Here is a 57,011-nt window from a genome sequence, read left to right on the forward strand (position 1 = left end):
CGGCGGTTCGATGTCGTTGTGCGCCTCGATGCTGCCACCCGCGACGACTTCGACCAGCTTGGTGCGCTTCCGATCGTGCTTGAAAACGGTGTGTCCATACCCCTGCGCACGCTCGCCGATTTCCGGGTGGTCGATGGTCTGGCAGAAGTGCGCCGTGAACAAGGGCGTCGGCTCGTGATTGTATCGGCCAATGTCCGCGAACGCGATCTGGGCTCCTTCGTCGAGGAAGCGCAGGAGGGTGTGGCGGCGCAGGTCGACATGCCTCCTGCTTCTTTCATCGAATGGGGCGGCCAGTATCAGAACCTGCAAGCGGCGCAGGCGCGGCTCGCTATCGTCGTGCCGGTCTGCTTCGCTTTGGTGCTGCTGCTCCTGTTCATGGCGCTCGGCGGATGGGTTCCGGCTCTGGCGGTGTTCAGCGCCATTCCCATGGCTCTGGCAGGCGGGGTCTTTGCTCTGGCCTTGCGGGGGCTGCCCTTCTCGGTTTCGGCGGCGGTGGGCTTCATCGCCCTTTCCGGCGTGGCGGTGCTCAACGGACTGGTGATGATGACGGCCATCCGACAGCGCCTCGACAAGGGCATGGCACTTGAGGAAGCGATCATTGACGGTGCGCTGGCGCGCATCCGTCCGGTGCTGATGACTGCGCTGGTGGCATCGCTTGGCTTCGTGCCGATGGCGATCGCGACCGGGACCGGGGCCGAAGTGCAGCGGCCGCTGGCGACCGTGGTCATCGGCGGCCTCATCACCGCAACGATTCTCACGCTTTTCGTTCTGCCGGCGATCGCCAAGCTTGTGCTGGGCGATTCCGACGACAAGCGCAGCTGGAGGCAAAAGTGGCGCGAACGCTTGCGCCGCAATGCCACGGAAGAGGAACAGGGCGAACTCGGTGAGGTTACCTAGGGGAGGTCCGGCGCCAGCGCGATGTGGAATGGTAAACCACAATTCCTTCGCGCTGGCGGCCATCCCGTCTGGTCAGATCAGGAAAGTTGGGGGACAAAGGAGAGATTGAGATGAGCGGCGAAGGTGAACTGAAGCTCGACACAGCCGAAAAGCGGCGCACCCTGTGGATTGTGCTGTGGCTTAACGTCGCCATCGCTGTCGGCTTCTTCATTACCGGCATCGCGGGCGATTCCAACGCGCTGCTCGCTAACGGGCTGGATAATTCATCGGACGCGGTGGTCTATGCGCTGAGCCTGCTGGCCCTGTTCCGTTCGCGAACCTGGAAGCGCGGCGCGGCACGCTTTTCCGGTATTATGCTGCTCGTTTTTGCAGGCGGCGTCATCGCCGACGCCATCCGGCGCTTTGTTGAAGGATCAGAGCCAGCTGGCATCATGATGATGGCGATGGCAGCGGTGGCGGCTGTCGTGAACCTGATTTGCCTCAGAATGCTTCAGAAAATGAGCGACAAGGACGTCAACCTGCGCGCGGCGACGACCTTCAGCTTTAACGATTTCATTTCGAATGGCGGCATCATCATCGCCGCTATTATTGTGATGATCACCGGGGCGAATTGGCCCGATCTTGTGGTCGGCATCGCTGTCGCTGGGATTGCGCTCTACGGTGGCATCGACATCCTGCGGGACACCCACATGGACGTTCATGATGAGGATGGCACAGAGCATGAGAAGGGGGATCAGTTCAAGCTATGAGCGAGGATCACGAACATTGCGGTTCTGTGGACGAAGGCCGGCGGCATGCGGGCCATCATCACGGCGGTCATCATGGTCACAGCCATGGCGAAAAAAACCTGAGCGATCGCCACCTATTGGTGGCGGTGGCGATCAACGTCCTGCTTACTCTGGCACAGATCATCGGCGGGATTGTCTCAGGCTCCCTGGCACTCATTGCCGATGCTCTGCATAATTTCAGTGATGCTGCCTCGCTTTTTCTTGCTTGGTTCGCCCGCGGGATCGGCAGGCGCCCGGCTGATAAGCTCATGACCTTTGGTTATGCTCAGGGTGAGGTCGTTGCAGCGCTTATCAACCTTACTACGTTGCTTATCATCGGGTTCTACCTGATCGTCGAGGCTATCAACCGCTTCGCCGACCCGCAGCCTGTGGAAGGCTGGACGGTCATTGCCGTCGCCGGCATCGCGCTGGTGATTGATCTGATAACGGCGCTGATTGTTTATCGCGGTACACGTGACAGTATCAATATGAAGGCCGCATTCCTGCACAATGTGTCCGATGCGCTCGCATCGGTCGGCGTGATCGTGGCCGGGGTCCTGATCATCCTTTATGACCTCTATGTCGCGGATCTTATCATCACTTTGATCATCGCGGCATATGTCATATGGCAGGGCGTCACGCTGCTTCCACGAACGGTGCGCCTGCTGATGGGCGCGGTGCCCGATGAGGTGGAGTTCGATGAGATCGGTGAGGCTCTGCGGTCACACAAGGGCATCGATGCCCTGCATCATCTTCATATCTGGAACATCGGCGAACATCGCCGCGCGCTTGAGGCGCACGTCGTCCCTAGCGATGCCTCTTTGCATAGTTTCGAACCGGTCAAACGCACCGCTCGCACAATGCTGGCGGCCCGGTTCGGGATAGAGCATGCAACTTTTGAAGCTTGCCTTGGCGTAGATTGTGACGACCATCTCGTGGCTCACCACCCACGGGAGGCTTAAAAAAGTGGGGATACCCGCGTTGGAATGACCGCGGGTGCCGCTTTCCTCTCTTTTGTGCCCATGCGTCTTAATCAAGACACTCCAACGCCATTTAAACTGAAAGTGTTGAATCTGCTGAAAATATTCTCCATGGCTTTAGCCAAGAGCTTTGGGGATTAGGTTAACCGACGGCGCGACAATACGAAGCATTGGCGATCGGCATTTCGAAGCCGGCGCTGTCGACAAGCCGAATCCACGTGCGGAGCAGCCTTAGTCGGACAGTTATTGCCGTTTGCCATCAATTCGCCGTTTCCGTGCTTTGCACTGGCACAGCCGGTAAAATGGGGGCACCCGACTCAACTGGCTCCGCCTCAAGATCAGCGATCAGCCGCTTCATTTCCGAAATTTCTCTGACCTGCGCCTTGATGATGTCATCCGCCAAAGCACGAACGCGGGGATCGCGGATATGCGCGCGCTCGCTGGTCATGATCGCGATCGAGTGATGTGGGATCATCGCGCGCATATAGCTCACGTCATCGACCGTCTCCTGACTGCGGACGAGATAGAGCGAGCCTGCAAAAACAAGCAGTGATGCCCCGACAATTGTCAGCTTCTTGGATGTCCCATCATACATTTTCCACATGAAGCCGAGCATGATGATCGCCATGATCGCGCCCATATATACGGCCATCCAGGTGCGCGTCTGACTGTAGAAGATATGATCGAGTGCGTATGTGTTCAGATACATCAGGCCGAACATCACAACAGTCGAGGTCGCTATCATCGCGAGAAAGCGAGTGTAGGTCATTGCGTTTCTCCCATCGGCGCTGGCGACATCCGCAGTGTCGCCACCATGCGGTAAGCGGTTGTGGTTTTGGCTTCGGTTTGGGCTGGGGTCATCGTTTGACCTTTTCGAACAAGTCGATCAGTTCGTTGAACTTCACGCGTTGTTCGGCGGCATCGCCCGATGCAATCGCCTCGGAAACGCAGGACGCTGCGTGATCTTTCAGAATTTCATTCTCTGCCTTTGAGAGGGCAGCTTTAACGGCCTGCACCTGATGCAAGACATCGATGCAATAGCGGTCGTTTGCGATCATTTGCGAAACGCCGCGGACCTGCCCCTCAATCCGTTTTAGGCGGTTCAGAATGTCAATTTTGCTTTTGCTCACGACTCAATGTCTCACTCAGATAGGTAAGGGGGGTATGGTTTCTAAATTCGCGGTGAAAGGCAACGCGCCAGTGTAGTCCCCCTACCGAGTGAATTTTATCTCGGGGTTTTGCCATTTCTGATGCTGGCTATCTAACATCCCTCTTAAATGACCGCAGGGGTTGCAGGTTGTGGGTGGTTGAGAAATGAATGGATCGGACGAGCTTGTGCTCGGGTCCGCGTATTTTCACGAAGGAGTTTCAGCTATGCGGCATGAATGCTATCGACGACATCCATAGGGCCATTGCGATCATCATAAGGTTTTCCGTAAGGGAGACAAAACCGAGCGGCACATTACTGTCACCGCCGACGCAGGCGCATTTGAGTTCGCGCCGCTCGATATAGACCGCCTTGAACACCGAGATTGCACCGATCGTGCCGATGAACAGCGCCACCGGTATTGAAAGCCAATGCAATTGGCCCGAAACCATCAGCACACCAGCCAGGCCCTCGGCGAAGGGATAGATGGTCGCATAAGGCACCCAGCGCTTCGCCAGCAGATCGTAATTGAGGAACATCGTTGCGAACTTGTCGACATTCTGGAGCTTGAGCAGCGCCAGCACGCACATGCTGAACGCGATAAACCACTCCGCCACGCGAACGCTCAGAGCCGTGCCATCGACCGCGATGCCAGCTGCCATCGCCATCGCTGCGGTTATGGCGAAGAGCGCGATTATCGGGCGGTAGCTGGTCGCATTGGGATCGGGGACCTTGATTCCGAAGAAGCGCCGCAGGTCGTCATGCCCACCAATCCGCTCACCATCGATGAAGGTCTGGGGTGTGGTTGCAACGCCGTGTTCAGCCTTGAACGCATCGGTTTGTTCGCGCGTGGTGAGGTGCTGATCATCCACTTTATAGCCGCGCGTTTCGAGCAGGTGCTTGGATTTAAGGCCATAGGGGCAGGTGTGATTGGGCATGACCATGCGGTGGAGCACGGCGGTTTTTATGGGCTTGGGCATTGGTGATTTCCTTTGAATCGCTACAATGCAGCCCATATAGGTTCCGTACCATGGTACGGGATCAAGGGTAAAAATGAAAATTGGTGAACTTGCCCGCGCAGGCGGGGTCAACGTCGAGACGATCCGCTATTATCAGCGGCGCGGATTGCTGGCGCAGCCTGCGCGGCATGAGGGGCCACGCCGCTACACGCGCAGCGATCTTGGCCGTTTGCAATCGATCCGCTCGGCGCAGACCGCCGGGTTCACGCTTGACGAGATTGCTACGCTGCTCGCTCTGGATGCTGGCGACCGGACAGCTGCGCAGGATCTGGCGCGCGTTCGGATCGCGGCGCTTGATGCCAAAATCGCCACGTTGCAAACCATGCGGGGAGCCCTCGTGAGGCTCGCCAATGACTGCGCGTCCGACCAATCCGGACCCTGTCCCATCATCGATGCTTTCAGCTTTGAGCAGGAAAACGCAGGATAGTAGGAGGCAACATGAGGGGTTTTTGCAGCGCCTGCGTATGTAACCTCGAAGGAGCTGCATGATGGACCTTGACGAGAACCTCGCACGACTGGCCAGACTTCCGGTGCCGGATCTTTCCGGTATTGATGGCGGGAGGCTGGCGCTACGCGCGCAAGGCGAGGTCAGGCAGACGCGGGCTGTGCTCGGACTAGGGCTCGTGGTGTCGCTCGGGATGGGTGTCGTGAGCGGGCTTCAGGTTCCGGCGCGCGCGGAAGTGCCCCTTGCAGCCTTCGGACCGTCGGCCTCGCTTACTCCTCTGATTGCATTGGGCCAGGAATGAATCTTCGTCGAATCGCCCTGGCAGCGGCGCTGATCATTGCGCTTGCGCTGGTCGGGGTATGGCTCGGACGCATGCTTCAACCTGCGCCGCAGCATGGTGGGGCTGAACTGCACGCCCTGATCCATGGCGAGCTCGAACTCGACCCAGCTCAGGAACAGGAATTGACTGCGTTGGAGCGCCAGTTTGCTGCGCGGCGCGAGGCCCTCGAAGACCGGCTCCGGCGCAGCAATGCACTGCTCGGCGACGCCATCGCCGCCGAACATGAATTTGGTCCCCGCGTTTCCGCAGCCGTGGACGACACGCATGATGCGATGGGGGATCTCCAGAAGGCAACGCTCGAACATGTTTTTGCGATGCGGGCCATTCTCCGCCCCGATCAACAGGCGCGGTTCGATGCGGTGGTCAGTAAGAGCCTCGCTGCTCAGCCGCAGTGACCCCTGACAATCTGGATGCGGCGCTCATACGCGGAGCACGGGCTGGCGATAGCGGCGCGCAACGTGCGCTGGTCGAACGCTACCGTGAGACCGTATACCGTCTTGCGCGAACAGCAACGGGCGATTCCGAGGAAGCCTTCGACATTGCGCAGGAAGCGTTCGTCGCCGCGTTTGGCGCGCTGAGCCGCTACGACCCCGAGCGATCGTTCAAGGCCTGGATCAGCGCCATCACGCTCAATAAATGCCGCGACTGGGCTCGTCGTCGCGCCGTCAGGCGGTTCATCGGCCTGCCGATGCCAGAACAGGCCGCAGACTGGATTGCCGATGATGCGCCTTCAGCGGAAACACTTGCCGCTGACCGTGCTGAGCTCGCCGCGGCCGCCCGCGCGATCGCCAAGCTACCGGCCAGCCTGAAAGACGTTTTGATCCTGTGCACGATCGAGGATCTGAGTCAGCAGGAGACCGCAATGACGCTGGGCATTAGCCTCAAGGCGGTCGAGACGCGGCTTTACCGTGCGCGTCAAAAATTGATGGTTATTTTGAGGGGTGACACCGACCCGCGCGTATAGAGGTGTATGAACAGTCCTCACCTTACTCGACGTCACCTCATAGCCGCGCTCGGCGCGGGATCCGCCTTCGCTGCCATGCCGGCCTGGGCGCAGGGTCACAGCGTCCACCGCAGTGGCAGCCATGGGCGCGGCGGCCCGCGTATCCCAGCGGGCTTTGGCGAGCTATCAGGCGATGTCATCGACCTGACCGTCGGCAGCGGCCATCGTATTGTCGAAGGCCGCCGCGGCCCAGGTATCGCGGTGAACGGCAGTGTGCCCGGACCGCTGATCCGGCTGCGCGAAGGGCAGAATGTCCGCCTCAATGTCACCAATAACCTGGAGACCGACACATCGGTCCACTGGCACGGCTTCCTGTTGCCGTTTCACATGGATGGGGTGCCCGGCATCAGCTTTCCCGGTATCAAACCGGGCCAGACCTTCACCTATGAATTCCCCATCCGCCAGTCGGGGACCTATTGGTATCACAGCCATTCGGGTCTGCAGGAGCAATCGGGCCATTACGGCCCGATGATCATTGATCCCGCCGGTGCAGAACCGGTGCAGTTTGATCGCGATTACATCCTGCTGTTGAGCGATTTCACCGTGCTTGACCCGCATTTCATCATGAGCCGGCTGCGCACGGGCGAGGCCTATTTCAACCGGCAGGTCAGCACCTGGACCGATCAATATCCGATGTCGGGTGAAGAGCGGCGGATGTGGGCCGAAATGCGGATGATGCCGACCGACATCATGGATATCGGCGCGCCGACCTACACCTTCCTTGCCAACGGACGCGGTCCCACCGAGGGGATGGAATATCTGTTCCGCGCCGGAGAACGCGTGCGGCTGCGCATCATCAATGGATCGGCGCAGAGCTTCTTCAATGTTCGCATCCCTGGCCTGCCAATGACGGTCATCGCTGCCGATGGCCAGAACGTGCGGCCGGTCGAGGTTGATGAGTTCCAGATCGGCACTGCCGAGATCTACGACGTGATCGTTACGCCGGGCAGAGACGAAGCCTATGCCATCGTGGCTGAGTCCATGGATCGTTCCGGCATGGCGTTGGCGATGCTGGCGAGTCGGCCTGGTGCGCGCGCTACGGTTCCGGCCTTGCGCGATCCGCCGCTGCTGACGATGGGCGACATGGGCATGAACCACGGCTCTGATGGCATGGATCACACTATGATGGATCATGGCGGCGGCGCCGCAGATGCTACGGCGGGCGAGATGGATCACGCAGCCATGGGCCATGGCGATCCGGCCGCGACTGCTGACGCCGCCGATGGTGCGATAGCGGGCATGGCGATGGACGGCATGAGCATGGACGGCATGATGATGCGCGACACCACGCTGCTACCGCCTGACGTTGCGATCGGTCCGGGGATCGACATGGTGTCGATGGCACCGACCGACAAAATGGGCGATCCCGGCCTCGGCCTGCGCGATATGCCGCACCGGGTGCTCAACTATCGGATGCTCACCGCGCTTGAGCCCAATCGGGACACGCGCGAGCCATCGCGATTGCTCGAACTGCACCTCACCGGCAACATGGAACGCTACATGTGGTCGTTCGACGGGCGGATGTATTCGGCCGTCAGCGATGTGCCGATCCGCTTTGCCTGGAACGAGCGGGTGCGGGTGAAGCTCATCAACAACACGATGATGGCGCACCCCATCCATCTTCACGGCATGTTCTTCGAACTGGTCAACGGGGAAAGCGCTGCGCATCAGCCGCGCAAGAACGTCGTGATCGTGCAGCCCGGCGCCAGCGCGCAATTTGATCTCACCGCCAACGAGCCCGGCGACTGGGCATTCCACTGCCACCTGATGTATCACATGCATGGCGGAATGATGCAGACGGTGACCGTGGTCGGTCCGGGCGGCGGGGCATGAGCGTGCGCCCGATCCTGTCAGCGGCCCTGCTCGGGAGCGCATTGATCTCCGTTCCAGCCTTCGCGCAGCATCAAGGGCATGCAGTGCCTGCGCCAGCGCCAGAGCCGACACCTGCTCAAGCGCCCGTCGATCCCCATGCCGGGCACGGCATGCCGGCGGCGCCGACCACGCCCGCGCCTGATCCTGCCGATCCGCACGCGGGGCACGTCATGCCTGAACAGCCTGCGACCGCTGAGCCAATCGACCCTCACGCAGGCCATGACATGACGGGTGAGGCGGCTGCACCTGCCGATCCGATGACTGGCATGGACCACAGCACCATGGATCATGGCGCGATGGACGACGCAGCGTCGGCATCGCCTGGACCTGGCATGGAAACCCCGCCGCCACCTGAGGCCGGAAGCGGTCCACCGCGCGCTGCGGATGCGATTTGGGGCGCCGACGCGATGCGGGCCTCGCGCGAGGATTTGCAACGCACCCATGGCGATTTCCCGGTCTTCTGGTTTCAGGGCGATCGTTTCGAAACGCAGGTGCGTGACGGTCGCGAGGGCTATCTGTGGGATCTTCAGGGCTACTATGGTGGCCCGACGAGCCGGCTCTGGTTCAAGAGCGAAGGTGAAGGCACATTTGGCGAACCGATTGAACAAGCCGAGGTTCAGGCACTCTACGCGCGTGCTATTGCGCCCTTTTGGGATCTGCAAGCGGGCGTGCGGCAAGACCTCGGTGGACCTGACACCACGCATGCAGTGATCGGCGTGCAAGGGCTTTCGCCCTATCAGTTCGAAGTCGACGGCGCCTTATTCCTGTCGCAGCGCGGCGATCTGACCGCGCGGATTGAGGGCGAGGTCGACCAGCGGATCACGCAGCGTCTGATCTTGCAACCGCGCGCCGAGGTGAACTTGTCGGCGCAGGACATTCCGCGCCTCGGCATCGGTTCAGGGATCGACTCGGTCGAGGTCGGCGTGCGGCTGCGCTACGAATTCATCCGCGAGTTTGCCCCCTATATCGGCATCGAACAAAGCTGGCGCCTCGGCGGCAGCGCCGATTATGCCCGCGCGCGCGGCGAGGATTCCAGCGTTACCAACTATCTTGTCGGCATCCGTTTCTGGTTTTGAAGCAAAGGAATACCCCATGAAATTCGCATCTCTCCTCGCCGCAATTGCCATGATCGCTGCGCCGCTTGCGGCCCCGTCGATCGCGCTCGCCCATACGCGCGTCGTCGCCTCGACTCCTGCTGAGGGCGCAACCGTTGCGCGCCCGCGGGCGGTGACCCTCACATTCAGCGAAGCCTTGTTGCCGCCGACCGCCGCCGCCAGCATCGTCATGACCGCGATGCCCGGGATGGCGAACCACGGCGAGATGGTGATCCGCAATTTCACGACGGCCTGGAGCAATGGCAACAAGACCATGACGCTCACCCTACGACAGCCGCTGCGCGCCGGAACCTATGAGGTGCGCTGGCAGGCCGCGGGAGCCGATGGGCATCGCATGAACGGCACCGTCAACTTCATCGTCAGCTGACAACAGCGTGGGGGGGCTGGCCGAACCGGGGTTGCGATTTGCGCATTATGGCGCGCTGCTTTGCCTGTTCGGTTGGACGGCGTTCCGGTCGCTGAAGCTGCGCCACCTCGAGTGGGTGTCGCAGGATGAGGGCAGGGCTGCTTTGACCCTCGTCGCCGTTTCTGCGCCGCTGTCGTCAATCGCGCTGATGCTGGTGTCGATTGCAGCAATGATGGGCGCGCCGATTGCTTCGCTCGACTGGCCGATGATCGAGGCGATGATCATCGGCACCGAAATGGGCATGGCTTTTCTGATACGCCTTGCGCTGCTGATCGCCGGCCTTTGCGCGATACTTGCAAGCCGAGCAGGAAGGGAAGCCACGCTGATTGCGGCCATGTGCTTCGCTGGCGCATTGCTGACGCTTGGCTGGAGCGGCCATGCGGCTGCGACTGAAGCCGGATTGGGCCTGTTCCACCGCTTGAACAATGGCGTCCATCTGTTGGCGACCAGCCTGTGGCTGAGCGCAATATGTTGGTTCCTCATGCTTACGGTCAAAGCCCACCGGCAGCCCGATCTCATCCCTGCCTTGCCGCTGCTTCGCGTGATGCACGGGTTCGCGCCGCTAGGCGTCGGCCTGGTCGCTGCAGCTGCACTGACGGGCGTGATCAACGCGCAGTTGATCTTTGGACTGGAGAACAGCGTGGCGGTTTTGGCCACGCCTTATGGCATCTTGCTGATCGCCAAGGTCCTGTTGGTTGGCACCATGCTGGCGTTCGGCGCGCACAACGCCGCGATCGGACGCAGCGAGGTTTTCGACCAACGCCGCGAGAATGCGGTGCCCTTTAACGCATTGTCGCGCCTTCGCAAAAGCCTGGCAGGCGAGCTGCTGCTGGCCGGCGGTGTGATAGGTCTGGTTGCGGTGCTGGGCACGATGTCGCCAATGATGATGTAAATGCAAACGGGACACAGGAAGGAACAGGGTCATGTTCAAGGGTGAAGTGGGAGAATTGGCTGGGCGCCGCGCGGCGCGTCTCGCTGCTATGGTAGCGATCGGGCTAAGTCTGACGGCTGCGCATCCCGGGGCGCACGATGCGCCGCGAATCCCGGTCTCGGGAGCGCCGAGCGCCACTATCGACGCGGCAACACCGGTCGGAACTGTGATGGCCTTCCACGCTGCACTTGCCAGCGGCGATACGGACGCGGCGCTGATGCATCTCGCTGAAGACGTCGTCATTTTCGAATCTGGCGGCGTTGAAAACAGCCGCGCCGAATATGCCAGCCATCATCTGGAAGCCGATGCTGCCTTCAGCGCCGCAGTGCCGCGAACAATGGTCAGCCGCACGCATGGTATGCAAGGCGATATGGCCTGGGTCATGAGTGTCGAAACGGTAACCGGAACGTACCGCACGCGTGCGATCAACAGCCGATCGGTCGAGACGATGATGCTCCGGCAAGTGAATGGGCAATGGCGGATCGTACACATTCACTGGTCGTCGGCCGATATATCCTGAACTGACCTTCGTTTCACATCGGGCAGGAAATCTGAGGTCTCGAGCGAGATGACCCATAGTGAATGAATGGGTGCGGAGAGCACGAATACGTGCTTGTAGCGGCAGCAATCTTGCCCGCTGGTTATTGAAGACATTGGAAAAATTTGGGTGATCCTGATTATTGGTGATAATACGGCCGGGGAGAAGATGATAAAGGTCGCAAAGGCTTATGATCGAAGTGCGTCAGCTCAGATTTGCTGTTGCGACAGCCGATGCCCAGAATTTCTCACGCGCCGCCGAAGCATTGCGGATCAAGCAATCGACCTTGAGCAGACGCATAGCAGCCTTGGAAGCCCGCCTCGGGATCAAGCTCTTTGAACGCAGCACGCGCGGTGCGATACCGACCGAACAGGGCAAGGCATTCCTGAGCGTTGCCCGGCGCATCCTCACCGATATCGACAATCTTCAGACGACAGCCCGCGCCGTCAGCTATGGCGAGGAAGGTAGGATCGCGGTCGGCTTTTCTGCATCCCTGATGGCCGGCAATATGCGCGCGACGATTGGCGAATATATGCGGCGTCACCCCGACATTCAGTTTGACGGGATCGAAGCCGATCCCGAGCAGATGCTCAGCGATCTGAAGGCCCGGATCATAGACGTCGCGCTAATGCCGTCGGATGCGCATGACGCTGGCATCTCGCGGCGCTCGGCATGGTCGGAGCGATTGCTAGTCGCCTTGCCGAAAGACCATCAGCTGGCCAAGTCAGACCGGCTTCACTGGAGTGATTTTCGCCGACAGGTCTTTGTATTGCCCAGCCAAGGTGTGGGCACTGCGATGGCCCGAATTCTGCAACGGCGCTTATCGGATCAGGGCTATCGTGCGAACTTGATTATGCAAGACACGAGTCTGGAAAGTGTTTTGAGCACGGTCCCGTTCGGGCGATACATCACGCTGGCCACTGAAGCGTCGATCGGTGTGCATTGGCCAGAACTGACCTTCGCGGAAATTATCGATCAAGGCGGTGCTGCGCGCCTCGATTATGCTTTCTACTGGCGCGAGGATAACGAAAACCCTGCGCTGAAGCGCTTCTTCGAACTGATCAGCGAACGCTACCCGGCCTGACCCGACCGCCGCAATTTGGCGAAGGACCGGTCGGTCGCGATGAAGCGCTCGATCATCGGCGGGATCAGTCGTTCGGGTGAGGGAACATCTTTGGTATCGCCGCCGTTGATCGCCAAGCCATAGGCGAGCAGTTCGCGGTGGAGGCGCGACGAGAGCTCGATGGTGACCTTCACCGGCTTTTCATCGGCAAGATCGGCCAGTTTCAATCGGGTCACGATCCGCCTCCCAATATCAGATCACGGGTCACCAGCACGCGCACCGGAAAACCCGGACGGATGGTCAGGGTCGGTCGGACATCAAGCTCGCGGCTGACCACCTGTTCGCCCGCGCGGCCGATGCTGTCTTGCGAGCCGCGCCGCAGCGCGCGGGTGAGATTATCGTCATTGCCAGCACCAAGTTCGCCGCCAACACCCAGCAAGGTCGAGACCAGTGCCGCGCGCAGAACGCCGCCCCAATGGAAGTCCACGCCGTCTTGCAGCCCGGCAAAGCCGGATGGGTCCCCGCCGGGTTGGCGTTCCAGCACAATCGACCGGCCATCGGGCAAGATCAGGCGGCTCCATGCGAGTTGGACCCGGCGCTGGCCGAAGGACACGTCGGCATTATAGTCGCCGATCAGTCGCGATCCCTGGGGGATGAGCAGGATGCGGCCGGTGACGCTGTCATAGACAGGTTCGGTGACCTGCGCGGTGACCTGACCCGGAAGATCGGAGCGGATCCCAGTGATGAGGGCAGCAGGAATGATGCTGCCAGCCTGCAAGACATGGGTGCCCGCCGGTGGCTCGATCCGGCTCGCTGATACCGTCCGGCGCTCGGCGGGGCGGTCGGCAAAGGCGGGACGCTGAGCCTCTGCTGCAAGCTGCGGCGCCGGCGGTCCACCGCTGGAATCGGCAACTTCCGATCCGTTACCGACAGCAGCTGCCCCCGCACCGCCACCAAAGAACAGGCGGCTTTCGCGAGCGGCGCTGCGTTCCTGCACAAGCCGCTGGCGTTCCGTCTCGGCTGCCGTTTGCGCGGGCGTTGGTGCAGGGCCAGTGGGCGGCGCAGCGCCGATCGGCGGAAGCGCGGCAACATCGCCGCGCTGTTGTGCCGCCAGGATCGGCGCGCCAAGATCACCGGGCAGGGGCGGGCCCAGCTTGGGGACATCACCATAGTCGCGGGGGGCATCGGCCAATGCATCGGGCCGCGCCGCGCCTTCGGTGTTGAGCAGCTCCTCGCGCTCGGCCTGGCTTGCGGGCTGCAGGGCATAGATCAGCGCACCGCCTACGAGGGCAAAGCCGCAGGCCGAAGCAATACCGATGGCCTTGCGCGACAGCCGCATAACGCGCGGTGGATCGCCGCGCAGCTTGACCGCCTCTTCTGGCGTTTGAGCAGCTTCGTCGCTCATGACGGCGTCCTCCGGCGTTCCTTGCGGATCTCGACGCGCTGCTGCGAACGGCGGTCGCCAAGGCGCAGTTCGGCGCGCTCGAGCAGCCGGTCGACGATCATGAAGCGGCCTGACACGCGGTAGTTGAGGAGCTCGGCCTGATTGCCTTCGCCAAGCCCGAACAGCGGCGGCATCTGACCTTGCGCAACGCTTTCGGGAAATTCGATAAAGGTCTGCCGCCCGTCATCGAACACGCGCACCGGTCGCCACGAGGGCCTATCGCCAGAGAGGCGGTAGGCAAAATTGAGCGCCTCGACCGGAATATTGGCAGCAATTGGTGCCGCGCGCGCCTCGGCTTCCTGCGCCTGCTGCAAGGCGATCAGCTCGTCTTGGGGATAGGTCCAGGAGACCGACGCCATGTAGATCGACGGATTGGCGCGCAGCTCGATATGATAGGTGCGCCGGTCGGTGTTGATGACGAGGTTTGTGGTAATGTCGGAGCGGACCGGCTTGACCAGAATGTGGACCCGCGCAGTGGCCCCGCGCCCGCTCACGGTGTCGCCGATCAGCCAGCGCACGGTATCACCGGCAGCGACAGGTCCGGCGCCAACGAGCTGCTCGCCTTCCTGCAGCGTAATGTCGGTCACCTGTCCCGGCGCGGCATAGACCTGATAGAGCGCGCCGGGCGCCCAGGCATAGTTCTGGATCGCGTTGATGAACTGCTCGCCCTCGGGCTGCACGCGCGCGGCGGCGTTTGCCGCTCCCACCCGATCGCGCGGTCCAGATTGCTGGGCGGATGGCTGGGAGCGGCGCGCGGCGGGGGAGGGGGCTCGCCGCGGTTCGGATTGCGTCTGCATTGTCGCAGTGGTCCCCGCATCGGCGACCACTGGCGCCGGTTCTGATGCCACCACTTGGGCTGAAGCCGGACAGGCGGTTGTTCCAAGCAGGGCGGGCAGGAGGGTCACCGCAAGGCGACCGGGAATGGGCGAGATCATGAGCCAAGTTCCTTTGACCAGTTGATGGCATTGACGAAAATGCCGAGCGGGTTCTTGCGCAGGGCATCGGGGGTGCGCGGGGTTTGGACGGTGATCGTCAGGATCGCGGTCCAGCGACTGGTCTCGGCAAGGCTCCCATCGCGGTAGCGGCGTTCGACCCAGGCAACGCGGAAGCTGGTCGGCGAGGCGCGGATGACGCTGGTGACATCGATCCCGACCTGTTCGCGGCCAATTAGCGCGAAGGGATCATTGGTCCGCGCATAGTCGTTGAGCACGAGCGCGCCGCGGTCGGTGACAAAGTCATAGGCGCGCAGCCAGTTCTGGCGAACGATGATCGGATCGTCGGGAATGCTGCGCACCTGCTCGATAAACCGCGCGAGGTGGAATGCGATCTGCGGGTCGCTCGGGTCGAAGTCGCTGACCGCAGGGGCGACGGCCTGGGCTTCGCCGAGCTTGTCGACCTGCACCACCCAGGGAATGATCGAGCCTTGCGAACCCTGCCAGACGATCCCGGCGGTGAGGCAGGCGGACAGGCCGAGCGCGCCGAAAAAGGCATAGCGCCAGCTGCGCGCCTGGACCCGTGCCGAGCCGATGCGCTCGTCCCAGACCTGGGCCGCGCGTTGGTAGGGCGTTTCGGGCTCGGGGGTCTTGCCGTAGCGGATCGAGGGTCGTCGGAACATGTGTGTCAGTCCTTTTCTGAGGTGTCGACTGAGGCGCCGCCGCCATGGCTGTCGCCCGATTTGAGCGTGTGCGCGGCGATGCTCGCGCCGTGGGAAATCGTTTGCCGGTCCTTCATCGCCTTGGCCCATGCGGGCTGGCCCTGATCAGCAGCTGCAGACGGCGATGACGGCGGCGTATTGGGACCGGGCGCTATGCTGCCGCCTGTTTTGGTGATGGCGTCGCGGCTGCCTTCGCGGAACGATTGCTTCACGCCGTCACCAGCCTTCCTCAGCGGCGATGTCGCGGCGCTGGCGGCATATTCGCCGACGGCACGCGCGCCGCCTGCCACTGCTGCGCCGCCCGACTTGCCGGCTGAGCCGAGGGCGTAAGCCATGGTTGCGCCGCCTGCGGCCCGCGACGTCCCTTGCGCGACATTGGAGGCAGCACTGGCCACTGCGCCGCCCGCCAGTTTTGCTCCGGCGACGGCACTTGCGGCAGCGCCGCCAGCGAGCAGCGCGGTGCCGGCTGCGGCGCCTGCGCCAAGCTGCGGTCCGCCCGACACGATGCCATTGGCGATCCCGGGACCGAAGATGCCGAGGCCGAGCAGCGCCAGGCTCGCCAGCACGATCGACAGCGCGTCTTCAATCGTGGGTTCGCCCGCAATCGCGGTTGTGAACTCGGAAAAGATCGTCGAGCCGATGCCGACGATCACCGCGAGCACCAGCACCTTGATGCCTGACGAGACGACATGGCCAAGCACGCGCTCGGCCATGAAGGCGGTCTTGCCGAACAGGCCGAACGGGATCAGCACGAAGCCGCAGAGCGTTGCCAGCTTGAACTCGATTAGGGTGATGAACAGTTGGATCGACAGAATGAAGAAGGCGATGATGACGATCGCCCAAGCGACAAGCAGGATCACGATCTGCAGGAAATTCTCGAAGAAGCTGACAAAGCCGAGGAGGTCGGAGATCGATTCCAGCAAGGGATAGGCGGCATCGAGCCCGACCTGCGCGACCCTGCCCGGCTGCAGCAGTTCGGCCGCTGTAAACCCGGTGCCACTGGCCTTGAGGCCAAGCCCGGCAAAGCTTTCGAAGACGATGCGGGCGAGGCTGTTCCAGTTGCCGATGATGTAGGCGAAGATGCCGACAAAGAGCGTCTTCTTGACCAGGCGGGCAAGAATGTCGTCCTGCTCGCCCCATGACCAGAACAGCGCTGCCAGCGTGACGTCGATGACGATCAGCGTGGTCGCGATGAAGGCGACCTCGCCGCCCAGCAGACCGAACCCGCTGTCGATGTAGCGCGAGAAGATGTCGAGGAAGCGGTCGACGACGCCGGTGCCACCCATGTCAGCGATCCCCCGGCATATCGAAGGCTGGATCACCGCTGTTGTCAGCCACAGGGGGCACGTCCGCCGCATCACGCTCGGTTTGCCCCAGGAACCGGCGGCGTTCCGCTGCCCAGGCTGCGGTGCAGATATCGACCGATGCCGCCTCAAGGCCCAGTCTTGAGCAATAGCCAAGGGTGGTCTTTGCACCGTCTCCGGAACCATCCGCCGCAGCTATCGCAGAGCTAGGCGGCGGTGCAGGCTCTTCGCGCAATTCGAGCGCGGCCATGGTGATGGCAATGGCGACGAAGGCGCCGGCCCCAATCCGCGCAAAGAGCTTGCTGTCCATCGCCTCAGTTCCCGAACAGCCGGGCATTGCCCGGGACGTAAGGCCGGCGATCGCCAAGGAAACGGCGAAGCTGCTCGCGGGCCTGCGCCTTGGCAGCCGCTTGCGCTGCCGCATCGAGCGATTGCGCCCGCGCGAGCGAGGCGACCGTGGCGGTGAGGTCGGCGAGTTGCTGTGCCTGCACGGCCAGCAGCTGATTGCCAGCCTGGGCGGCCTGAAGCGCGCCGGTTGCCGACTGGCTTGAGCCAACGAGGCTGTCGATGGCGCCGCGCGTGCCGTCGATATTGCCAACCACGCCGGCCTGAACCCGCAAGGCATCCTCGAACGCGCCGACGCTGTTCTGCCACCGGGCTTCGGCGCCCTGGACCAGCATGCGCTGCGGCCCCGTCATCGCGCCCGCGCGATAGTTGTTCTGGAACTCGCGTTCGATCTGACGGACGTCGTAAGCCACGCGCTGCGCCTGCCCGAGCAAGGCCTGCGTCTGCCGGATCTGCGCCTGCAGCGGTTCGAGCACGGTCAGTGGCAGCGATTGCAGGTTGCGCGCTTCGTTGACGAGCGAGGTCGCCTGGTTCTGAAGCTGCCGGATCTGGTTGTTGATCTGCTCAAGCGTGCGCGCAGCGGTCAGGATGTTCTGGGCATAGTTGCGCGGGTCGAACACCACGCCGCCGATCTGGGCGCTGGCAGCGGTCGGCAGCATGGCGCCGACGCTGACCGAAAGGACTGCGGCACCGGCAGCAAGCGTCGAGACGAGTTTGCGGGCTTTCATGGGCACTACTCCTGGGATGGGTCCGAGCGCGGACCGGGCTGGGGAAGGGGAGACGGAGCGGGCAGCAGCTCGGCTGCCCAGGCAAGACCGCGATGGCGCAGCCAGCGCGCCGCAAAGTCAGCGCTGCCGTGCGCGCCCGTGATCGCATCGATGGCGAGCTGGTCAGTCTTTGATGATGTGGCGGTGAAGGCGAGCGCGACTTCGCCGAGGCCAAGTTCGAACAATCGGTTACCGCGCGCCGACTGACAGTAATAATCGCGTTTGGGCGTAGCCCGCGCGATGATCTCGATCTGCCGGTCATTGAGGCCGAAGCGGCGATAGATCGCCAATATCTGCGGTTCGACCGCGCGTTCGTTGGGGAGGAAGATGCGGGTGGGGCAGCTTTCGATGATCGCAGGCGCAATCGCGCTGGTCTCGATGTCGGCGAGGCTTTGCGTTGCGAAAACCACGCTCGCATTCTTCTTGCGCAGCGTCTTGAGCCATTCGCGCAGTTGTGCGGCAAAGGCCGGGCTGTCGAGGACAAGCCAGCCCTCGTCGATGATGATCATGGTTGGCGAGCCATCGAGCCGGCCTTCGATGCGGTGGAACAGATAGGACAGCACGGCAGGGGCTGCGGCCGAGCCCGTCAGTCCTTCGGTCTCGAAGGCCTGAAAGCTAGCCTCGCCCAGATGTTCGCACTCGGCATCAAGCAGCCGCCCGAACGGCCCGCCGATGCAATAGGGTGCCAGCGCCTGCTTCAAGGCCTGCGACTGGAGGAGCACAGCGAGCCCGGTGAGCGTGCGCTCGGCCATGGGTGCGGTGGCGAGCGAGGTCAGCGCCGACCAGAGATGCTCCTTGGTTGCTGGATCAACCGTTACGCCTTCAGCAGTGAGGATCGCCTGGAGCCATTCGGCCGCCCAATTGCGCTCCGCCGGTACGTCGATCCGCGCCAGCGGTTGCAACAGCACCGCGCCAGCGCTGTCGTCCGAAAGGCTCGTTCCTAAATCCTGCCAGTCCCCACCGCAGGCCAGCGCCGCTGCCCGGATCGATCCGCCGAAGTCGAAGGCAAAGACCTGGGCTTGGGTATACCGCTGAAACTGCAGCGCCATCAGCGCCAGCAGCACCGACTTGCCCGCCCCCGTTGGCCCGACGATCAGCGTATGGCCGACATCGCCGACATGGAGAGAGAACCGGAACGGGGTCGAACCTTCGGTCCGCGCATAGAATAAGGGGGCGGCTTTGAAGTGATCGTCCCGTTCCGGCCCGGCCCACACGGCAGACAGGGGGATCATGTGGGCAAGGTTCAATGTGGAGATCGGGGGTGTCCGGACATTGGCGTAGACATGGCCGGGAAGCGATCCGAGCCATGCTTCGACCGCGTTCATGCCTTCGACGATCACGGTAAAGTCGCGGCCCTGGATGACCTTCTCGACCAGACGCAGCTTCTCCGCAGCCAGCGCAGGATCCTCGTCCCACACCGTCACCGTCGCGGTGACATAGGCCTGGCCGACAAAATCCGATCCGAGCTCCTGCAGCGCGGCATCGGCATCGGCGGCCTTGTTCGAGGCGTCGCTGTCGAGCAGCGTCGAAGCCTCGTTGGTCATCACCTCCTTGAGGATGCTTGCGACCGATTTGCGCTTGGCGAACCACTGCCGCCGGATTTTGGCGGTCAGCTTGGTGGCATCGGTCTTGTCGAGCATCACGGCGCGGGTCGACCAGCGATACGCGAAGGCGAGCCGGTTGAGTTCGTCGAGCAGACCCGGGAAGGTGCTGCTGGGAAAGCCGACCACGGTCAGCGTGCGCAGATGCGCGCGGCCAAGCCGCGGTTCGAGGCCGCCGGTCAGCGGCTCATCGGCTAGCAGCGCGTCGAGATGCATCGGGGCTTCGGGAACGCGGACACGGTGACTGCGGGTGGAAACGCAGATGTGCAGATAGGTCAGCGTCTCGCCGTCGTCGAGCCATGCCACCTCGGGCACAAAGCCATCGATCAGACGCAGCAGGCGCTCGGTGCGGTCGATGAAGAGGTCGAGCAGTTCTTTGGGATTGATGCCCTTTTCGGCCTTGCCCTCGTAGAGCCAGCTTTCGGCGCGGGCGGCGTCTTCGGCGGGCGGCATCCACAGGAGGGTCAGGAAATAGCGGCTTTCGAAATGGGCGCCTTCTTCGGCAAACTGCGCGGCGCGCTCGCGCTCGACCAGCGCCGAGGCCGGATCGGGAAAGTCGCTGTCGGGGTAATCCAGCGCCGGGCGGCGCACCGCCTCAACGAAGATCGCCCAGCCTGAACCCAGTCGCCGCAGCGCGCTGTTCAGGCGCGCGGTCGTCGCAATCAGCTCGGCGGGCGTCGCGCTGTCGAGATCGGGACCGCGAAAGCGGGCCGAGCGCTGGAAGCTGCCGTCCTTGTTGAGCACCACGCCGGGTGCGACCAGCGCTGCCCAGGGCAGGAAGTCAGCAAGCCGGTCGGCCTTGTTGCGATATTCGCGAAGCGAAAGCATGGGCTTAGACCCTCAGGAAAGTGGGGAAGCGCAGATGCCGCCGCGCGACATCGACAAATTGCGGATCGCGCCGCGCCGCCCAGACGGAGACCATGTGGCCCAGCGCGAAGATCACCACCCCGGCGATCCACAGCCGGAGGCCAAGCCCGATCGCGGCCGCCAGCGTCGCATTGGCGATCGCCAGCCCGCGCGGCGCGCCGCCAAGCAGGATATGCTCGGTCAGCGCGCGGTGAACCGGAACGACAAAGCCCGGCACAGCTTCGGGCGCCGCGGTCTCCATCAGACCCCCCATCACACCAAGGCCCCGCCGCCGAACGAGAAGAACGACAGGAAGAAGGAGGAGGCGGCAAACGCGATCGACAGGCCGAACACGATCTGGATCATCCGCCGCGCGCCGCCCGAGGTGTCGCCGAACGCGAGCGCGAGCCCGGTGGCGATGATGATCATCACCGCAACGATCTTGGCGACCGGTCCCTGGATGGATTCGAGGATCGACTGGAGCGGCGCCTCCCACGGCATCGATGAGCCCGCCGCATGGGCAGGGTTGGCGATCGCAAGAGCAACGAAGCCGCCGAGCATGGCAGCGGAGAGGCGGGCACGGGCGCGCGATAGGGTCTGGATCACGATGAAACTCCTGTGGCTGGGGGTGTGATGGGGCGGAGGGTGTAGTCGCCATGGGCATCGAGCCCAGTGACCTCGGCGAGTTCGGTAAGGCGCCGTCCGGTCCCGTCGCGGACCAAGACGGCGATCACATCAATGGTCTCGGCGATCAGCGCGCGCGGCACGGTGACCACGCTTTCCTGAATGAGCTGCTCCATGCGCCGCAGGACCCCAAGCGCCGTTCCCGCGTGGATCGTGCCGACGCCGCCGGGATGGCCGGTGCCCCAAGCCTTCAAGAGGTCGAGCGCTTCCGCCCCGCGCACCTCGCCGATCGGGATGCGGTCGGGCCGTAGGCGCAGGGCCGAGCGGACCAGGTCGGAGAGCGTGGCAACGCCGTCCTTGGTGCGCAGCGACACGAGGTTGGGCGCTGCGCATTGCAGCTCGCGCGTATCCTCGATCAAAACGACACGGTCATCGGTCTTGGCAACTTCGGCCAGGAGCGCGTTGGTGAGGGTGGTCTTTCCGGTCGACGTGCCGCCAGCGACCAGGATGTTCTTGCGGTCCGCAACGGCGCGAACCAGCGCCTCAGCCTGCCATGCAGACATGATCTTCGCTGCAACATAATCATCGAGCGTGAACACCGCGACAGCGGGCTTGCGGATCGCGAAGCTCGGCGCAGCGACCACTGGCGGGAGCAGACCTTCGAAGCGCTCGCCCGTATCGGGAAGCTCGGCCGACACGCGCGGCGCCCTGGCATGAACCTCGGCTCCGACATGATGCGCCACCAAACGTATAATCCGCTCGCCATCGGCAGCGCACATCCCGCTCCCCGTATCGGCGATCCCGGCCCCGAGCCGATCGATCCACAGCCGCCCATCGGGATTGAGCATGACCTCGATGACCGAGGCATCTTCAAGCCAGGCGGCAATCTCCGGCCCGAGCGCGGTGCGCAGCATGCGCGCTCCGCGCGACGATGCCTGCGACTGGATGGGGATGACGCTCATGAATTGCCTCGTATCGGCGAGGCAACCGATCATCGGCTGCGCTCGTGAGGCAGATCAAAGAGACATTGGAATGCTTAGACGCAATAGCTTGTTGCAGTCATGGTAGCCTAGCGAAAAGGCAGAAATCGTGGCGCAGATGGATGATGCCCCCTACGCCTCGGCTGCGTCTATCGCATCGATCGCGACGCCCGTGCGAGCAAGGATTTTGCCGACTGGAGCTGCTCTACCAGGCATGGCCACTAGCGTGCTCAGATTCATCGACCGGAGTATCGTCGAACGGTTTTGAACGGCGATGTTCGCCTCAAGCAACTTTTCCTTGTGGGCACCGCTAACATCTAGGTCGCTCTATAACTCAGATAATTGAACGACGTTGTTATTTGCATAGGCGGCGTTCAAAGAACGGGTTTCGCTGAGCCAGGCAATCGCTTCGGCGGAGAAGGCGATCCGGTTCGATCGGACCAAATCAGGAGGGTTCTGAGACGAGAGACGCGTTGCCCGGCTACGTCTATCTATCAGACACTTACGCTCCTTCTGCTTCGGCTCGGCTTGAAGCCCCGGCACATTTCTGCGCCCTCTTGGCTTCGACACCCGTCGGTCACAATGAGCCAAGCTGAAGACAGGAATCGTTGGTTCATATCGCGGCGCTCACGCGCTAGAACCTACGAGAAATTGAAACTGGATGGCGGGCACGGCGGAATCGTGGTCAAGGCACTCGGTACGCGTACCTCCGATCACCTTCTCAGCGATGTGGAGCGACACGATGTTCTCGCGTCGACCACCGCCTCGAAATACAGCTTCGGAATCCCGTTCCTGCGAAGCCCGCGACATATCTCGTTGATCGCCGCCTTCGACACGCTGCGCGCGCCCCCCCACCTCGCCGAGATTCCATCACCGCGTAGCCAAGCTGGAAAGTCGGCACGCCCTCGATCGGCTCATTCAGTGCCAAGAGCGCGACTGCGGTGACATCGCCGTCTTCAACCAGCGCATAGGAATATCTCGGTGCGCCGGCCGGCTGATCGACATGCACGAAGATGCCAGGGATGGAAGTCTGCTGGCTGAACGCGAATCTCCCGTTGTGCGATCGCCCTGCGGAATTCGAGCAGCGCGTCCATCGGATCGGTCATGGCCGGCATGCTATTTCCTTCCATTGCGATCCCGAGCAACAAGGCCAGCGCCTCATGAAGGCAGCTCGAACAAGATTCCGACCACCTCCATCAACGCTGTCAATTTCGGCAGCCCCTGTTCCCCACCGAAACTCAGCAACTCAGCTGGCGTCATTCCATCCGGGTTGAGGCTCTCGAGAATAACAAGCTGGCCGTGCGGTCGGAACCGCTTGAGGTACCGGGCGCCAGCATCGTCCACAGCGATCACCAGGCGCCCCTCCAATTGCGCAATTGCCGCGCTCGTCATCGAGACCGGATGAGTGATGATGTATTGGCCATCCAGCGCGACGGGTTCAGCACTGCGTCCTTCAACTTGAAACAGCTTGGCGTTCTGGAGCATCGCATGGATCGCCGCGAAATCGGCAAGCGGTAGGAACTCCACATTGTTTGACTTTGGCGGCGTCGGCAGTCGGTGTTTTGCAAAGAGGGTGCCGACTATCTTGCGCATGTCAATCTGCTCTTTTGGAGCGATCACGGGTTGGGCGAGCGATGTCGGATCGGTGGCTTGGCCCGTCAGCACGGCGATATGCGGGTGGACTTCGGTTTCGTTGTATCGACGTGCGAGCAGCTGGTCCTGAAACGTGGTGACGACGAGATTGCGTTCATGCACTTTTGCATAGTTACTCACGATGATCACGTCGCCGATATCAGCCACCGGATCGAGCGTCCCTGCGGCAAGCTGAAAGGCGGCGTGGTTGTAGAGCGTTACCTGCTGCACTTCCGACAGGTCCGCCATCGTGATCAGGCCGTCGCCCGCGCGCCCATCGGTCTTCGCTGCCGCAGCGATGCCGGTATGGAAAAACGGGACGGCTTTGAGGTCGGAGGGATCGGTTGCCGGGAACTCCACCACATTGTCCATCCAGGCGAACAAGCGCGGCTCGCCCACATGGGCCTCGAATTCGGCAAAGATCTTGAAGCAGGTGTGAAGCCGTGATTCGACCTTTTCTTCCCAGAACTTTCTAACATCGATCGCCTGCGCGACACCGATCGTGCCGTCGAAATGATGATGCGCCTCATTGATATGCTCCATTGCCTTACCGCCACCGCCGCCCGCGATGTATTCGAGCAGCTTGTTGAAGGACGGATTGGTGAATGGGGGCACGCTCGCAGTGCGCCGCGCCTTCATCAGCGTGGCGAGCTCGTCTAGGGTCTTGTTGACGATGTTCGGATCCTCGGCGCGAAGCATGATCTTGAGCAGATCTTCCAGGTAGATGCGGACCTTCTGGACATAGGCGTGCCCCTTCTGGTCGTCGTTCGTGGCCAGTGCGTCGGCGAAGGCGCTGGCGAGAGAATCTCCGAAAATGATCGTCGCTACCTTTGAAGCGTTGCACAGGCGCACGACCAGGCCCTGCTGACCGGGCAGCTTCTCCGAGTTGACCAGGATCTGAAAAAATTGGCGCTCATGCGTGATCATGAGGATCTGCGCGCCCGCGATGTCGATCGGATCGGCTTTGCCCAGTCTGGCGATCTCCTCTGCCCATTTGCGCTTGTTGCGCGGATCGAAGGTAACCTGAGGATCGTCTAGCAACATCAAAGGAAATGGATTGGCGCCAGCATCGACGATCGCCTGCTCGCGCACGGCGAGGACGAAGGCCCAAAGGATTGCCCGCAACCAGGAGCTGTTGGCAACCAGGGACGCATCGACGCGTACACCGGGATCGAAGCTGCCCGCGATGAGGACCGCCTTCTTCTCCAGGGCGGCATCCTCAAACGACAATCGTTCCTTGAAATGGATCCGGTCGAGGATTGCCTTCATGCGCTCGGAGAGCGCCGAAATCGATCCCGCGGTCTGTGCGGCGACGAGCAGACGCAGATCCTTCAGAGGTATCAGCGCCGTCGCTATAGATTCCCGGACGCGTTGTTGTTCGTGGATCGGAAGCCATAAATCCGCTTCCTTCGCGGCCGTTCCCAGGTCCTTGGCGAGTTGATCGAGTGGGGCAGCGCGCTCGAGGGCCGCCTCAAGCGCCTGGACCTTCCCCTCTATGGAGAAGGCCGGATATGTTCCGTCCTCTGCCGCGCTGCCCACCATCTCGCGCCAGGCGGACGCGAACTGGGGTCGATGCGCCTGCCACCACCCGGCCAAGGCCATCACACGCTCTACTTTGGCGATATAGCTCAGCAGCCCAAATGCCGCCGGTGGCGAGGCCGAATCCGGCACCGTCATGGTGTGCACGAAGACGGGAAGCTTCTGCGCTATGATGTCAACGGCATCTGACGCGAACGCTGCTACGCCGGTCAGGACAGTCGAGAACGGTGCCCCTTGGACGAACACCTGCTTGGCAGCCTCTGAAAAGGCTTCGCGCGGCTGCATCGCCCACAAGGTGTCAAAGTGGGCATCAACAGGCTGCGGCACAGAATCGCGGATCGACTTCTCGAGCTCCGTACAAACATCGGCCAGCATCCGCTCTGCGACGGATGCTGCCTGCTTGAGGTTGGCAAGCTCATCGGCGAGCGCTGCGCGCTTCTCGCCGGTCAGCTTTCCCTCGCACAAAGGGCAATCGGCACTTCCGTGAGAATGGAGCGCCGGCTCGTAGAATCGGGATGCTAGCGCCTTCAGCCGCAGCTTCTGATCCTCGGCCTGTCGCTTGTCCCAAAGGATTGCTTCGGCAAGCCGGGCCCTTGCTTCGGCAAGCAAATTCGGCAACGCCTGAAATTGTGCGTCTCCTGGAGCATTCGCGAGCGCCTTCCAAGCAGAGAACACATCGACGCCTTTAGAACTGTCGCCCAGTATCGCCCGCGCCGAATTGACCGCAGCCTTGATCGTGCCACGATCGTCCGCATTCGCCGTGTCAAGTGTCGATGCGATCTCCGAGGTCAGCACGGCGAGGTGTGCGGCGGCCTGATCCGAAGCCGTCTTCGCGGCGTCGCGGAGCTCCTGAGCGTAGCCCTTTTCCTCGCGCTTGCCCGCGACTTTCAGGTTGAAGTCGATCGTGACCGCTGTTTGGGCCGCGCGTTCAAAAGCGGCTTCGAGGCGCGCCGCAATGGTTTCACCCCCCTTGTCCAGCGCGTATTTGAGAAAACGCTTGGACCGGTGGGTGAAATTGGCCGCGCCATCGGCAATGGCGGCCAGCTGATCGAGCCCAGTCAGGAGTTTGACCGCATCGTAGATCGACTGGCTGCGCTCGCCAAAGCCGATCCGGGCGAGGCGAGCGGGCATGAGAAGGCCGACCTCCAGCAACTGGGGAGCCATCAGGAGATCAGCTGAGATATCGACTTCGATCACAGGCTGGACGCCTGGTGCAGCCAGCAGTCTGCGGTATGCATGGGCGGTGTTGCCGGCCGGATCTTGGAAGGTCAGCCGCACCCAGGTCTCGGCGGTGCCCGCCAACGCGATAGCGCTGGCGGGATAGGACACGATAGAAGGCCAGTCTCCCATCGCGGAGCCAGCACCATTCTCGACGGGAGTTCGGATGCCGGTCTCGAGATGCAGGCCGTCTTGGTCTCGGCACCGATAGCCGGTCATCGCCCATATGATCGCGCTGGCTAGCGACGTCTTGCCCGATCCGTTCTGACCTTCGAGGCACCAGTTTGCCCCGTCGAAAGGTACGGAAAAGACGGGTCCCCCGACCTGGTTCAATCCCCCGAAGCCGCTGGTTTCAAGTCTGGCCAGACGCCAGGGGCCGGCATTCGTTGGCGCCCCGCTTTTTTCCGTCTCGGTCGCGGGATCGAAGGTCTCAAGCTCCCATGCTGCAATCAGATCGTCGAAAAGGCTTTCGTGCGCGTCGGCCACTTTGGATTGCTCGCAGGTGAGCAGGAAGTGGAATAGGCGCCGCGCGCCGGCGGAGGCGAGGTGCACCGAGCCCGCCTTGTGGTCCCCGAACTTCGCCCAAGTAAGGGGCTGACCAGAAAGAAGCCGTTGTTTTGCTTCGTAGAATGATAGAGCCATGTCCCCTCCATGGAGGAAGTATAGCACCGCAACCGATTATCGATCCAGAGCGATAACATCTTCAAATTGGATCGATTTCGTCAGTCAGTAAACTTTGTCGATGGCAGCTTCCATGATGATGCACAGACCATCTCAACGACCGAAATTGGTGCGCACACGTCAGCTTAGGATATGGTTCATTTCCGCTGGCTCCGCACATGAGTCCAAGATGATCTCCACATTCTCCTTCTGCTTGGATCAAATCCAGCCTTGTGGTCTCGCGACCTGCTCAAGCTCGGCTGAAGAGGCTGGTGAAGAGCGACTTCGGTTCCCGCGCTGGCTTTAGCGCTGCGGCGGCCGTCTGACCGATCACATCTGTAAGCGCGTTCTCGAAATCTCGCGTGACATCGTCGAACCCGGTCCGCGCGTGGACTATCTCGTGAAGAAGTGTGCCCGCAAAACTCGAAACCGACGAGAGTTGGTCGCGGCGGATCACGATCGACTTGGTGGAACCATCCCATAGCCCTAAGGCATCGCTACCGGTTGCAAGTTCCACCCGCATCGTATTGCTCACCCGAATGGACTGCACATGATCGGGCAGTCCGCCCACAAGAGCGGCGATGGCTTCCACCATGTCGAACACCGAGCGCTCTGCGGTCGAAAGGGAGCCCGGCTCCAAGAAATCGAAGACGAAGCTATCGTTCCACTCTGTCTGATATTGGCCGAGGTCACGGATCGGCTCACCGCTGAGATCCGTCATGCCGACAACGTCTCTCTGGATGCTATCGGGTATCGTGATGATCTTGATCCCGTCGTTCCGTGCGTGGTCTACCGAGGACGAATTCGTCATCAATTGGTCCGCAGTCACAAACAGATATTTGCCGCTGCCGCTAAGGATGCGAACAGCGTGAACCGCTACCTCTTTCCAGCGAACTTCGTCGCTGCCAAGGCCAGATTGCAACGCCTGCAGCTGGTCAGCGAGCTCCGAACCGATTTCCGCTTTCGTTGCGTTAAGAAGCATTTGCTTCACGCGATCAGAATAGGCGGTGCGGCCGACGTTGGTACGCTCACGATTGAGTGCCTTGCGCATCGGCTCGGTGAGGGCCGTGATGTTGTAGGAGAACGCGAAATTCTCCTCCTCGGCGACCAAAAGGCCAGCCACATAGATCCGCGCGGACACATCCGGCTTTCGTCGGAGGATCTCGCCGATGCGCGTCGACTCGAGCACTTCCTCCTCTGAGAATCGAAGGAAGAAACTCTTTGCCTTCTCCATCTGCTCATCGCTCAGACCACGCAGAATGATAGTCGTGCCGACCATCGACGGATCAGGTGATGGCTGAACCGCAGCATGGAGCGTCACAACATCATCGAAGTCGCGCTTGGCTATCTGAGCAAGGGTGATCTCGCCGTGTGCGGATCGAATATTCACGGCGACACCATTGCGATGGAGGGTTGCCATCGCATCTTTCAGGCCAACCCCAAACTTGCCAATGACCTTCCCGGCATTCCGGAGCTTCTCGGCGTTTTCGTTCTGCGTGAAGTGCTCGTATCGGAGCCCGCGTCCGAAATCGCGGATAGTCCAGTCGCCATCTTCGGTCTTGACGACCTCGATGTCGGGGGTGTCGGTCAATTCTTGTTCGTCGATCGCATTGGCAATGAGTTCACGGACCGCATGCGCGCTCTCCCAAGCTTCGAGGATCTTCTCGATGTTTAGATCGAACAGTCGCGCTGTGGTCATACTTGCCCCTGCTTGTTCCATGTATTGTCCTCGAAGTGAGCAAGGTCTCACGTTGCGGCTTCATGCCGACCTTACTTCGATCTGGCTTCCATTGGCACCCTTGTGCACTGTAAATCCATTGGGAACAGCCTGTTGCACCAACGGCACATGCGAGATGAGGCCCACGGCGCGCCGTTCGCCCACGATATTCTGAAGCACCTGCAGAACCTGATCGAGCGTTCCAGCGTCGTTATCGGTGTCTAGGCTGCCGAAGCCTTCATCGATGAAAATGGTGTCGAGCCTGATGGCACCGTTTGTCATCTCGACGATGTCGGACAGCCCGAGTGCCAGGGACAAGGCCGCGATGAAAGTTTCGCCGCCGGAAAGCGTGATAATTTCGCGGGCACGGCCCGTCTCGATATCATGAACTCGGACGTCCAGTCCTCGCTTTGAGCGACCCCCGATGCTCTCGGTGTCGCGCTCAAACCGATATCGACCGATGGTCATCGGATCGAGGCGCAGGTTCGCTGCTTCGAGAACCTGATCGAACATCGCACCGATAGCGAATGTTTCGAGACTGGTCCGCATCTCGTTCTGACCGTCGAAGGCTTCTGCAATTCCTCGCAGCGCGCCCGAGGAATGCTCAAGGGCTTGAAGGTTCCCAAGCTGATCTTTCAGACTGATCTGCAGATCGACAAGCGATTGGTGCTTCTGCTGAGCAGCAGCGCTATGCTGAACCGCCTCGTCTGCCCCCGCCTGTGCTTGAACGCAGCTCAGACGATAGGGCTCAAGGCTTTGCCGCTGCGCGTTGCCGACCGCGTTTCTTGCCATCGTTTCTCGTGCGCGGGCTTCAACAAGGGCAGTGTCAAAGCCCGCGATAGCCTTCTCCAGTGCGGGAATTTCGGCAATATCGGGGATCGCCGCGCGATATTCTGCCTCGGCCATCCCAAGCTCGGTAAGGCGGGCTTCAAATGCTGTTTGCTTTGCGGCGAGGTCGATCTCGGTGTCGCTGACCGCAGTCGCAGCGCTCTGCAGTGCGGCTGCTGCTTTGATAGCAATGGCATCTAGCTCGCGCTGCTTCGCATCGGCATCAGCAAGGGCCTGCTTCCGGCCGCTCAAGTTTCCGGTGGCGGCATCGATTGCGGCCTGCAGACCGTCTTGCTGGCGCAGATTTTCGGGGACTGATGCAATCTTCTCGTCGTAAGCTTGTCGGGCCAATGCCTCTGCAGTCGTGGCACCCCCGAACGCGTCGCGAGCCTTTTGGAGGGTCTCTGTCGCTGCCAGCTTGCGCTTGCGTGCGTCATCCAGTTCCTGGGTGAGAAGGCCGATGTCGACGTGTGCGCCCAAAGCATCGATCTGATCAAGAATAAGCTGCAACTCGCCATCGATGTCGCTCGCGCTGCGCTTCGGCTCCGCAAGTCCGTCCAGGACTGCACGCTTTGCGTCGAGTGTGGCACCGGCCGAACTGGCGGCCGCTTGGGCCTCACGATCGGCCTTGGCCGCGGCTTGGGCTCCGCCCTGAGCATCGCGCCACGCCTTTTCGAGTGCACCGGCATCGCCTGAACCATGCGCCGGTTCGGGGTGGTCGCTGGCGCCGCAAACCGGGCAGGGGTGCCCGTTCTGCAATCGCTGGGCAAGGACGCTGGCCTGGGCCGAAAGAAAGGCGCGCTCGTGTGTCTCGGCGACAGCGACTGCTTCGATATGGCGAGCCTGCGCGTTGCGGGCAATGGTCGATGCCTTGTCGCAGGCCTCCTGCGACAATTCCACATCTTGCGTCGCCTTTGCGGAGGCCTGCGCTGCATCGAGCTCGCTCTTCAAACCATCGCGAGTTCCGTTCAGCTTCTGTCGCTCAAGACCATTCGCTTGGGCTGCCGCGAGCGCCGTCTCCTTCTCTTCGCAGAGATCAGCAGCCTTTGCCTCAGCGTCGGCGGCTTGGGAGTGAGCCTGTTTTGCTCGTTCCAGCCCCGCCTCGGCGGCTTCAAGGTCAGCCAGACGCTCGGCGGCATCCACCAGAACTTGCTTGTGGCGGTTCAGCTGGTCGATCTTGCGCGCAAAGTCTTCGATCTCATGTTCGCGGGAGCGAAGATCGAGCAGCATCGCGCTCGCTGCCGAAAGAGAAGCGCTTGCTTCACTGGCGGCCATTTCAGCGTTGGAGTGTGCTTCAATCGCTGCCCTGTAGCGCCTCTGGGCATCGGCAACGGTGGCGTCGAGATCCGATATGCGCCGCGCCAGCTCCGCCCGGGATTTGCGGGTTCGCATCGCCTCAAAAGTCAGGCCCTGCCCTTCGAGCTGCTTGAGTGCAGCGGATGCGGCCTCGACCTCGACAAACCGTTTTTCCTGCTCTTCGGCGGCCGCGTATGCCTTGTTTGCCACTGTGAGCACGGTCGCCGTCTCGGAAACCGCCAATTGGGCAAACTCATATCGCTCGAGTGCCAAGGCAATGCCGTCATTGAGCTCGTCCGAGCTGTTAAAGCCCTCGGTCTGAAGGCGGCTCCCGTGAAGGCGATAGCCATCTTCGATCTCGCGCCTGACGTTTGCGGCATCGGCTTTGAGCTTTTCGGTGAGCCGGCGGTAGAGAGAGACGTCGAACAGCTCCCGCAGAATTTCGAGGCGGTCCTTGCTGTTCGACACCAGGAAACGCTCGAACCTGCCTTGCGGCAACAGGACAATCTGGCGGAACTGCTGTGCGCCATAGCCGAGAAGACCTTCGACATGGCTGAGGACGGCGCCGACCTTGCGTTCTGCCAGCGGGGTCCCGCAGCAATCCGGACCGACATCATCGATGGCGATATCAGACACGTCAAAGAGCCAGGCAGCGTGCGACTGCGCGGTAAATCCCTCGCCCTTTGTCTTGGGACGCATCTGGTCAGGTATACGCCTGACATAATAGCGCTTTGTCCCCAATTCGAATTGCAGGCTGACTTCAGTGAGGAGGTCGTCAGGCGCGAAATCAGACCTCATGGTCCCTATGCCCTGCTCTTCCTTTGCGCCCTCGCCAAACAGGGCAAAGGCAATCGCGCTGAAGATCGACGACTTGCCCGAGCCCGTAGGGCCGTAGATCCCGAAGAGGCCGGCATCCGTTGCCTCGCGAAAATCGACGGTCTCAGTCCCCCCATAAGGGCCGAAAGCGCTCAGGGTCAGCTTGATCGGCCTCATTGGTCATCCTCCGTTGTCTCGAACGCTCGAAGTGCGGAGGCGACAATCTGTCCTTCTGCCTCGGTCAGCAGCTCGCCGCGGATGAAATTGAGGAACGTGGAAGAGAGGGCATGTGGGTCATCGATCGCCGCGCGCTGTTCCTCGAGGCGCTGCACGACGGGCCGCTCGCTGCGTTCGTAAGCGAGCTGGACCGCATTGGGGTACACGGCCCGGATCCTCTTCATGGGATCAATCTGCGGCGTTTCGTCGGTTAGAACGACGCGAACGATATCGTTGGAGACTTCGCTGGCAGCAAGGAGCTCAAGCAGTTTGCCCCGAATGGTTCTGACCTGACGCAGCGGCCGTAGCGGCACTTCGGTCACCGTGGCAGAGCCGTCGGCTGCAAGATCGATCAGGCTGACTGACTTCTGCTGCCCCTCTTCATCGAAGCCGAATGCCATAGGCGCGCCGGAATAACGGATGTGATCCTGTCCGACCGGTTGCGGGCGGTGTAGGTGCCCTAGCGCCACATAGTGCGCGCCCTCGAAGGCCGCCGCCGACACGGTCTCAATCCCGCCGACCATGCGCGTCAAGGGGCGCTCGCTTTCGCTGGTGGCCGCGCCGTCGACAAAGGCGTGTGCGACGACAACCCAACGCATTCCCTCGGCCACGTGCTTGCGAGCGCTGGCAAGCTGGGCCCGGATGACGTCCGCAGGGCAGGCGATAGCGTTGTCTTCGAAACACAGACGCGCGGCATATTCGAAGGCAAAGGGCAGGGCGGAAATGGCCACCGGCCCATCGGCATCGGAAATCACGAGGGGCCGCTCATCTTCATCCAGTGGTCCGCGCACAATCGCTGCGCCGCCATCTGCAAGAACGCCCATTGCACCGATCTGCGCAGCGGAATCGTGGTTGCCCGCGATCATAACGATCGCTGCATCGGATGCTGCCCGCACCGTTGTGAGGAACTGCGAGAGGCGGGTGATCGCGCTTTGGGGCGGGTTTGCCCGATCAAAAATGTCGCCGGCGATGATCACGACATCGGGACGCTCATCATCGATCATTGCGAGGATCTGGACGAGGATGTGCTCGTGGTCATCATCGAGAGACATGCCATGGAACTGTCGGCCCAGATGCCAGTCGCTGGTGTGCAGAATGCGCATTAATCTGTCCTCGAATCCAAGTGCATATAAATTTTATATAGACGTGTGATGGTGCGTCAAGTAGGGTTCGGACATGGACGATCCCGCACTCAAGCCAGCAATGCTTGCCCGCCTGGTCTATCTCGACCGGTGCCTGACATGGCGAGGACAGGTGAATCGCAAGGACCTCATCGAGCGTTTCGGGATCTCGTCTCCGCAGGCAGCAATCGATCTGAGGGAATATCTCGAGCGGGTTGCAGAGCCGAAGCCTCGCTATGACACGGTCCGAAAGTGTTATGTTGCCGACCCCCACCATCGCGGCCTGCCTTTTGTGGAGGATGCAGGCTCACCGGATGAGTTTGTCGGCCATCCCACATTGAGCGGGCTGTCTGTTCTGCCTTCTCCGGCCCGGCAATGCCCGCCATTTGTAATGCGGCGTCTGTGGCAGGCGATCGAGCAGCGGCAGAAGATCGAAATCGGCTATGTGTCGATGTCTAGTGGACTGCGCCAGAACCAATGGATCGCGCCGGCGCATTTTGCCTCCGACGGCGAGCGCCTGCACGTTCGGGCCTGGAGTTTCCACCACCGCGAATGGCGCGATTATGTTCCGGTCCGGGTCCATCCTGACAGCACTTTCGACGTGACGCCGGTCGGCGAAGACCTTCCGCGCGATGCTGACTGGGACGATCTCATCGAAATCAGGCTTCGGCCGCTGAGCAGCCTTACAGAAGAGCAGCAGGCGGCTGTCCGGCTAGAATTTGGGTTCACGCAGGAGGTCCTGAGCTTCGAGGTCCGCAGGTCGCTCGAATTCTATGTCGAACGACGCTGGGGGCTCAAACAAACGGGGTCGCGACTGGAACGCTATTAGCTTCGCCGCGCGAGGTATGTCTGCTGCCTCAAGGAAAGGACATGACCATGGTTGGAAACACGACAGTCGATCCGCTGGCATGGGCATCGGCGGTTACAAGGCCGGAGATTGACGCGGTCAGGAACCCGCGAACTGGCCATGTGCTAAATGTCCGCCGGTTGATCCGGGCATTCCGGTATGAACGCGCAATCCTGCTGCGCCAGAGACTCAAGGCGCTCGTCAAACGTGACGAAGCACGCTTGGTCTGCGCGACCTGCGGTGTTCCGGTCTATCTGGCTTGCAGTACGACCAAGCGGTTCTTCTTCCGGCATCGCCATGAAGATGGCTCGTGCCCCGCTGTCACTCGAACGGAGCTGAGCGAAGCCGATATCAGGGCAATGAAGTACCGCGGCGCTCAGGAGAGCGGGGGGCACAAGCAGGTCAAGGCACTTCTTCTGCGGAGCCTCACGGCCGACCCACGGTTCAAGGACGTTGCGTCAGAAAGGACTTGGAGAGCGGGCGAAGGTCTGACCGGACTGCGTCGGCCTGACGTTTCGGCGCGGACGGACACCGACAGACTAGCCTTTGAAGTGCAGCTGAGCACCACGTTCATGGACGTCGTGCTGAGCCGGAAGGAGTTCTATCGGGCCGAAGGGGCGGCGCTCGTCTGGGTCTTGCCGTACTTCCATCCGAGCTATCGTCGCATGACGGATGACGACATCCTTTTCGGCAACAACTCCAACGTTTTCGTGGTCGATGAAAGAAGTGCTGTGGCGTCCGAAGCGGCAGGAAGCTTCATCATGACATGCTGGTACCGCAAGCCGATCATTCAGGGCGATGAGATCGTCGATGAGTGGGTCGAGCGCCTGGTCTGCTGGGATGAGGTCACGGTCGATGTGGACCGCCAGACCATTATCGCGTTCGACTATGGGCAGGAGGCGGCAAGACTCCGCGAAGAACTCAGAGCGGCCCGCATGGAAAGGATCGCCGCTGCCGAGGCGGCTGAAAGGCAAGCCCGGGAGGACCGGGAGAATGAGCTGCGCGAGCAAGTGCTTTATTTCGTTCTCGATGCCTCGCGTGATGACGTCTACCTGCCACGGCACAAGGCATGGCTGCTTCTTAACGATCGCCTTCGTTCCATAGGCTTCGGCCTCGAAGGGGAATACCCTGATCTGCAGACAGCCACGCGCATCGTCCATCTGATCGAGAGTGCGAGGGCAGGGAAGCCGGTGGGGTTCCGATACAAGAGCTTCGCCGAGCTAGGCCATCATCTCATTCATCAGCACCCGGAATTGCTGCTCGCCTTTGGCCATATGCTTCGCAGGTTTGGGACGAGGGACGCCTTGTATAGCGACGATAGGACGGGAAAGCTGAGGGCTAAGCTTGACGCCATACGGTCTGACCTCACCCAAGAACCGAAATACAGGATGGCAAAGGATGAGGAGCGCTTGTGCGCGTTTCTTTCCATGGGAGCATCTCGAAAGGCACAACCCGACAACGACAATCGCGATCAGCAAGGCCGCGAGGCGGCGTAAGCTGACCATTGCGAACACAGGACACGACCAATGGGAATTCTGGCGCTCGCCTCGGCTGCAACTTTTGCCTGCACACCCGTTGCCGTCTGGGATGGGGACGGCCCTATCTGGTGCAAAGAGGGGCCAAAGATCCGCATCGCCGGTATTGCAGCTCGCGAAATGGACGAGACTTGCTCTCGGGGACACCCATGCCCAGCGGCCTCCGCAGTTGCGGCAAGGGATGCATTGGTCCGGCTACTCGGCGGGCTGAAGGGCCAGCGCGACACCGGTCATATCATCGTGCGCGCACCGGCAATGCGGTGTTCGGCAGATGGGCAGAGCTACGGCCGCGTCGTTGCCAGTTGCAGGCTTTCAGATGGTCGAGATCTCGCCAAAGCCATGCTCGCGACAAGAACCGTTAAGCCTTGGAGATGACGCAAGCGTGATGGGATGGAGCGCTGGAGAAGCGAAGCCGAGCTAGGTTGAGTCTAGTCTTCGCCCTTGGGTGCAGCGGCGGGGTCGTGGCGATCGAGGCGGTCTTCTCGCTTGATGTTATCGACGAATGCCTGAAGCACCGCGTTTCTGTCCCGGAACACCGTCGCGGACCGGAAATGGTCGCGCACTTTCGCCTCGATCTCGGCGACCGTCTGATTTTCGGGGCTCCCAGCGGCCCACTTGCGTCCGGGATGGACCGTATCGAAGGGTGACTTGTTGTTGGCTCGCGTGGTGGCGTCATCACCGTGCTTTCCGAGCCCGTAGAGAATCCCTGTCTCGTTGTTCCAGATCGGCCGGAACATCCGGATCAGGTGACTTTCGGCCGCCGCCTGATAGCCTGTCTGAACAGCGAGCGCCCTGCATTCGAAGTCTTCAAGCTCGATGCCAGAGACCTTCTCGATGTTTCGGCGATGCTCGTTGAGGCGGTCTGCAAGCTTCGTCCCCTGATCGATCGCTGTCTTGGGATTCCCCTTCGGATCCGCCTTACCGACATAAATCGGCGTCTCGGTTCCGCTGATCGGCGCGTAAAGCGGATTGGGACCTGTGTAATAGATCGCGTAGACGCCGGACCCGTAAAAGCGGGTCAGGCTACCGAGCGGCTTGCGGTCCTGTGCCACCATCGCAAGCGCCACGAAATTTCCGATGAGACTGGGCTCCGCCGGGTCAAAGAAAGCGTCGGGCAACTCGTTGGGATCGATCTTGCGCGTGAGTCGCTCAAGACGATCCCGCATCGCGTCCACGCTGCTGACCAGCTTCTTGCGCGCCGGGGTTGTCAGTTCCGCGCTCTCGGTGGCGGCAAGCAGCGCCTCGATCTCGGCGAGGATCTTGCTCGCCTTCGTTAGTGAAGGATCCCGCGACATGCCTATTGCTTGGTGCTTTCCGCGCTCTTCAGGGCAAGGGCGACACTGCGCGCCACGCGTTCGGCGAGGGTAACCGGCACCGCGTTGCCAAGCTGCCGCATCGCCTCGGACCAGACGCCCTCAATCCGATAAGTGTCGGGGAAGGTCTGAAGTCGAGCACTTTCCCTGACCGTGAAATAACGAACTGATCCATCGGGCCGAGCGAGCATGTTTTCTCCCCCTGGGACGCCGTGAACGCCGGCCTTCAATGCCTTCGCGGCGTCATCCAATGGGCTGCCGGTGTGGCCGGGATAGCTGCGGGCGCCAGGTTGAAACCTGTGACCGGAAATGCCGGAGATTTCGGCGGGGTTGTGCTCGGGGTCGGGTAAGGTCGCCAGGGCATCGCGTACGGTCAGCCAAGGCAACTCCGCAGGTCTTTCGATCAGCCGATCCGCTCGGGCCCTCATGCGCTCTGCGTTCGACCACCGCTCCGCCTTGGGCACGCGATGTCGTTCGAAGTAATCCCCGTGCGCCTGCTCCCACAAAAGGGCTTCCTGCGAGTGCGAAGCTTCGGGGAAAGACCATTCGATTCCCTGATCCTTCCGGAAGCCCACGAAGAACACCCGATGCCGTTTCTGGGGCACGCCATAGTCGGCCGCGTTTAATACCTCCGCAACGAGCCGGTATTCCAATCCGCGTTCCGCCCGCGAACTCGTGTGATGCCGTTCGAGCCTGCGCAGATGCGTCGACCAGTCCTCGTCGTCCATTGCGACGAGCTCGGGGTACTGCATCTGCAGCTTGATGTATTCGTAATAGGAACTGAAGCTGGCCCGGGTCAGGCCTCGGACATTCTCGAAAATGAAGGCTCGCGGTTTGGCCTCCCGCACCGCGCGAACCGCCTCCGGAAACATGTCGCGCCGGTCCGCTTGTGCGCGGTGTCGGCCACCAACGGAGAAAGGCTGGCAGGGGGGGCCGCCGGATACCAGCTCGATCTTGCCCTCGTGCGCCGTGAAGTCGGCGTCGCGAACGTCACGCTCGATTTCGAGCGGCCAACGTTTCGCGTCCGATTGACTAGCATGCCGATTGGCAAGAAGGGTACGCTGGCAATTCGGCTCCCATTCGACAATGCGCTCAGGCTTGAAACCCGCCCTACTTATCCCGATGCCGAGACCGCCAGCCCCTGCGAACAGTTCGATCGCCTTCATTGCGCATCATCCATAAATTGCGAGAAAGTCTGCCTCATTTCATCCTCTTTCCTAGTCCCGCACGCCCATATGACCAAGGCCTTTCAGCCCTGTTTCCGCAGTTCAATCGCTGCGAGGTCTTCACGAGCATTGTTGTGCTGAAGCGTGGATAGCTAGCAGGTAGGAAAGGCGCCCATGACGCGCCCCTTATTGTGCTGTAGCGCCATCGTGCCGAGCGCACGCTGGGATGGCTATTCCATCAGGTGGGTGTCGAATGTACATCTTGTTGGCGAATGCCGCCCTTTCTAAATTCGAAAATCGCTCAATCGGGATCGTCCCTCCAATCGGCGCGCAAGTGCCTCGACAAACCCCTCATACCGCTCCTTGCCCTGCGCTTGCGCTGCGGCAAGGCCACTATCCGGCAGTGGCGGATTGGCGGTAAGCCAGAACCGTACGAACAATGCCAAGGCTTCGGTGGTTATCTCGGTCTGCTGATCGAGTTGTCCAAGCCGCCGGTCGATGCGGTCGAGGCGGCGGCTGAGCGCTGCTTCGAGCTGCTCAGGATTGTCGGGCGACATGAAAGACCGCAGAGCGGCCTCCACGACATCGGGCTGGCCGACGCGCCTGCGCATTGCGAACTCGGCAAGTTGGTCGATCACGTCGGGTGGCAGCCGAAACGTACGCTTCAGCTTCACAGTTCGATCCCGTCGCCGAGGTCGAGCGAGGCCTGCCGTGCGCCGCGCTCCATAGTGCGCCGGATGCGTTCACCGTTTGCGGCTGATTGGTCAGGGTCTGCGCCGTCAGCCTCAGCAAAGTCGAATTCCGCTGCAGGAGACTTGGGCCGCGCAACCACTTCGACATGTTCGGGGAGGTCAGGCTCGCGCCGCAAGCCGCCATTGGCAGGATCGATCCTGCGGCCTGCCTCTTTGGATGATTTGGGGTCTGGCTCAATCGGGGGCAGAGCGCTCCAATCGTCGGTGGCCCGCGCGTCTGCGCGTTGGCCGCAGCTCCCGGGGGCGGGCAACACTCGAGACTGCAGTCGAGGGTCGGCGTAATAGCGTGCCTTCTTCGCCTTGACCGGGGGCGCCCCAGATAGGAGCACAACCTCGTCGGTCTGCGGCAGTTGCAGAATTTCGCCGGGCGTGAGGAGTGCGCGCGCCGTTTCGGAGCGCGAGATCATCAAGTGGCCAAGCCAGGGTGACAGCCGGTGCCCGGCATAATTCTTCATCGACCGCTGTTCGGTGGTTGTGCCCAGCGCTTCGGAGACCCGCTTGGCCGTGCGCTCATCGTTGGTCGCAAAGGCCACGCGAACATGGCAATTGTCGAGGATGGCATTGTTTTGCCCGTAGGCGCGCTCAATCTGGTTCAGGGACTGTGCAATTAGGAACGCCTTGAGGCCGTAGCCCGCCATGAAGGCGAGGGCGCTCTCGAAGAAATCGAGCCGGCCGAGCGCGGGGAACTCATCCAGCATAAGCAGCACGCGCTGGCGCTTGGTAGCAGGATCGAACTCTTCTGTGAGGCGGCGGCCAATCTGGTTGAGGATAAGGCGGATCAGGGGCTTGGTGCGGCTGATGTCGGATGGCGGCACGACCAGATAGAGCGAAGTCGGCCGGCCGCTGACGAGATCGGCGATCCGCCAATCCGAATGGCTGGTGACCTTGGCGATCACCGGATCGCGATAAAGGCCCAGAAAGGACATTGCGGTCGACAGCACGCCTGACCGCTCGTTGTCAGACTTGTTGAGCAGTTCGCGCGCTGCGCTGGCAACGACCGGGTGCGGGCCCGATTCACCGAGATGCGGGGTGTCCATCATCGCATAAAGCGTGTTCTCAATGGTCTCGTCGGGATTGGAGAGGAAAGCCGCGACGCCAGCGAGCGATTTGTCGGCACCGGCGTAAAGGACATGAAGGATTGCGCCGACCAGCAGCGCGTGGCTGGTCTTTTCCCAGTGATTGCGCTTCTCGAGACTGCCTTCCGGATCGACCAGGATATCAGCGATGTTCTGCACGTCGCGCACCTCATTGAGGCCGCGGCGCACTTCGAGGAGCGGGTTGTAAGCGGACGATTCAAGGCTGGTCGGATCGAAACGCAGGGTTCGGCTGAACGTGCTGCGAAAACCGGCAGTGACATCCCAGTTCTCGCCCTTGATGTCATGCACGATCGCCGAGCCCGACCAGGTCAGCAGGGTCGGGATTACCAGGCCGACGCCTTTGCCGGAGCGTGTCGGAGCAAAGCACAGGACATGTTCAGCCCCGTCGTGGCGAAGGTAGTTGTTCTGAAACTGGCCAAGCACTACCCCGGTGTCTGCCAGTAATCCGGCCTTGCGGATGTCATCGCGGGTTGCCCAGCGTGCGGTTCCGTAGGTGTTGGCGTTGCGGTTCTCGCGGCCGCGCCAAACGGACATCGCGATGGCGACCACGATTGCCACGAACCCGCCCGAGGTGGCGATCATCCCCCCGGTATCGAAAATCTGCGGAGCGTAGGCGTCGAACGAGAACCACCACCAGAACAGGTCATAGGGGCGATAGACCGGATGGCCGAACAAGTGGAACCAGGGCACGCCGAGGTCTGGCTGGAAACCGAGCGCCGAGGCTGTCCACTGGGTTGCGGACCAAACGCTCGCAACAATGATGATCAGCACCGCGACGATTTGACCCCACAGGATTTTGGCAGCCGACATGGCGCAACTCCGCTTCGTTTACGCTTAGGTCGGTGAGCTTCGGAGAGGTTGGCAAGCGGGGAGTTGGGGCGTGCAGGCCTTGGCGAAGAGACGGACAGCCTGGCGCAGATCGTTAGATCGGCTCCCACGCATAATCCGGTGTGCCCGACCAAGTCAGCCGAACCATTGCGCCTTGCACCACCGACTGCACGACGTTTGGCCAGAGCGCAGCGATGCAGGTGCCGCCTGCGTGGCGGACCGAGGCGTAGATGATGCCGTTGTGGCCCTCGACGCGTGCCTGCGCGGCTAGAACATTGCCAGCGGCATATCCGGTCGCGGGGTCGGCATCGAGCGCGGGATGACCCGCTGCCTCGCGCAGGTCAACGAATACGCCGGCCATGCTCGCCAGCATTTCGCCATATTCGACAACCGCGTTGAAGTCGCCTGCGTCAGCGAGTGCCTTGGTCAGGTGGTGCCCCACTTCGGCAATGCAGGTTTCAACCGCCAGCGCCGCATACCATGCACCGCGGTCTGCAGGGTTGAAGCGCATCGGCTCGCGCGGTTTGGCATAGGCGAAGCTGGCGTTGATGAAGCGAGCATGTGGCACGCCATGAACCAGTTCTTCGGGGCTGAGCGCGCCAAGCCCGCGTTCCTCGGCAACCAACCGCCCGCTGGTCGCGCCTTCGATCTCGGCAAGCAGCGCCAACTCGTCGGGATCGTCGGCCAGCGGCGCGAGCACGGCTTCGCGCAGCCGCGCGCTGGCCACAAGCCTGATGGTGCGCGGGAATGCTTCACGCACCAGCGGCAGTGCGGATTGCGGCTCAGAGCCCGCCACGCAGCGCGTCGATATACTGCCGGGTTTCGAGCATACGGGGAATGCCGCCTTCAATCATCGCCTCGACCGGCGACTTTGCGCCGAAGACGGGCGCCCGGTTGGGCAAGCGCGGCCAGCGGTCGGCCATTCCGTCTGCGAACAGCAGGTGCAGTCCCTTGAAGACACCGATCAGGGCCGAGGCGCGGGTCAGTTGGTCCTGGCTCAGGGTGCCGTCCCATTTGCCAGCCTTGATCCGGTCCCATGTGCTCTCGGATACGCCGAGCAGCGCGGCGCCTTCGGCATTGCTGCCACCCCAGGCATCGACGAGCCGCAGCACGGCCTTGACCGCCGCGCCGGTCAGACGCTTGCGGTCGCCGTCGCTCGAAAAGGTCTGCAGGCCTGCTGCTGCCGGGGCCGCATGATGGGTGAATGCTGCGCTTGCCATGGTCGTTTCTCCTGACGCGAATATACGCATCACATGGTGCGTTTGTCAAGATTGGGCTGATACCGGTCAGCTTGCCACATCATATCTCGATCGACCTGCTTCGGCCGAGTGTCCATTCGATGCCACCACCTGACCGCGGCTGGCCGCTCACATATTGCCCGAGCTGCCGGTCGAGCTGCTTTGACCAAGGGACAAGCGAAAACCCAAGGCCATCGTCGATCATCGCAAACCGGCCCGAAGCAAGTTGGATGCGCTGGCGATAGACGCCTGATACCTCACCGGATGATCGGCTTTGGCGATAGGGCAAGCCATGTTCACGCGAAAGTGAGGCGCCGGCGTCGGCGAGGTCGCGCTCGCGCAAGGTGCCAAGCAGGTTGCGGGACAGGGCGAAGCGGTCACCGCGCCGTTGGGCAAGACCTTCGCTTTCCAGATATTCGAGCCGGCGCGTTTTCGCTGCCTCGACTTCGCTGCCAAAACCTGGACCGAGCGGCAGAGGCTCCGATGCAATCAATTGCTTGTCGAGCCAGGTGGCTCCGCCGCTGCGCTCCTGGGTAGCAAGATCGAGATCAGAATGTGTCAGGAGCGAGGATTGCTCGCGGCCGCGCCGATCAGTCCAGACGCGCAGCTCGACGATTGCGCCTGGCGCAGCATCGCCGGTCAGGTCGATGTCGGAGAATTTGCAATGATGGACCCGGCCATCCACGCCGTCGACTACGGCATAGGCCTGACCGGTCAACTCATTGTGCAGGCCGCGCTCGACCAGTCGCCCGAGGACAGGCTCGATCGCCCTTTCATTATGAAGGGCAAATCGACCCGCTTCAGCGGCAAGGCCGTGCCCGGTCATGGCGCGGTGCATCGTTTTGATGATATCGCCTCTGGTGCCAAGTTCCCGCAAGGCCTGCTCCAGTGCTGGCTTCAACCGCCAGCAAGCTGGCGCAATCCTGTCTGCCAGTCCCATCCGCTCGAGCTTCGTGGCGCGGCCGATGAGATGCTGATTGGCCGGATTGCCGATCCGTTGCGGATCGGGGCGAAGATCGACCACGCCGCCGAGGCCGTCACCAAGCGTTTGCAGCTGGCGATCAAGACCGGTCCAGCGATCGGCCTGCACCTCGCGGGCCAGGCTTCGATCAATGTCCTGCTGGGTCCGTGCGCCCAGTTCCATGGTCACCAGCTGCGCGGCGCGAGCCCGCATGCCCTCGCTGATGTAGCTGCGGTCGATAACCAGGTCGCGGCCATCCTCGGCCTTGCCGCGTACCAGAATGTGGATGTGGGGATTTTCGGTGTTCCAATGGTCAACGGCGACCCAGTCGATACCGGTGCCAAGATCCTTTTCCATCTGCGTCAGCAGGTCTCGGGTAAAGCTCCGCACATCGGTCAGTTCGGCCGTGTCTTCGGGCGAAACAATGAAACGGAAATGGTGGCGGTCATCGGCGCAGCGCTCGGCGAAGGCTCCGCCGTCGACGGTATCATCGCCGCTGCCGAACAGCGCCGCATCCTTTCCGTCGCGGGTCACGCCATCGCGCTTGAGATAGGTCAGGTGCTTTGCCAGCGGCGCGGCAGTGAAGCGAGCCCCGCGATGCCGCACAATCCGCGCCTTGACGATCACACGGCGCTGACTTGCGCGTGAGCTTGCCTGCAGGCTTGCGATCCTTCCCCGGGCAAGCCGGCCGGTGCTGCGTCGCGACCCGGAACCACCAGCTCGGCCGCCATGTCCTGACCGGTTGGCAAGCGCCCGCAGTTGGGCTTTGAGTGTGCGCGCCTTGCCTTGGCCGGAACTGCGATCTCGGATGCGCCCGGGCCTGATTTCCAGATCGTCATCACTCATGAGGTCAAGCGATGCAATGCAGCGGCTGGCTCATTGAACGGCGGAATTGCGACAATTATCGAGACTGGAGCCAGCCATGGGGCAGGGCGGCTGGCTGTGAAAATCCCGCAATTCTGCGGCCCCACACCCCGGCGGCTGGCTCCGCTTTCATCTTGCCATCCTCCTGATCCATCCTTTCCTGCAACCCCGCTTCCGCACAATTTTGCGCTAGTCCACGCCATGACGCGCCAGATAGGGAGGGGGCCAGTCACTGGTCGCGGTTCCCCGAGACAGGGACGAACAGGCCGCCGTGCGGACGCAGCGAAGCAGGTGGCGCAGCCGCCGTTGCTTCGCCGATGTATCCGCTGGGCGCTGCCTTAGTTGCGGCAGTTCGCGCCGCGAACAGCTCGCTTTGCGTCCACGCAATGCGCACTTGCTGCACAGGCGACGTGCTGGCCACGACAGTGGCCGTGCTGTCCGATTGCAGCATCGGTGCGATCTTTGCGACATAGGCACGGGTTTCGACAGGAAGCGGGCGACCGCGATCGCGCCACTCCTGATAGCGCCCGGGGCCTGCATTATAGGCAGCCAGCATGCCATAGGCACCGTAACTGTCGTACATTTCGCGGAGATAGCTGGTTCCAGCCAAGATGTTGTCGCGCGGGTCGAACGGGTCGCTGCCGAGACGGAAACGGGCGCGCTGGCGCGCCCAGGTTCCGGGCATGAGCTGCATCAGCCCCATCGCTCCGGCCGACGATACCGCGCCGATCCGGCCAGCGCTCTCGGCCCGCATAACCGCATAGATCCATCGCTCCGGGATACCGAAACGCAGCGATGCCTCAGCAACGTGCGCTGCAATGTCGACGGTGCGCGGCGCTAATGGTTCGGCAGTGTCCTGCCCAAAGGCAGGCGCGGCACCGAACATAGCGAGCGTAGCCAAAGCGGCGAAGCCCAAGCGGCGGAGCTGCATAGCTCAGTTCGCCTTTTCGCGCCGCGACGGACGCGACCAAACCAAAACATGGCCGTTGTCATCGCCCTTGAACAGGTTGGCGCGTAGCGGCTGCACGAATGAGGGATCATCGATCTGCACGCTGACATAGTCGCCCGCCTTCTCCCCGACATGCTTCCAGCCTGCGCCAATTTCGCGCGCGTCATCATCTTCGCCAGCAACCACACGGAAGTCCGGAGCGTTCTCACTGTCCGATGGGTCTGCCGGGACGAGTGAGATCTCAATGCTGAGCGACAGCGTCTGCAGTTGCCCGCTGTAGCCGCCGTCGGCGGCACGAAAAGTTCCGATACGCATGGGTTCAATCTCCTTGGGTTGAGGGTAAGGAAGTGTCGGAGGCGCGCGGGTCGGCGAACCAGACATGGTCGCCATTGCCCGCTTCATCGGTCCAGACTGGGGTTGCGCGACCAATGACATGGGTCAGACGCAGCATGCCGAAATAGCGCCCATCGAAACTGTCGAGCGCTGCCGGGTTCATCACGAATAGCTCGCCGGTGCGCAGCACATGGCAGCCGGCCCAGGTCGGCAGTAGGCGCCCCAGACTGTCCGACGGACGCGCCGCGCCGACATATTGGCCGTCGATCGTGATGCTCAATGCATCTCGGCAGACGCGCTGGCCGCGTACAGCCGCGACGCGCTTCAGCAGCGGGACGCCTGTCGGGAGGTAACGCCGCTCGGCGAGCAGTCGGCGCAGTTCGGGCGGCGGCTCAATGGCGATCCGCTCGCCAACATGCAGGCTCGCCTTGCCACGGATGGCATAGAGTCCGGTGGGGACCGAGGCGGTCGCATTCCACACCGCGAAGCGCGCGACTGGCACGGCCAACGTCGTGAGCGTTGCGCAACCGACGATGGCTGCAAATATCATGCTGCGCCGCTTCATGGCAGAAGTGCCTTGCGCTGGAGCCAGGCTTGGTGCCGCGCGGGCGTGTATTCCCGCGGGGTAAGTCGGCCCGCCATCCTGTTGTGGATGTGTCGCCAATGTTCCGGAGCAACTTCGCAGGGGTCTATGCCTGACGCTTCGATGGCATCGATAAGCCGGAAGACTTGCGCGACCTTGGGCCAGCCATGAACCGAAAGCAGCAGCTCTCCGCCAGGGTCGACCTGCGGCACAGTTGCGCAATGATCGCCTAAGCTGACAGCTTGCACGATGTCCAAGGTTGAGCGGACGGTGCCAAAATCGTTGGACGCCCAGCGGACCAAGGCGAACACTTGGCCTGCCATATAGCTCTCGATCCGCTCGCTACGGCTTACGATCCGTTCGGCAACGGGCCTGCCGAATTTGATCCAATCCTCATGCTGGCCTTCGCGCCAGACCAGCGTCACATGGGTCAGCTGCGGGTCATCACCCATCCTCGCACCGGCAGGCCTTTCGGGGGCCGCCCCGCTTTTTGTCCACAGGCTCGCAGCCGTTAGCAAGAATCCGAAGGATTCTTTGTTAGGATAGTTAAGGGCAAAAATTGCCGATGTTTCTCCGTGATTTGGCCGGCGTTTCGGTTCCCGATAGTCCGAACTTCCGGTTCCTGATGGTCCGAGCGGGGCGGTTCCTGATAGTCCGTGCTGCATCATGAAATATCCACAGGGTGATGGTTGCTAGAGCGCAGTCCGAGACGGCGCATTGCGGCGTCAAACGGGTCGGGCCGGACAGCGACAAAGTTCAACCGTTCGCGGCCGAGCGCATGTTCGATGGTAAGCCTGTATCCCGGCAGCGCTTGGCGGCGGACAATGTCGCGCAGCTCGAATGCGAAGCGTTTGGGCGGCGAGAGCGCGCCGGACTTCAAATGGAGGTGCTGGAAGTCGAAGCTCCAGCCACCGCGCTGTTTGCCCCCATGCTTGCGCACGAGGCGATAAAGCCAGCGCTCCAGACCACCAGTCAGTGCGAAGTAATCGGCATCGATGGTGAGGACGAGGGCCTGATCGATCACGCCCTCGTAGAACCAGTCGGGGATGATCATCTCGATCCCGAGCGCGCGTCCGGAATGGTCGAGACGCTCCTTCCATTCATTGATCCAGGAAAAGCGGTGCCGCCGCCGCGCGTCATGCTGGCGGATAGAGGTCGCGATGGTGGTGGATTGCAGGCGATCCAGCCCGGCCTTCAGCCGCTCATAGCTGGCTTTGCCTGTGCCCCGCCGGGTGAAGGCAAGGATCTCGTGCGGGGTCGCGGCGATCAATCGCGAGGTAGGTCGACCGGCATCGCGCGCTTCGACGATCTGGCTCGCCACCCAAATGAGGACGTCAGCGTCCCAGATCGTTGCCATGCCATGTTCGGCAGTTGCTTCGACGAGGATCGAAACCTCGCCCATTCGGAAATCGATCGGACGGACCCGTTTTGATTTGGCGAGGCTGAAGAACGGCCAGGCCATAAGGTCCTGCGCGTCGCGCGCGGCAATGTCGCCGCCATGGGACACGAACAGGTCAAGCTGAGCAGGCTTGGCTTGGAAGGCGGACAGGCGTCGCATCGCGTGCGTCAGCGCCGGACCGGCGGAGTGTAGCCATCGAGCCGCTTGGCTGGGTGGACAATGCCCTTGCCGGGATCGCTGGTGGACCGCCGCAGCCCTTGCTCTGCCCATGCGTCGAGATCTGTCACCGCATAGACGATCCGGCCACCGAGCTTGCGATAGACCGGCCCCGTCCCGAAACAACGGTGCTTTTCGAGTGTGCGGGCCGAAAGCCCGAGGTGCACTGCAGCATCAGGCGTCCGCAAAAATCGTGCAGTCACGGGGGTGGGTCTGGCATCCATGGCAAGGCTCCGGCGAAGGTTGGCAGCAGCAGCGGGCTGTCGCTGGGGTTCGCGAGCTTTGGCGGAGGATTGGCATGGGCAGGGAGTGACCGGATGCAGGTGACGCATTATGTCACCCCGAATGTCTCGGTCAGCGGTGTAAAAGAATATCGCGATATCCGCCGGAGACGAGGCTGCGCGCTTGGGCGATCAGCCGAAGAACCTGCCGCCGCTCACTCGAGGCTTTCCAAGTCGCTCCGACAAGAGGACGGTGGTTGGGGAAGATCAGGCCGTAGGCGAGGTCACGAGAAGACGCACCCGCCACGAGCGCATCGTGAATAGCAAGGAAGCGGGTCAACCGCAGCCGTTGATTGTGTGTGATGACGTGAGCGCCTTGGGATGTGAAGCTGGAGGCGCGCGTTATCAGGTGCATCCGCGTGACAGCTGCGATGCGCAGTTCATAGGTCTCACCGCACGGTATCGAGACGGCGGGAACGGGCAGGGCGGCGCGGTATCGAACGCAAAATCGCAGTCTACAGCTGCCTCTCGTATAAACGAGATGTTTGCCGACTGGAGTCGATACCTCTGCCAGCGCCTTGCAGCTCGACAGCCACATCAGCGGTAGGTCCGGGTTAGCAGTTTCGACGATGATCACGTCGGGCGATGCGCTGGGCGACCAATGGGCCGGGCTCTGGCGCGGATTTGCTTGCGGATCGGTGGGGAAAGCTCAGGCCCCATCGCCGGGACAGGCCCTCCTTTTCATGGTATTCGACCGATGGGAAGCGAGCAATGCGCTCTTTAGTTTCGGCATAATCGCGGCGGTAATCAGCATTACGGTGCAGGAATTCCTGCGCGAAGTCCGCATAGTCGTGATCGCGATATTGATACGCGGTCGATGGTGACCGCCATGACGAACCACCGGGCATAAAGACCCCTGCAAAGCACAGGCAAAAAGGCCAAGCATCAAGTCTTTGTTAACCAACGGTAAGCCGCAAGTATCAAAATCTGGGGATGCTTATGCCCGGAGGCGCAGAAATTCTGACGGAGCGTTTAGGGCAAGGGGGCCGATCTGTGTCCGAGAATTCAGCCTTTTTGTTCTTTCTCAAGCAGATGTCGGTAGCCGTGGGACGTCATCCAGCGTGCTCGGTCGAGGTGGGTCTCATGGACCTGATGCGCCCGGACCGGTTCCAGGGCAGGATCGATCCCAAAGACGATCTGCACAACTTCAGTCCATTCCGCGCCTTCGTCGGCGGCGTCAAGCAGCCGTAAATACGTGACAAAATGGCGTTCGTCATACGGCGTTACCGTATCCAAGAGGGGCGGGCTGTTTTCGAAAGAAGCAATCGTCATGGTCCGAGCCTTTGGTTCCGACTCGTTTCTGCATCCACGGTCTCTTAGCACCAAGACACACCAAAATGGGGAAAACTTGGCTTGTTCGACAACGGGCAGAGAATTGTACCTTTTCGCGGATAACCCGTGCGCCTTGCAAGCCTGCTGAACTCAGCCGAATTCCAGTCGTGAAGAGTATACTCCGTGGTTAAATACTCTGCAACGGTGGTGAGTTCGTGCAATGAAATTGCGCGAGGTCCTGGCTGCGAATCTGAAACGCTATCGGTTGGCTGCTGGCCTGTCGCAAGAAGAGCTTGCACATCGGGCACATCTCGATCGAACCTATGTCAGCAGCCTTGAGCGTGGACGCTACAGTGCCTCGGTCGACAAGCTTGAGCATCTATCCACTGCGCTCGGGATTGAAGCGTCAGAACTCCTTGTGAGAGTGACGTCAGCAAACGAATGAGAATGCCGGAAGCCCCGCCCGGCAGGTGCCGGGCGGGGCTGGCTGTGGTCAGTCGCCGTTGGTGCGGCGGGCGCGCGACCAGATCAGATTGAAGCTCTTGCCGTCTTCGTCATCAAAGAGGTTGGCAAAGATGGGAGCGGTGAAGCTGGGATCGTCGAGCTTGACCGAGAGATACTCGCGGCCTTCGTTGGAGGTCTTGGTCCAGGCGGCGCCGATTTCCGCGCGGCCAACGAAGACCCGGTGCGACGGCGCATTTTCGTTATCGCTGGCTTCGGGGACGATGCGGACGTTCTTCTGCTGCACCGACATGGTGACGATCTCGCCCTTGTATTCGTTGCCGGTCTTGGTGAAAGTTCCGATGTTGGCCATGATGCATTCCTTCAAGTTGGTCGAACCCGCGCCCATCGCGGCCTCGATGGCTGGTTGAAGGCAGGGGCTTGCGCCCGCTGCACCGGAACGGCCGAAACGCAGTGGAGGACGACGGCCAGACGGCTTTCTTGCCTCGCGAGGAATGGGCGGCACGCCCAGGGGAAGAAAGTTGGCGCAGACGGCGTTGCAGCAAGGGATCAAGCGGCGAAGCCATCCCCTGCCAACCACGGCCATTGACGAGGCAGCAGTGGGCCCGGGTCACACTTGACCGGGAGAAATGGCACTTCCCGGACTTCCAAGACCGAAATGCGATGAGAAAGGTGTCGTCACCGGTGTGCTGCCTAGTGGTCACCGCAATCGCAGATATCGGCAACGGCCATGCGCCAATCCGGGCCTGATTGAGATCAGCGCAATCGGTCCGCCACTGGCCAGCTCAAAACCGGCTGCGAATTCTCGGCCTCGCTCCGACCGCGCAAACGCCCAGACCAAGCTGACCCAGGAAGAGGGACGCAGAAACTGCCACTCGAACAAAACGCCTGCCTCGTACTGGCTGATTTGGCCGTACGAGCCCCGCCGGGCACCTGCCGGGCGGGGCTTGGAAAAATGGCAAAGCTAGGGACGGGCGCGGTTCCATTGAGTCCAGGATGCAGCCGCGATTATCGCAGCGCCAAGCAATGACAAGGCGTGTTGCCATGCGCTTGGCGGCATGGTCGCCGCAGCAATGCCGTGGACTGCGTGATAGCCCGCAATGGCTGCGGGCGCGGCAAAGGCGAAGCCGACCGCAGCACGTGTCAGGTCGGACTTAGCGAACGCCAGTGTTAATTGGGCTGCAGCAAGCAGAATGATCGCGGATATGGCTGCCGCGGCGAGCGCAGCGAGAATGCCGCTATCGGTGCGGTAAGTCGCCGAACCCGCAAGAAACGCGACGAACAGCGGTAGGGCGTAAATCGAAAGGCGGAATAGAAGCGCGCAGCACAGGAATACTGCGACGATTATCAGGGCAAAGCCGATCAGCATGGCGTCCTCCTTGGAACCAAGGGCAAGGGACGCGCTCTCCACCTCCACCGCAGCGCAATGTGCGTGGAATGCATAGCAGAAATGCGCATCGGCTGGAATACCCGATGGGCATCCAGCCATGCGCCGCAACGCAATCTGACGCGGTCAGGGATTGAACGGGTCATATTCATGGATGACGCTGTCGGCATCGCCATCGAATTCGGCGGTGGGAACGGCGGCATAGCCATTACCGGCTTGGAACAGGGTAACGCAGACCATTAGTGTGCGGGCGAGGCTCCAGGCGTGACGCTGTGCGACGGTGAGTGACATGTTCGAGCTCCTGTCTCGGAGCAGGGACCATCCCCGCTCGACAGGCCCCGGACAGACGGCGCAAAGCCGCAATCACCACGAAGGTGCAGCCGCAGTGGCCGCACGCAGAGCGTAGCGGACCCTTTACGGGTTGATTGAAGGAGGCTTGGGGTCGGCCAACGGATTGGCCTCAAAGAGCGGGGTGGATGTTGCGTTAAGGTAGTCGGCGAAATCACTGCGTCGCGAAAATGCGGAATATGCGGTGCTTAATCAGCGGTTAGACGTATGCCGAATTGCCGAGGCCACTTGGGTATGCGTTTGCATAGGCAACGAAGTGATGATCGTGCTAGCGTAGCCTATAGAATCAATGCTTTCGGCTCGCTGTTGACTGGGTATTTATATGAGGCGTGTTAAGACAGGTTGGGTGGCGCAACGCGCGAATGGCCAGAATTGGGCCACCGACCAAGGCACAGCGGACGGCATTTATGTTGTTGGAACAGCAGCACGAGCCATTTTTCACTTGGCAGGGTCTGTCGATGCAGAAGCAGGTCCGCTCTTCGATATCCCCACTGATCCGGTCTTGCTGCGCGAGCTAGCCACTTCTCTCAATGAACTCGCAGCTTGGAAAGAGCGCGGCGCGTGGGGCAAACTCCATTCCTAGATCGAGGTGGGTAACTGGTTGGATATCAAAAAAGAGGCGGCCTTTCATGAGGCTGGGCACGCAGTTATGGCATATCTTGCGACGTACCATGGTTTGGTCGCCGGGATCGATCTTAAGGATTATGGTGCTGGCGAAATCTATGTCGGTCTACTTAAGAGCAAATGCGTCTCTGCAGGAGTGCCCGCGACGGCAGAAACGGCGAAACTGCCCGAAGTCGCGATAGATCTCGGGCGTGTTTTGGTCGCAGGCCTTTTGGCCGAATTAATTGCTGCCGAAAGAGACGAGTCGCTCACCCCAGACCCTACTTGTGCGCGGCCTGACCACGACCTTATGCGTCAACAATTGATGAATGCCGGTCTTTCGAAAAAGTTCGATCGTTTGGAATTAGCAACGCGTAGTACTCTTGAAGAAAACTGGTCGGCGGTGGATGAACTTGCTGAATTCCTATTGATCCATAAGTCCGCCGACATATCACAAATTGAAGCAATCATTGGCCCCAAGCTGTCCTGCAATAGTTGATCGTTCATTCAACAATTAGCCGATAATTCAGCTTCCTGCAGGAACGGAAGGGCCTTACTCAATCGCCCATACCAAAACCCCCATCTTGCGCGCCTTGTCGACCAAATTGGCATTGATGCCATTGCCCGGGCAGGCGACCACGGCCTTGGGCAGCGCTTCTAGCATCTGATCGTTGCGCCGGAATGGTGCCGCCTTCTTGAACCGATTCCAGTCTGGCCGGAACGCGACATGTGTGATCTTGCGATTGCGCGCCCATAGCGAAGCGATGTGTTCGCCGCCGGTGGGATTGCCGCCGTGGAACAGGACCATGTCTGGATATTTGGCGAGCACCTTGTCCAGGACGGCCCATATCCGGTTGTGGTTCTGATAGTCAGGACCGGACGTAAACGCGATGCGCGTGCCCACCGGAAGCAGCGGCTCAGTCTCTGAACGACGCTTCGCAGCGAGAAAATCCCGGCTGTCGATCATGGCGGCTGTCATAGTGCGATGATTTACGAGTGACCCGGTGCGCGGGGTCCAGGCCTTGCGGAAATGCAATTCGAACTGGTGTCCGGCGGCATCACGCATAAATTCCATCGCATTGCGGCGTTCGATCAGACCGATGCCTTCGCGAAGCAGGCGCTCAAGTTCGACCGATTTGACTTCCGAACCATCCTGCTCGCGCTGGCTGCGCTTCTGGGCATCTTCGTTGTCGTCGAGTTCGCGCTGGATCCGACCCTCGGCGCGGTGGAAGAGGTTGGCGAGTGACCAGCACAGGTCTTCCAGATCGGGTTCGAGCCTGGTGTCGATCATGGTGGCTATGAGAGCATCGAACATGTCCGCGACGGCGCCAGCGGCGATGCGCTCTTCGGGGAGCGGTCGCGGGTCGGCTTCGTCGGAGAAGGGGCGATAGCCGTAGAGGGCGATTTCATCGAGGAGATGGGCGGTGGCTGAGGTTTCGTGTTCGGGTTCTGAATCGGGCGTGATGGTCATTGCGTCGGTCCTTGGGGCCATGGGACCGGGCACCTTGCCCGGCCTTCATGGGCGTCCCTCTGACCGGCTGCTGCGAGGCTGCATCCGCATGGACCGAAGCGCAGCGCAGGATGGCGGACGGGCGGCTATTTTGGTTCGCGATGGAAAGGCGCGGATGCGCCGCCGGAAAATAGCCGCATGACCGCCATTGCGGCCTCGCAGCAGCCGGTCTCTCGGACGCCGCTCGAAGAAGGCCGGGCTGGGCCAGGTCTTGGCTCAAGTCCTATGCACGCCGCCATCGCCCATCGTTCAACCCCGTATCGGCTCAGCCAATGTCGACGGAAAAGCGTGTCTGATCCTGCTCTCGGAGATGATGGCGGACCCGTTCCGCCAGTGCAGCAACGCCATGCTGGCGGAGGTCGTCATTGAGGTCAGCGAGGTCAGGCATAAGTGATACGAGTTGGATCCCTGCTGCCTGGGTGCGCTCAGCGAGGACACCAAACGCTGCGTCGCCTGCAGCATCGCGGTCGCGCGCGACATAGAGTCGCCGGAGTTTCTGCGGGAACAAGATCGCTGCGAGGTGGGCTGACGATGTTGCGGCGACCATCGGCATTGTTGGCAGAACCTCGCGCAACGACAGCATGGTTTCGATGCCTTCGCCTGCGATCATGACATCACCCGCAGTTCCGAACCTTACGGCGTTGCCGAGGATGTTGCCCATCGCCCTCCGCGGCGATGCGACTTTGGCCTTCGCGCTGCCGAATGGATCGAGCCAGGTTCGATGGGTGCCGGTCTGCACGCCGTCGTTGTCGGTTACTGCTGCAATCAGTGCCGGGAAAGCGCTTGGTGTTGCTGGATCATCGTCCTCGTTCGGTTTGTAGTAGCATCGCGGATGAAAGCGCAGGGCTGGCAGGTCAGATACGCGTGTGATGCCACGTGATCGCAGGTAGGTGCTCGCCATTGATCCAGTCAGTGGTTTCGAGGCGGCAAACAGGCGTATGGCAGCGGTCGTGGATCCTGCGCGCGCCGGCTTGGCGAATGACGCGGCACTGCGCTGATCGTCCGAAGTCGAGGGCGGCAGGCTGAGGAAGCGTTCGGCTTCCTCAATGGTTTCGGACAGACGCCCATGCCGCTGGTTGAGCCGGATGAGATCAACGAGATCGCCATGCTCACCGGTTGCGGCATCGACCCAATTTCCAATCGCGCCGCGTTCGGTTTCGAAGAGGCGAACGTAGAGACTGCGCCCGGGCGTTCCCGCGACATCGCCAACCATCCAGTAGCGGCCTTCGCGCCTGCCTGCGGGCAGATAATGGCGGCAGACGGCCTGCACGTTCTGCGCAAGGTGCTCGGACAATTCTGCCGCACGCGTGGAGAGCTTTGCCATCTCAGGCAGCCTTTCGATCAAGAATTCGGGCCAAGGGGTGCCGTTCAAACAGCCGCTCGAGCACAGCCGACCCTGTCACCACGTCGTCAGGCACGAACAGACGCAGTTTCCAGCTGATGATCTCGGAAAACAGCCCCATGGCTTTGAGCCGGTCGACCGCCGAGGATCCGAACCCGGTGAGTTCGATCCGGTTCACCTGCATCAGCCGCGACCGGCGCAGTTGCAGCCCATCGGCAAGGTCGAGCATGGCTTGGCCTTCACGAAGCAATGCTAGTGCCTGTGGTGGCGAAAGCAAGGGTGCTTCGGGCTTGGCCGTCGTACCCGCTGCCCATGCTGCGGACACCCTGCGCCCGACAATGCGGGTGCCATCATCGGCCTGGAGCCGGTAGACACGGGTCGATTCCTCGGGAAGCTGTTTCCAGATGGGGAGCAACAGGCCGGTGACGATGTGCAGTTCGCTTGTCGTGAACTCATCGACTTGTGCCAGCTCGTCCTGCCAGACTGCCCCGAATGTCCGCTCGTCCACCTCCTCCCAGTGGGTCTCGGGAAGGTGGGTCAGGGCGAAGTTCAGCCGCTCCATCGGCCGGATCAGCCGGATGCGGCGCTCAACCTCGCCATCGTCGAGCATGAGGCTGCGAGCCGGCAGCTGGACTGCAGCGCGCCGCGAGCGGGCATTGACCAACAGCCGCGCGGCGGGTTCACGCCGCAGTTCGAGCGCCCGCTCGAGCGAGACCGGCTGGTTGCGCTCCTTCATTGAAATCGTCAGCAACCGGGTCTCTGCGCCCGTGGCCGGATGGACGTACATTGGCTCACTGGCTGTGACGGTGAAGCTGTCGGCGGTCAGGGTTTCCAGCCCGAGATCGTAACTGCCCGCCGTGATTGCGCTTTCGACCTTGGCGCTGAGGATCTGCTCGAACACCGCGAACAGCACGTTCTGCATGTCGATGGTGAGTGCCAGCAGCCGGTTCAGAAAGGTCGTGATCGGCGGCAACTCGTCCTTGAGGCACCCGCTGCCGTCGGTCAGCGACAGGCCGGTCATGCTTTCGAAGGTCGCGAGCGAGCATCGCTCGACCTTGCCGGCATAGATCAACACATAGAGCTGGCGCAGCGCATCGCGGGCATAGGGGCTTTCGAGATTGTCTTCGGGGCGGAACAGCCCCTGACCACCGGTCTGCCGCTGTCCGCGCGTGATCGCACCCAGAGTGTCGAGCCGCCGCGCGATTGTTGAGAGGAAGCGTTTCTCGGCCTGGACATTGGTGGCCACCGGCCGGAACAGCGGCGGCTGCGCCTGATTGGTGCGGTTGGTGCGGCCCAGGCCCTGGATCGCGGCATCGGCCTTCCAGCCTGCTTCCAGCAGATAGTGATGGCGGAGCCGCTGGTTCCTCGCGCCCAGATCGGCATGGTAGCTGCGTCCAGTGCCCCCGGCATCGGAGAATACGAGGATTTGCTTGCGATCCTCCATGAATGCCTGCGTTTCGGCGAGGTTGGCATTGGCTGGCCGGTTCTCGACCGCGAGCCGGTCGCCATTTGCATCGACCTTGCGGACGATCCTGCGCGATCGGCCAGTCACCTCGGCCACCATATCTGTCCCGAACCGCTGCACGATCTGGTCGAGTGCGCCTTGTACCGGTTCCATCGATGCCAATTGCTCGATCAGCCGGTTACGTCGTTCGAGCGCCTCGCGGCACTGCACGACATTGCCATCCTCGTCATAGGCTGGCCTTGACGCGAGATTGCCGTCGCCGTCGGTGAAGCTCTCATGAAGCTGGGTCGGGAAGCTGTGGAGGAGGTAATCCAGAACATATTCGCGTGGCGTGATATCGACCTGAATGTCGTTCCACTCGCCCGGATCGATATCGGCAAGGCGGCGCGACAGCAGCGCTTCCCCCGTCGAGACGATCTGCACCACAGCGGCGTGGCCATCGGCGAGGCCCTGCTCGATCGCGGCGATCAGCGTTGGCGTCTTCATCGCCGTAATGAGATGATTGAAGAAGCGCTGCTTGGCGGATTCAAACGCCGAGCGGGCCGCAGACTTGGCCTGTACGTTGAGCGTGCCCTCGCTGCTCGTGACGTTGGCGGCCTCCAGCGCTGCGTCCAAGTTGTTGTGGATGACCTGAAACGCCCCGGCATAGGCATCGTAGATGCGAACCTGGTCAGCGGTGAGCTGGTGCTCGAGCAGCTCATATTCGACGCCTTCATAGGACAGCGAACGGGCGGCATAGAGACCGAGGGCTTTCAGGTCGCGGGCGAGCACCTCCATCGCTGCGACCCCGCCCGCTTCGATGGCCGCGACAAAATCGGTGCGTTTGTCGAAGGGAAAGTCAGCGCCGCCCCACAGGCCGAGCCGCTGAGCATAGGCAAGATTCTCGACCGTGGTCGCCCCGGTTGCAGAGACATAGACAATCCGGGCATTGGGCAGCGCATGCTGCAGGCGCAGTCCGGCCCGTCCCTGCTGCGAAGGGGCGCAATCGCCCCTTTCGGATTTGCCGCCACCGGCATTCTGCATGGCATGGCTCTCGTCGAAGACAATGACCCCGTCGAAGTCGGTCCCCAGCCAATCGACAATCTGCTGGACCCGGGAAACCCGGTTTTCGCGCGCGTCGGAGCGTAGC

General features: G+C 61.7%; 57 protein-coding genes (1 of these 57 running past the window's edge). 17 read left to right on the forward strand and 40 right to left on the reverse strand.

The genetic code is table 11. From position 1 onward, the window contains the following. The 3 genes from AX676_RS16020 to AX676_RS16030 all read left to right on the forward strand — a co-directional run. Positions 1–897: efflux RND transporter permease subunit (locus AX676_RS16020; RefSeq protein ID WP_197417808.1), on the forward strand; the 897-nt coding region annotated here is incomplete at its 5' end. Between the two features lie 110 nt (positions 898–1,007). After that, the gene (locus AX676_RS16025) at positions 1,008–1,646 is read left to right on the forward strand and encodes a cation diffusion facilitator family transporter (protein WP_066481695.1); all 639 of its coding nucleotides are present in this window, start codon (positions 1,008–1,010) and stop codon (positions 1,644–1,646) included. After that, positions 1,643–2,626, forward strand: coding sequence for a cation diffusion facilitator family transporter (locus AX676_RS16030; protein WP_082731424.1), 984 nt, complete (start codon positions 1,643–1,645; stop codon positions 2,624–2,626). The genes AX676_RS16025 and AX676_RS16030 overlap by 4 nt, the downstream gene beginning before the upstream one ends. Before the next feature lie 277 nt (positions 2,627–2,903). Here AX676_RS16030 and AX676_RS16035 read toward each other — a convergent pair whose 3' ends face one another. The 3 genes from AX676_RS16035 to AX676_RS16045 form a co-directional block, all read right to left on the reverse strand. Further along, the gene (locus AX676_RS16035; RefSeq protein WP_066544444.1) at positions 2,904–3,413 is read right to left on the reverse strand and encodes a DUF305 domain-containing protein; all 510 of its coding nucleotides are present in this window, start codon (positions 3,411–3,413) and stop codon (positions 2,904–2,906) included. 88 nt (positions 3,414–3,501) lie between these two features. Next, the gene (locus AX676_RS16040; protein WP_066544447.1) at positions 3,502–3,774 is read right to left on the reverse strand and encodes a metal-sensitive transcriptional regulator; all 273 of its coding nucleotides are present in this window, start codon (positions 3,772–3,774) and stop codon (positions 3,502–3,504) included. A 238-nt stretch (positions 3,775–4,012) separates the two neighbouring features. Continuing rightward, positions 4,013–4,771, reverse strand: a complete 759-nt coding sequence (locus AX676_RS16045; protein WP_066544449.1) for a MauE/DoxX family redox-associated membrane protein — start codon at positions 4,769–4,771, stop codon at positions 4,013–4,015. Positions 4,772–4,844: 73 nt separating this feature from the next. On the opposite strand from AX676_RS16045, the gene AX676_RS16050 reads away from it, so the two are divergent. The 10 genes from AX676_RS16050 (at position 4,845) to AX676_RS16095 (ending at position 12,544) form a co-directional block, all read left to right on the forward strand. After that, positions 4,845–5,237: a MerR family transcriptional regulator gene (locus tag AX676_RS16050; RefSeq protein WP_066544451.1), complete on the forward strand. Its 393-nt coding sequence runs from the start codon at positions 4,845–4,847 to the stop codon at positions 5,235–5,237. Positions 5,238–5,295: 58 nt separating this feature from the next. Next, entirely contained in the window at positions 5,296–5,556 is a 261-nt protein-coding gene (locus AX676_RS16055; RefSeq protein WP_066544455.1) for a hypothetical protein, read from the forward strand. Next, positions 5,553–5,990, forward strand: coding sequence for a periplasmic heavy metal sensor (locus tag AX676_RS16060; protein WP_066544456.1), 438 nt, complete (start codon positions 5,553–5,555; stop codon positions 5,988–5,990). The genes AX676_RS16055 and AX676_RS16060 overlap by 4 nt, the downstream gene beginning before the upstream one ends. Then, positions 5,987–6,559 carry an RNA polymerase sigma factor gene (locus AX676_RS16065; protein WP_066544457.1) on the forward strand — a complete coding sequence of 191 codons (573 nt, stop codon included), beginning with the start codon at positions 5,987–5,989 and terminating at the stop codon, positions 6,557–6,559. The genes AX676_RS16060 and AX676_RS16065 overlap by 4 nt, the downstream gene beginning before the upstream one ends. Positions 6,560–6,565: 6 nt before the next feature. Further along, entirely contained in the window at positions 6,566–8,431 is a 1,866-nt protein-coding gene (locus AX676_RS16070) for a copper resistance system multicopper oxidase (RefSeq protein ID WP_082731425.1), read from the forward strand. Further along, a complete protein-coding gene (locus AX676_RS16075; protein ID WP_066544461.1) occupies positions 8,428–9,546 on the forward strand; it encodes a copper resistance protein B in 1,119 nt (372 codons plus the stop codon). The genes AX676_RS16070 and AX676_RS16075 overlap by 4 nt, the downstream gene beginning before the upstream one ends. After that, complete coding sequence (copC, locus tag AX676_RS16080; RefSeq protein WP_443026217.1) at positions 9,521–9,952, forward strand: copper homeostasis periplasmic binding protein CopC; 432 nt, start codon at positions 9,521–9,523, stop codon at positions 9,950–9,952. The genes AX676_RS16075 and copC overlap by 26 nt, the downstream gene beginning before the upstream one ends. Before the next feature lie 7 nt (positions 9,953–9,959). After that, positions 9,960–10,883 carry a CopD family protein gene (locus tag AX676_RS16085; RefSeq protein ID WP_066544466.1) on the forward strand — a complete coding sequence of 308 codons (924 nt, stop codon included), beginning with the start codon at positions 9,960–9,962 and terminating at the stop codon, positions 10,881–10,883. Positions 10,884–10,914: 31 nt separating this feature from the next. Beyond that, a complete protein-coding gene (locus AX676_RS16090) occupies positions 10,915–11,442 on the forward strand; it encodes a YybH family protein (RefSeq protein ID WP_082731426.1) in 528 nt (175 codons plus the stop codon). 208 nt (positions 11,443–11,650) lie between these two features. After that, the gene (locus tag AX676_RS16095) at positions 11,651–12,544 is read left to right on the forward strand and encodes a LysR family transcriptional regulator (protein WP_066544470.1); all 894 of its coding nucleotides are present in this window, start codon (positions 11,651–11,653) and stop codon (positions 12,542–12,544) included. On the opposite strand, the gene AX676_RS16100 is transcribed toward AX676_RS16095, so the two are convergent. The 15 genes from AX676_RS16100 to AX676_RS16170 all read right to left on the reverse strand — a co-directional run bounded on the left by AX676_RS16100 (position 12,532) and on the right by AX676_RS16170 (position 33,113). Further along, positions 12,532–12,759: a DUF2274 domain-containing protein gene (locus AX676_RS16100; protein ID WP_066544471.1), complete on the reverse strand. Its 228-nt coding sequence runs from the start codon at positions 12,757–12,759 to the stop codon at positions 12,532–12,534. The two genes, AX676_RS16095 and AX676_RS16100, sit on opposite strands and share 13 nt — an antisense overlap. Further along, positions 12,756–13,928: a TrbI/VirB10 family protein gene (locus AX676_RS16105; protein ID WP_066544473.1), complete on the reverse strand. Its 1,173-nt coding sequence runs from the start codon at positions 13,926–13,928 to the stop codon at positions 12,756–12,758. Before AX676_RS16105 ends, AX676_RS16100 begins: the two co-directional genes overlap by 4 nt. Beyond that, the gene (gene trbG / locus AX676_RS16110) at positions 13,925–14,902 is read right to left on the reverse strand and encodes a P-type conjugative transfer protein TrbG (protein ID WP_066544475.1); all 978 of its coding nucleotides are present in this window, start codon (positions 14,900–14,902) and stop codon (positions 13,925–13,927) included. Before trbG ends, AX676_RS16105 begins: the two co-directional genes overlap by 4 nt. Next, a complete protein-coding gene (gene trbF, locus AX676_RS16115; protein ID WP_066544482.1) occupies positions 14,899–15,582 on the reverse strand; it encodes a conjugal transfer protein TrbF in 684 nt (227 codons plus the stop codon). Before trbF ends, trbG begins: the two co-directional genes overlap by 4 nt. A 5-nt stretch (positions 15,583–15,587) precedes the next feature. Continuing rightward, on the reverse strand, positions 15,588–16,907 hold the full coding sequence (gene trbL, locus AX676_RS16120; protein WP_066479118.1) for a P-type conjugative transfer protein TrbL: 1,320 nt from the start codon (positions 16,905–16,907) through the stop codon (positions 15,588–15,590). 1 nt (position 16,908) lies between these two features. Then, positions 16,909–17,349, reverse strand: coding sequence for a putative entry exclusion protein TrbK-alt (gene trbK-alt / locus AX676_RS18600; RefSeq protein ID WP_443026105.1), 441 nt, complete (start codon positions 17,347–17,349; stop codon positions 16,909–16,911). Next, positions 17,240–17,998, reverse strand: coding sequence for a P-type conjugative transfer protein TrbJ (gene trbJ / locus AX676_RS16130; RefSeq protein ID WP_066479124.1), 759 nt, complete (start codon positions 17,996–17,998; stop codon positions 17,240–17,242). Before trbJ ends, trbK-alt begins: the two co-directional genes overlap by 110 nt. A gap of 5 nt (positions 17,999–18,003) precedes the next feature. Next, positions 18,004–20,466 carry a conjugal transfer protein TrbE gene (trbE, locus tag AX676_RS16135; protein ID WP_066479125.1) on the reverse strand — a complete coding sequence of 821 codons (2,463 nt, stop codon included), beginning with the start codon at positions 20,464–20,466 and terminating at the stop codon, positions 18,004–18,006. A gap of 4 nt (positions 20,467–20,470) precedes the next feature. Beyond that, positions 20,471–20,746, reverse strand: a complete 276-nt coding sequence (locus AX676_RS16140; RefSeq protein WP_124811159.1) for a VirB3 family type IV secretion system protein — start codon at positions 20,744–20,746, stop codon at positions 20,471–20,473. Between the two features lie 11 nt (positions 20,747–20,757). Then, positions 20,758–21,087 carry a TrbC/VirB2 family protein gene (locus AX676_RS16145; RefSeq protein WP_443026067.1) on the reverse strand — a complete coding sequence of 110 codons (330 nt, stop codon included), beginning with the start codon at positions 21,085–21,087 and terminating at the stop codon, positions 20,758–20,760. After that, positions 21,087–22,070 (reverse strand): P-type conjugative transfer ATPase TrbB, encoded by a 984-nt coding sequence (gene trbB / locus AX676_RS16150; RefSeq protein WP_066479131.1) that lies wholly within the window; start codon positions 22,068–22,070, stop codon positions 21,087–21,089. Before trbB ends, AX676_RS16145 begins: the two co-directional genes overlap by 1 nt. A 1,176-nt stretch (positions 22,071–23,246) precedes the next feature. Next, entirely contained in the window at positions 23,247–27,119 is a 3,873-nt protein-coding gene (locus AX676_RS16155) for an ATP-binding protein (protein ID WP_156437704.1), read from the reverse strand. 268 nt (positions 27,120–27,387) lie between these two features. Further along, a complete protein-coding gene (locus AX676_RS16160) occupies positions 27,388–28,836 on the reverse strand; it encodes an ATP-binding protein (protein ID WP_197417031.1) in 1,449 nt (482 codons plus the stop codon). A 60-nt stretch (positions 28,837–28,896) separates the two neighbouring features. After that, positions 28,897–31,971, reverse strand: coding sequence for an AAA family ATPase (locus AX676_RS16165; protein WP_066479134.1), 3,075 nt, complete (start codon positions 31,969–31,971; stop codon positions 28,897–28,899). After that, positions 31,968–33,113: an exonuclease SbcCD subunit D gene (locus AX676_RS16170; protein WP_066479142.1), complete on the reverse strand. Its 1,146-nt coding sequence runs from the start codon at positions 33,111–33,113 to the stop codon at positions 31,968–31,970. Before AX676_RS16170 ends, AX676_RS16165 begins: the two co-directional genes overlap by 4 nt. A 73-nt stretch (positions 33,114–33,186) precedes the next feature. Here AX676_RS16170 and AX676_RS17975 point away from each other — a divergent pair, with 73 nt between their 5' ends. Together AX676_RS17975 and AX676_RS16180 are read left to right on the forward strand one after the other, a co-directional pair. Continuing rightward, positions 33,187–33,960, forward strand: coding sequence for a WYL domain-containing protein (locus AX676_RS17975; protein ID WP_156437706.1), 774 nt, complete (start codon positions 33,187–33,189; stop codon positions 33,958–33,960). 41 nt (positions 33,961–34,001) lie between these two features. After that, positions 34,002–35,474 carry a DUF6035 family protein gene (locus tag AX676_RS16180; RefSeq protein ID WP_156437707.1) on the forward strand — a complete coding sequence of 491 codons (1,473 nt, stop codon included), beginning with the start codon at positions 34,002–34,004 and terminating at the stop codon, positions 35,472–35,474. A 467-nt stretch (positions 35,475–35,941) separates the two neighbouring features. Here the strand turns inward: AX676_RS16180 and AX676_RS16185 are convergent, their stop codons facing one another. The 16 genes from AX676_RS16185 to AX676_RS17560 form a co-directional block, all read right to left on the reverse strand. Beyond that, positions 35,942–36,808 (reverse strand): Eco29kI family restriction endonuclease, encoded by an 867-nt coding sequence (locus AX676_RS16185; RefSeq protein ID WP_066479151.1) that lies wholly within the window; start codon positions 36,806–36,808, stop codon positions 35,942–35,944. 2 nt (positions 36,809–36,810) lie between these two features. Next, on the reverse strand, positions 36,811–37,992 hold the full coding sequence (locus tag AX676_RS16190; protein WP_066479154.1) for a DNA cytosine methyltransferase: 1,182 nt from the start codon (positions 37,990–37,992) through the stop codon (positions 36,811–36,813). A gap of 284 nt (positions 37,993–38,276) precedes the next feature. After that, positions 38,277–38,630: a CopG family transcriptional regulator gene (locus AX676_RS16195; RefSeq protein WP_443026065.1), complete on the reverse strand. Its 354-nt coding sequence runs from the start codon at positions 38,628–38,630 to the stop codon at positions 38,277–38,279. Between the two features lie 32 nt (positions 38,631–38,662). After that, positions 38,663–40,651, reverse strand: coding sequence for a conjugal transfer protein TraG (locus AX676_RS16200; RefSeq protein WP_066479160.1), 1,989 nt, complete (start codon positions 40,649–40,651; stop codon positions 38,663–38,665). A gap of 112 nt (positions 40,652–40,763) precedes the next feature. After that, positions 40,764–41,465: an RES family NAD+ phosphorylase gene (locus AX676_RS16205; RefSeq protein ID WP_066479168.1), complete on the reverse strand. Its 702-nt coding sequence runs from the start codon at positions 41,463–41,465 to the stop codon at positions 40,764–40,766. After that, entirely contained in the window at positions 41,452–41,889 is a 438-nt protein-coding gene (locus AX676_RS16210; RefSeq protein ID WP_066479171.1) for an antitoxin Xre-like helix-turn-helix domain-containing protein, read from the reverse strand. The genes AX676_RS16205 and AX676_RS16210 overlap by 14 nt, the downstream gene beginning before the upstream one ends. A gap of 79 nt (positions 41,890–41,968) precedes the next feature. Further along, positions 41,969–43,714, reverse strand: a complete 1,746-nt coding sequence (locus tag AX676_RS16215) for a relaxase/mobilization nuclease domain-containing protein (protein WP_066479174.1) — start codon at positions 43,712–43,714, stop codon at positions 41,969–41,971. 247 nt (positions 43,715–43,961) lie between these two features. Beyond that, on the reverse strand, positions 43,962–44,663 hold the full coding sequence (locus AX676_RS16220) for a lytic transglycosylase domain-containing protein (RefSeq protein ID WP_066479176.1): 702 nt from the start codon (positions 44,661–44,663) through the stop codon (positions 43,962–43,964). A 3-nt stretch (positions 44,664–44,666) separates the two neighbouring features. After that, complete coding sequence (locus AX676_RS16225; protein WP_066479180.1) at positions 44,667–44,996, reverse strand: DUF736 domain-containing protein; 330 nt, start codon at positions 44,994–44,996, stop codon at positions 44,667–44,669. 4 nt (positions 44,997–45,000) lie between these two features. Continuing rightward, positions 45,001–45,579, reverse strand: coding sequence for a S26 family signal peptidase (locus AX676_RS16230; RefSeq protein WP_066479182.1), 579 nt, complete (start codon positions 45,577–45,579; stop codon positions 45,001–45,003). Continuing rightward, positions 45,576–46,049, reverse strand: coding sequence for a DUF2840 domain-containing protein (locus tag AX676_RS16235; RefSeq protein ID WP_066479336.1), 474 nt, complete (start codon positions 46,047–46,049; stop codon positions 45,576–45,578). Before AX676_RS16235 ends, AX676_RS16230 begins: the two co-directional genes overlap by 4 nt. A 212-nt stretch (positions 46,050–46,261) precedes the next feature. Further along, positions 46,262–47,155 (reverse strand): replication initiator protein A, encoded by an 894-nt coding sequence (locus tag AX676_RS16240; protein WP_066479187.1) that lies wholly within the window; start codon positions 47,153–47,155, stop codon positions 46,262–46,264. Between the two features lie 8 nt (positions 47,156–47,163). After that, complete coding sequence (locus AX676_RS16245) at positions 47,164–47,436, reverse strand: helix-turn-helix transcriptional regulator (protein WP_066479195.1); 273 nt, start codon at positions 47,434–47,436, stop codon at positions 47,164–47,166. Between the two features lie 130 nt (positions 47,437–47,566). Then, positions 47,567–48,070, reverse strand: a complete 504-nt coding sequence (locus AX676_RS17555) for a DUF2285 domain-containing protein (protein ID WP_082731334.1) — start codon at positions 48,068–48,070, stop codon at positions 47,567–47,569. Then, positions 48,048–48,341, reverse strand: coding sequence for a transcriptional regulator domain-containing protein (locus tag AX676_RS18420; RefSeq protein WP_231725987.1), 294 nt, complete (start codon positions 48,339–48,341; stop codon positions 48,048–48,050). The genes AX676_RS17555 and AX676_RS18420 overlap by 23 nt, the downstream gene beginning before the upstream one ends. 157 nt (positions 48,342–48,498) lie before the next feature. Further along, on the reverse strand, positions 48,499–48,765 hold the full coding sequence (locus AX676_RS17560) for a DNA -binding domain-containing protein (protein WP_082731119.1): 267 nt from the start codon (positions 48,763–48,765) through the stop codon (positions 48,499–48,501). 220 nt (positions 48,766–48,985) lie between these two features. On the opposite strand from AX676_RS17560, the gene AX676_RS17565 reads away from it, so the two are divergent. Continuing rightward, a complete protein-coding gene (locus tag AX676_RS17565; protein ID WP_082731118.1) occupies positions 48,986–49,210 on the forward strand; it encodes a helix-turn-helix domain-containing protein in 225 nt (74 codons plus the stop codon). Positions 49,211–49,258: 48 nt separating this feature from the next. On the opposite strand, the gene AX676_RS16260 is transcribed toward AX676_RS17565, so the two are convergent. The 3 genes from AX676_RS16260 to AX676_RS17980 form a co-directional block, all read right to left on the reverse strand. Continuing rightward, positions 49,259–49,579, reverse strand: a complete 321-nt coding sequence (locus tag AX676_RS16260; RefSeq protein WP_066479338.1) for a DUF736 domain-containing protein — start codon at positions 49,577–49,579, stop codon at positions 49,259–49,261. A gap of 612 nt (positions 49,580–50,191) precedes the next feature. Continuing rightward, entirely contained in the window at positions 50,192–50,596 is a 405-nt protein-coding gene (locus tag AX676_RS16265; protein WP_156437708.1) for a hypothetical protein, read from the reverse strand. 144 nt (positions 50,597–50,740) lie between these two features. Beyond that, positions 50,741–50,905, reverse strand: a complete 165-nt coding sequence (locus tag AX676_RS17980) for a hypothetical protein (RefSeq protein WP_156437709.1) — start codon at positions 50,903–50,905, stop codon at positions 50,741–50,743. A gap of 646 nt (positions 50,906–51,551) precedes the next feature. Here AX676_RS17980 and AX676_RS17985 point away from each other — a divergent pair. Beyond that, a complete protein-coding gene (locus AX676_RS17985; protein ID WP_156437710.1) occupies positions 51,552–52,064 on the forward strand; it encodes a hypothetical protein in 513 nt (170 codons plus the stop codon). 54 nt (positions 52,065–52,118) lie between these two features. Here the strand turns inward: AX676_RS17985 and AX676_RS16270 are convergent, their stop codons facing one another. The 3 genes from AX676_RS16270 to AX676_RS16280 all read right to left on the reverse strand — a co-directional run. Further along, on the reverse strand, positions 52,119–53,036 hold the full coding sequence (locus tag AX676_RS16270; protein WP_066479204.1) for a DUF2493 domain-containing protein: 918 nt from the start codon (positions 53,034–53,036) through the stop codon (positions 52,119–52,121). Between the two features lie 304 nt (positions 53,037–53,340). Further along, positions 53,341–54,399, reverse strand: a complete 1,059-nt coding sequence (locus tag AX676_RS16275; RefSeq protein WP_066479206.1) for a DUF7146 domain-containing protein — start codon at positions 54,397–54,399, stop codon at positions 53,341–53,343. Position 54,400: 1 nt separating this feature from the next. Beyond that, positions 54,401–57,011, reverse strand: the 3' portion of a protein-coding gene (locus AX676_RS16280; RefSeq protein ID WP_156437711.1) for a strawberry notch-like NTP hydrolase domain-containing protein. Its footprint extends 1,733 nt past the window's final position; the window shows 2,611 of its 4,344 coding nt (coding positions 1,734–4,344); its start codon lies off the right edge, out of view; the stop codon is at positions 54,401–54,403.

Source organism: Sphingomonas sp. CCH21-G11, from assembly GCF_001555965.1.
Taxonomy (GTDB): Bacteria; Pseudomonadota; Alphaproteobacteria; order Sphingomonadales; family Sphingomonadaceae; genus Sphingomonas.

Coding starts and splice junctions, on each gene's coding strand:
- trbF (WP_066544482.1), bottom strand. CDS start 15,582: ATGTTCCGACGACCCTCGATCCGCTACGGCAAGACCCCCGAGCCCGAA.
- trbB (WP_066479131.1), bottom strand. CDS start 22,070: ATGAGCGTCATCCCCATCCAGTCGCAGGCATCGTCGCGCGGAGCGCGC.
- AX676_RS16140 (WP_124811159.1), bottom strand. CDS start 20,746: ATGGAGACCGCGGCGCCCGAAGCTGTGCCGGGCTTTGTCGTTCCGGTT.
- AX676_RS16180 (WP_156437707.1), top strand. CDS start 34,002: ATGACCATGGTTGGAAACACGACAGTCGATCCGCTGGCATGGGCATCG.
- AX676_RS16235 (WP_066479336.1), bottom strand. CDS start 46,049: ATGGGTGATGACCCGCAGCTGACCCATGTGACGCTGGTCTGGCGCGAA.
- AX676_RS16170 (WP_066479142.1), bottom strand. CDS start 33,113: ATGCGCATTCTGCACACCAGCGACTGGCATCTGGGCCGACAGTTCCAT.
- trbE (WP_066479125.1), bottom strand. CDS start 20,466: ATGCTTTCGCTTCGCGAATATCGCAACAAGGCCGACCGGCTTGCTGAC.
- AX676_RS16225 (WP_066479180.1), bottom strand. CDS start 44,996: ATGCGTATCGGAACTTTTCGTGCCGCCGACGGCGGCTACAGCGGGCAA.
- AX676_RS16105 (WP_066544473.1), bottom strand. CDS start 13,928: ATGAGCGACGAAGCTGCTCAAACGCCAGAAGAGGCGGTCAAGCTGCGC.
- trbL (WP_066479118.1), bottom strand. CDS start 16,907: ATGGGTGGCACCGGCGTCGTCGACCGCTTCCTCGACATCTTCTCGCGC.
- AX676_RS16050 (WP_066544451.1), top strand. CDS start 4,845: ATGAAAATTGGTGAACTTGCCCGCGCAGGCGGGGTCAACGTCGAGACG.
- trbG (WP_066544475.1), bottom strand. CDS start 14,902: ATGATCTCGCCCATTCCCGGTCGCCTTGCGGTGACCCTCCTGCCCGCC.
- AX676_RS16270 (WP_066479204.1), bottom strand. CDS start 53,036: ATGACCATCACGCCCGATTCAGAACCCGAACACGAAACCTCAGCCACC.
- AX676_RS16060 (WP_066544456.1), top strand. CDS start 5,553: ATGAATCTTCGTCGAATCGCCCTGGCAGCGGCGCTGATCATTGCGCTT.
- AX676_RS16210 (WP_066479171.1), bottom strand. CDS start 41,889: ATGGCAAGCGCAGCATTCACCCATCATGCGGCCCCGGCAGCAGCAGGC.
- AX676_RS16200 (WP_066479160.1), bottom strand. CDS start 40,651: ATGTCGGCTGCCAAAATCCTGTGGGGTCAAATCGTCGCGGTGCTGATC.
- AX676_RS16160 (WP_197417031.1), bottom strand. CDS start 28,836: ATGACCACAGCGCGACTGTTCGATCTAAACATCGAGAAGATCCTCGAA.
- AX676_RS16245 (WP_066479195.1), bottom strand. CDS start 47,436: ATGGATGCCAGACCCACCCCCGTGACTGCACGATTTTTGCGGACGCCT.
- AX676_RS16025 (WP_066481695.1), top strand. CDS start 1,008: ATGAGCGGCGAAGGTGAACTGAAGCTCGACACAGCCGAAAAGCGGCGC.
- AX676_RS16070 (WP_082731425.1), top strand. CDS start 6,566: ATGAACAGTCCTCACCTTACTCGACGTCACCTCATAGCCGCGCTCGGC.
- AX676_RS16045 (WP_066544449.1), bottom strand. CDS start 4,771: ATGCCCAAGCCCATAAAAACCGCCGTGCTCCACCGCATGGTCATGCCC.
- AX676_RS17560 (WP_082731119.1), bottom strand. CDS start 48,765: ATGACGATTGCTTCTTTCGAAAACAGCCCGCCCCTCTTGGATACGGTA.
- AX676_RS16260 (WP_066479338.1), bottom strand. CDS start 49,579: ATGGCCAACATCGGAACTTTCACCAAGACCGGCAACGAATACAAGGGC.
- AX676_RS16240 (WP_066479187.1), bottom strand. CDS start 47,155: ATGCGACGCCTGTCCGCCTTCCAAGCCAAGCCTGCTCAGCTTGACCTG.
- trbJ (WP_066479124.1), bottom strand. CDS start 17,998: ATGAAAGCCCGCAAACTCGTCTCGACGCTTGCTGCCGGTGCCGCAGTC.
- AX676_RS16075 (WP_066544461.1), top strand. CDS start 8,428: ATGAGCGTGCGCCCGATCCTGTCAGCGGCCCTGCTCGGGAGCGCATTG.
- AX676_RS16185 (WP_066479151.1), bottom strand. CDS start 36,808: ATGTCGCGGGATCCTTCACTAACGAAGGCGAGCAAGATCCTCGCCGAG.
- AX676_RS16275 (WP_066479206.1), bottom strand. CDS start 54,399: ATGGCAAAGCTCTCCACGCGTGCGGCAGAATTGTCCGAGCACCTTGCG.
- AX676_RS16165 (WP_066479134.1), bottom strand. CDS start 31,971: ATGAGGCCGATCAAGCTGACCCTGAGCGCTTTCGGCCCTTATGGGGGG.
- AX676_RS17980 (WP_156437709.1), bottom strand. CDS start 50,905: ATGTCACTCACCGTCGCACAGCGTCACGCCTGGAGCCTCGCCCGCACA.
- AX676_RS17975 (WP_156437706.1), top strand. CDS start 33,187: ATGGACGATCCCGCACTCAAGCCAGCAATGCTTGCCCGCCTGGTCTAT.
- AX676_RS16090 (WP_082731426.1), top strand. CDS start 10,915: ATGTTCAAGGGTGAAGTGGGAGAATTGGCTGGGCGCCGCGCGGCGCGT.
- AX676_RS16095 (WP_066544470.1), top strand. CDS start 11,651: ATGATCGAAGTGCGTCAGCTCAGATTTGCTGTTGCGACAGCCGATGCC.
- AX676_RS16190 (WP_066479154.1), bottom strand. CDS start 37,992: ATGAAGGCGATCGAACTGTTCGCAGGGGCTGGCGGTCTCGGCATCGGG.
- AX676_RS18420 (WP_231725987.1), bottom strand. CDS start 48,341: ATGCCCGGTGGTTCGTCATGGCGGTCACCATCGACCGCGTATCAATAT.
- trbK-alt (WP_443026105.1), bottom strand. CDS start 17,349: ATGCGGCAGCGCAAGCGGCTGCCAAGGCGCAGGCCCGCGAGCAGCTTC.
- AX676_RS16055 (WP_066544455.1), top strand. CDS start 5,296: ATGATGGACCTTGACGAGAACCTCGCACGACTGGCCAGACTTCCGGTG.
- AX676_RS16220 (WP_066479176.1), bottom strand. CDS start 44,663: ATGCAGCTCCGCCGCTTGGGCTTCGCCGCTTTGGCTACGCTCGCTATG.
- AX676_RS17565 (WP_082731118.1), top strand. CDS start 48,986: ATGAAATTGCGCGAGGTCCTGGCTGCGAATCTGAAACGCTATCGGTTG.
- AX676_RS16230 (WP_066479182.1), bottom strand. CDS start 45,579: ATGAAGCGGCGCAGCATGATATTTGCAGCCATCGTCGGTTGCGCAACG.
- AX676_RS16215 (WP_066479174.1), bottom strand. CDS start 43,714: ATGAGTGATGACGATCTGGAAATCAGGCCCGGGCGCATCCGAGATCGC.
- AX676_RS16265 (WP_156437708.1), bottom strand. CDS start 50,596: ATGCTGATCGGCTTTGCCCTGATAATCGTCGCAGTATTCCTGTGCTGC.
- AX676_RS16030 (WP_082731424.1), top strand. CDS start 1,643: ATGAGCGAGGATCACGAACATTGCGGTTCTGTGGACGAAGGCCGGCGG.
- AX676_RS16155 (WP_156437704.1), bottom strand. CDS start 27,119: ATGGCTCTATCATTCTACGAAGCAAAACAACGGCTTCTTTCTGGTCAG.
- AX676_RS16035 (WP_066544444.1), bottom strand. CDS start 3,413: ATGACCTACACTCGCTTTCTCGCGATGATAGCGACCTCGACTGTTGTG.